Source organism: Rhizobium atlanticum (genome assembly GCF_030182485.1).
Taxonomy (GTDB): Bacteria; Pseudomonadota; Alphaproteobacteria; order Rhizobiales; family Rhizobiaceae; genus Rhizobium.
In genome coordinates this window covers 1-56,528 of sequence record NZ_JAQJCJ010000028.1, presented here as the reverse complement: position 1 = coordinate 56,528, position 56,528 = coordinate 1, and the positions used below count along the sequence as shown (strand labels likewise).

Genomic DNA, 56,528 nt, shown 5'->3' with positions numbered 1-56,528 from the left:
CGCCGGACATCACGATGTAGATCTCCTGGGCCTTGTTCTCACGGATCGGCATCGCAAAGCCACCGCACACCACATCGCCGAGCACGTCATAGGAGACGTAGTCGACATCGTCATATGCACCGTTCTCTTCAAGGAAATTGATCGAGGTGATGACGCCGCGCCCGGCGCAGCCGACGCCCGGTTCCGGACCGCCGGACTCCACGCACTTGATGCCTTTGTAGCCGGCCTTGAGCACGTCCTCGAGCTCAAGGTCTTCCACCGAACCTTCCTGCGCTGCCAGATGCAGAACCGTGTCCTGCGCTTTGGCGTTCAGGATCAGCCGGGTGGAGTCGGCTTTCGGGTCGCATCCGACGATCAGGATCTTCTGCCCGAGGTCGACAAGCGCTGCGAGCGTATTTTGGGAGGTGGTGGACTTGCCGATCCCCCCTTTGCCGTAAAATGCGATTTGACGCAAATCTGACATATCGCCTTCCTTCTTTCGTTCCATCCATCGCTGAGTAAAAGGCCGGCAGCTCGCGCCGCCTCGCATGGCAATCTTCAAAACCCGTGCCATGTGGGCCGATCGAGCCAAAGGAAAGATCTTTTTGTTGGGTTTCAGAAAGTTACTCCGAACCACCACAGGAAACTGCCAAACAAACCTAATGTCGCCGATCAGACAAAGCCGACAGACGGTGTCGTGATGGCATCACTTGCACCGCTAGGTCGACCGCGACTATCAGCAGGACAACGGATCCGAAAACTGGAGACAATCGCACCCAGCTCCCAATCGAAAAATGTTGAAGCTTTCGATCCTGACCTGCCGCTGACGGCGATTAGAGCCTCGGCGGTCTTGAACCGCTCCCAAACGTTGGACCACCGGATGCTAGAGTTTTCCGGCTTATTCAGGGAGGCGGGCTGGTTGCGCCTCCCGAATTCACCAACGAGATCGGCGCCTTGTTGCCGATCGCACCATGAGGTCTTTCCTCATTGTAGTATCTACGCCAATCCTCCATCTTTTCGCGGGCATCCGCAAGGGTCAGGAACCAATGCTGGTTCAGGCATTCTGCACGGAAGCGGCCATTGAACGCTTCGATGAAAGCATTACCAGTCGGCTTGCCGGGGCGTGAGAAGTCCAACGTCACGCCCTTGGAATAGGCCCACAGGTCCAAGTCGCGCGACACGAACTCGGTCCCTTGGTCGACACGGATCGTTTTCGGATAGCCGGCTTTTTGGCACACCCGTTCAAGGGTTTGCACAACGTCTTCGCCTCTATAGCTATGACGTGGATCAAGCACCGGCACGTAGCGCGAAAAGGTGTCGACCACCGTCAGCACGCGCAGTTTCTTACCCGTTGCGAGTTGGTCGTGAACGAAGTCCATCGCCCAGACGTCGTTGGGTCCGACGGCCATGTGCCGATCCTCGCGAAGCTGGGCTTTTACCCTCCGCTTCGGTGTCTTGTTCCGCAACTGTAGCCCCAAGTCCCTGTAAATGCGGTAGGTTCGCTTGATGTTGGTGCCCCAACCCTCGCGTTCCAAAAGCACATGCACGCGACGATAGCCGTAGCGCACCCGCGTCTCAGAGCCCGATTCAAAAGTTCATTCGTATATCCGTTATCTTGCGATGCGCCTTGTGAGCATTCTGATTGAAGCGATTTGCGCCCATGCGGTTGCGCTTTCGATCGATTTCTCCCAATCCTTGGCGAGACGGCGGCAGCGTCCAAGCCAGGCGAAAGTTCTTTCCACCACCCATCTCTTGGGCAGGACGACGAAGCCCTTGGCGTGATCCGAACGCTTGACCATTTCGATCGTCCAGTCACCATGGCCGCACATTGCTCGCCTCAACTTGGCTCCGGCGTAGCCACCATCGGCGAAGATGTGGCGCAGCCACGGAAAACGGCGGCGGATCGCCTTGAGGACATGGGGTGCGCCGTCGCTACGCTTTGGCTGTCGATAATCCCTGCCGTCGGTTGCGCCTCCCGTCCCTCGATTTCCCGCGCCGCCATCACCAGAAGCTGGTTGATGCTCTGCCACAGTCCGATCGCGCGCCAAGCATAAAAATAACCGCGCACTGTCGAAACCGGCGGAAAATCGCCCGGCAGCATGCGCCATTGGCAGCCGCTCGAGGCGATATAGAGGATCGCCTCCACGACCGAGCGCATATTCGTCGTCCGACGCCGCCCGCCACGACGCGCTGGCGGGATCAGCGGTTTGATCAACGCCCATTCCAGGTCCTTCAAATCACTTGGAAAACGAAGCACGTCTCGGTTATGCTCACGGCGAGCGATAGCAGTCCAGCTCATCGAAACCCCATTTGATTTAGCACCAATAGGGAATCACAACTGCCTGTTATCGCTCAACTTCTTTTAAATCGGGCTCTTAGGCAATTTCGGCGGAGGGCGGATTATCAAATATACCGGGCATTACCACTTGGTGTATTCTGCGTGCTTCGCGGTTATACTAGCCATATTTGTTGTATCAATACTTATGCCATCGGATACGACCGAGTCTAATACCGGAGAAAAGATCGCTTAACCGCCCGAATCATTTCAAAAATATTACAGATAGTGGAGGAAGCCCGTGGGCTTACGTGTAATCGCGTGTTCTGCTCCCCAGTTTTCTCACGGCGAGGCGGGCGAAATGGCATTATCAAGCGCCGATCCGGCAAGCCTCTACAATGCCTGCAGATATGCTGCGTCACTGGCATCCAAGGCGGAAGGTGCATGGGGCGAAAGCAATTGGCGCGGCACCAGGAGTGACAGGCGACAATCAACGCTTCTGCTATCTGACATGGACGATGTGCAGCGAAGGCTAACGCCGCTATTAGTCCGGGTCCGGCCCAATTTAGTTCTCATAGGAGCGATGTCGATATGCTTCCGCGGTGCGATTGAGACAGCGAAATACATCAGAGAGTTTCTAGGCGATGACGTTTGTATCGTTCTTGGCGGTCGCCACGCCACCGAAACAATATATCGGGATGACGAAAATCGTGTAAGACATCATCTAGCGTCCCCTCTGCGGCTAATTGCTGACGGAAAAGTTTCCAGCTGTTTCGACATCGTGCTCTCCGGAGATGGTGAACACTTTATCGCGGAAATTGGGTGCGTCGTAGCTTCCTTGGAAGCAAGAGGTTTTTCGCCAAGGCAGGCGAAATTCTCATTGGGCCACCTGACGACCACCCCGGGGCACTGGATCGCCGGCACAATCATGGACGATCAGGTCCACACTGTGTGCTCTTCGGGCATGCCGCTCGATTATAATGGGATGCCATCCCCAGCCGAAATGTTCGGAATTACAACGAGCTTTGACGTGTTTGGTGGCGCGCCTACCGCGCACGTCTTCAGCGACATCGGGCGTGGCTGTATCTATGATTGTATCTTCTGCAGTGAGAGGATCAGCGTTGTCGGGCCTCCTCGACAGTTCAAGATAAGCCCCCACCGGTTATGCGGCCAACTCGCAGCAGCCCGCCGCGTAGTCAAGGCAGATTACGGCGAAAACTTTCCTGTCTCGGCGTTCATTGAAGACTCAACTCTTCTTGGATGGAATTCGGCCCTCGTAGCCCAGTTTGAAAAGGTATTCGACCCACTCGAAAATCCTGTGCGGCTTGGCGGACAAGCGACCATTGACCAAATTGTCAATAACCCAGCCCTTGCACGAAGACTAGGCCGCATGGGCCTGGAATATCTTTTCATCGGGGTCGAGACACCGCGCCCAGAACTTGTTGGAGGTCTTCACAAGAACATCGCCACCAAGAAGGGTTCGTGGATGGAACGCGGGGACAAAGCAGTTGAGATCTTGTCCGAAGCCGGAATCAAGGTTGGGGTATCCCTCCTATTTGGCATGGGCGAGGGAGCTGCTGAAAGGCAGCAATTGTTTTCGGCCTTAGAAAGCTGGCGGAAAACGGGCTCTCTGATCACAATCAGCATGAACTGGGCCGTCCAACACCCTTTGAGAAACACGGTTCAGGGGAATGAATATACCTATTTGGATTGGGCGGTGTCGCCCGGTCCCATGCTGTCGTTGTTAAGGAATTTTGGCGAGTCCTCTGAGATCTATCCAATTGCCGGCGGTACAAGCCCAGACGAAGCCTCCGTAAAGGATATTCTCCAAGCCACCACGGAGATCATGGCTATGCCGCCTGCACACCCAATGCAAAAGCAAGAAGCGGATCATGTCCCAGGACGTGGTGTAGCTTAGACGACCACGGCTCATCCCAGCCGGATGAGTGTCAGCTTGCTGCTGGCAGGCTGATGAGGGGATCATCGCTCATTGTGGCGATTGTCTCAAGTGTCATGTAGCGGGATCGCTGGACGGCCCATTCATCGTTCTGTTCGAGCAGCAGCGCACCGACCAGGCGCACGATGGCGTCGTCGTTGGGGAAGATGCCGACGACCTCTGTCCGCCGCTTGATCTCGCCGTTCAATCGCTCAATCGGGTTGGTCGAGTGAAGTTTGGCCCAATGCTGCTTGGGACATGTAGGCGAGCACGTCTTGCTCGGCGCTGTCCATAAGACTGGCGAGCTTCGGTACCTTTGGCCTGATCTGGTCGGCGACGTTGCGCCACTGAGTGCTTGCCGCCTCCGGCGTGTCCTGAGCGAAGGCCGTGGCAATGAAGGCGGAGAAAACTCGGCGTCCGCTCTTTCCAGCATGGGCCAAGGTATTGCGCATGAAGTGGACCCTGCAGCGCTGCCAGGTGGCGGAGAGCACCTTCGATACTGCGGCCTTGATGCCCTCATGCGCATCGGAGACAACGAGCTTCACGCCACGCAGACCCCGCCTGGTCAGCTTTCGAAGAAACTCCGTCCAGGTCGCCTCGGCCTCGGACGTGCCGAGCACCTCGCGTCGACCGTCGGTGTTGACGCCGACGGCGATGATTACGGCGACGGAGACAATACGACCACCGCGCCGAACCTTGAGGGAGGTCGCATCGATCCACAGGTAGGGCCATTCTCCTTCGATGGGCCTGTCGAGGAAGACCTTCACCTTCTCATCGATTTCTTCGCACAGCCGGGATACCTGGCTTTTGGAGATGCCGCTCATGCCCATGGCCTTGACGAGGTCATCGACGGATCGGGTCGAAACGCCTTGGATATAGGCTTCTTCGATGACCGCAGTCAGGGCCTTCTCGGCCATCCGGCGTGGTTCGAGAAAGCTCGGGAAATAGCTGCCTGTGCGAAGCTTGGGAATGCGCAGCTCGACGGTGCCCGCCCGTGTCTCCCAATCCCGGTCGCGATAGCCGTTACGCTGGGCCAGTCGGAAGCCATTCTTCTCGCCATAGCCCGCGCCGGTCTTCGTGCCGACCTCCAGCGCCATCAGCTTCTCGGCAGTAAAGCCGATCATCTCGCGCAGCAAATCGGCATCGGCGCTCTTCTCAACGAGTGAGCGCAGGTTCATCATGTCGTCGGTCATCGGTGGTGTCCCTCAGGTTGGCTCAAGCAACCCGACCCTACCGGAAATCACCGATGGCTATGAAATCCAGTTACACCACTCCATTGGACACGATCAAGAAGCGGAGCATATATATGCTGAACGGAGCGCCTAAAGGCGGAATAAATTACCCTAGCTCAGACCGAGTATGCGCCGGAACCCATCTCTTTATCGATATGTGGGATGCAGAAAATACGGGAAATGCTGAAGCGATTGAGGCGGCGGTAGCGCAAGCCGTTCATGACTGCCGCGCAACGATGTTGGAATCGAGTTATAGAAAATATAGCGAAGATGGGGGCGTCACGGGCTTCGCAATTCTCGCTGAATCGCACATTTGCGTAAATACCTGGCACGAAGAACGCATGGTCGCGATAGACGTATTTTTTTGTGGTTCGCTAGACCCGTACGCGAGTATCACCGCGTTGCGCGACGTATTTCGTCCATCCCGGATCGATATTAGCGAGCACAAGCGTCTTCTTGGAACAAGAATAACGCATCCAAATATTGTGGAAGCGCTTTAGCCGAAAGTATTCTCCGAAATCGAGGCGGAACATGTCTAGACAAATCGTTTTCGTGCGCGAAAAATACCCTTCTGAATTCCGCACTATGATCGTGCCGAATGAAGTGCCGTACTACACAGAAAAGGGCTTTGAGGTATTCGTCGAGCTTGGTATCGGCGAAAAAATTGGCTTTGCGGAACCAGCCGGATGTCCTAAAGCGCCGGCGTGTCTGGTTCGACGGCCAACTGAATCTCGATCCAGAACAGCTGATCTTCATCGACGAAAGTGTGCTGCAGAGGCACGGAAGGAGTTCAGTATGAGCTAACCCCGTAACGTGAAGCTGCGTGAATGATGGAGGATGGCCCTCCGGGATCGGCTTTCAGGAGCGGGTCTCAAACCAGTCCGAGCTGCTGCGGTAAAGAGCCGTGGTGGCTGGGGCTTACTTTCCGCCGCCGGTGCGCGTCGTCTCCATTCCAAAGAAGACCGGAGGCGAAAGGGTTTTGGGTGTGCCGACGGTCAGTGATCGGATCGCTCAGATGGTGGTCAAGCAGATGATTGAGCCGGATTTAGAGCCGCTCTTCTTGCCAGACTCCTATGGCTACAGGCCGATGAAGTCGGCTTTGGATGCCGTTGGGGTAACGCGTCAGCGGTGCTGGAAGTACGATTGGGTTCTGGAATTCGACATCAAAGGGCTGTTCGACAATCTTCCGCATGATCTCTTTAATCGAAACCCCATTTTGTCGTCGAACGCTCGTTGCGTGATCGCCCTTGATGAGAAACCCTTTTAGCCAGTTCCAACGCCGCGGCCGGACATGGGGCAACCATTGCCCGATTGACCCCAGTCTCCAACTTAAGTGGCTCAGCTCTCTTCAATGAGGCCACAGCTAGCAAGGGCAGAGACGAAATCGTGAACGTCGCATTTGGTGACGTCATACCGTTCTGATTTAAGCTCGCTCAGTATCCTTGGTAGTGTATGCTCGCCGTCCAGTTTCGAAACCAAACCGGCGACCCAAGGCGGAGGAGATTGGATGATCTTTCTTGATTTCTGGGATTCCTTCCAATTCGAGCCTTTCATTTGGCCCAACCCATCGCTGGCGATTTTCCAGCTTGTCAAGAAGTATAAGGCGGCTTCGGGAGGCCCATACGGTCGTATGAAGCCCCACTTCACCATTACGGTCGACTCGGCGCCCATTGCTGATAAACAAAACTCCAATCTCTCGGCATGTGGTAGATCCAAAAATCGTGCCAGCTGCAAAAAGAGCCTAGGAAAAGTTTTCCTATTTGCTCGGAGCCTAAATGCAACTGCATCAACAGCGCCCGAACAATATCGCGTCGCGTTTCAACAAATCGGCAGCGCCGCATGCGCGCCAATCAACCGCAGACGAGGGAGAAAACTCCGAGCAGCTCCGGCAGTGTTCTGGTAAGCGCGTCGCCGTGTTCCGCAAAGCGGCGCACAACGGCAGCGCCTATGCAGTCCGCCCCGCCATGACAAGCGCAATGCGCGCAGTGGAGTGCTCGGCAGGAGGGAAGAGTTCGGCTCGTGGCGTCCCGGGCATGGCGGGTGCGCCTACCCCGGTTACTAAACGATCTCCAGCCACCGTCGACGGTCACCACAGACCCGGTGACGCTTGCGCGCTGGCGAGAAAGCGCACCGCTCGGGCAATTTTGTCTGGACGCGCCACGCGACCCATTGGCACCCGGCTGCGCACCGCGGTGAGGTCTATCTTGCCCGCGCGTTCAAGTTCCGAAACCATCGGCATGCGCACGTAAAAGTTCCCTGACCAACGTTGACGATCTCGAGGCTGAATCCTGATCGATCAAGTCTCACTTTCACCCTCTTGAAGGAATGCAGTCTTCCTAAATGCGTAGACGGGGTCATCGGGACATGATGCTCCGATCGGCTGCCGGTGGCCGAACTGCTCAGTCTCGGATGCCGCGGCCAAGATCTGCTCCTCGACTAGATCATAGACCACCGTCCGTTCGGCAATTCTCCAATCCCCTCCCTTTTTCAGGAACAGATCGCAATAGCGGCCGCAGATCAGGGCCTGACTTAGCGTTCCGGCCTTGTTCGGTGCGCGTTGCAGTGCGGCGAAGTAACTTTCGACGGCGGCTTTTTCCGGGCTGCTGAACTCAATCAGAATGTTCGTGATTTGATGGATGTTGCGCGGTCCCGTCTTGAAGACACCAAGGGCGAACTCGATGAAGCCCTCGGCCGAACCGGAATAGGTCCCGTGATTGTCACGTGCATCGGGCCAGTAGGAACTGCGCAGCGCCCTTTCATCGGCGCGGTCTATCCCGCGGCAATACCGATAGAGGCAGTCGCGGAGCGCCTCGCGGTCGAGCAATTCGGTAATTTTTTTTGTGTTTCATCGCTTGTCGCACATCTGATATTGGGGCGCTTACCCATCCAGTGACGCAGCCAGCTTTCAACTGCTCGGCTGACGTAAGGAAAAACCCTCCCTCTGCTTAGGCATGCATGTAAACAACTGCCCTTAGAAGTAGACATCAATGGGAGAGCTGCGGGTAAGGTGTTTGGACAGCGACGGCGCCGTCATGCACCAGTTGCGTTGCGTTTCAACCCCCACAATGTTGGTTGAACAAAAGGCGATCGAGCAACGCATCCGAAACGCAATCTATCTCCAGCGCACGTTCAGGGCAGGATCGAGCGCCTCGCGACGCGAACAGTTCGTCCCTCTCCTCGACATCGATTGCACCGGGCAGTATGTATCCCTCGTCGTCAAGATTGAATATTTCGGGCGCTTGGGCCCAGCATCTTGCATGACCTTGGCATTTGGAAGTGTGCACTATGACGCGCATACGGTACTCCATGTCTTTCCTCCTCTCAATTATCAGGACCAGTCCAGGATCAGATTCTCTATTCCAAACACGTGGCCCCCATAGGTGATGGGCGCCGTACCATCCTTGATACGGAAGTCAGGGATGCGCGACAGCCACTCCTCCAGGCCGATGACGATCTCTCGCCGGGCAAGGTGTGATCCAAGACAGCGATGGGGACCGTACGCAAAAGCGGTGTGGCGATTGTCTTCTCGTGCCAAATCGATCGTGTTCGGATTTTCGAATTCCACCGGATCACGATTGGCAATCATCGTGGCGCAGGAAATGTAGTCCCCCTTACGGATCGGCGCGCCTTCGAAATTGATATCTTTCGTCGCCACACGGATCATCTGCACGGTCGAATAGGCGCGAAGCAGTTCTTCGGCTGCGAGCACAATTCGATCCGGTTTGCTCCGCAGCAATTCCTGTTCTGTCGGATTGCGCGCGAGATAGGCCAGGTCAAAGCCGATCGCCGTTGCCACGGTGTCCAGTCCCGCGACGAATAGAAGCACGCCTATTCCATGGATTTCCTGGTCTCTCAACAGGCGGCCGTCGACCTTTGCCTGCACGACGAAGGTCATGAAATCGTCGGCCGGTTCTTTGCGGCGCATCGCTGCAAGTTCATCGATGAACGCCAAAATTGTTCGGGCGGCTGCGGTTCGTCTGATGCCGTCGCCGTGGAGCAGGTCCTTCCCCCAGCCCACGAATGTATTGAGGCGCTCATCGGATAAGCCGAGCAAACGGAGGAAGATACTAACCGCAAAAGGAAAGGCGAAGTCCGTCAAGATGTCGCAGCTTGTGCTCGACGCGGAAATCTTGGAAATCAACGCAATCGCCCGATCACGGACCGCCGGTTCAAGCTCCATTATCCGCCTGGGCGAAAGCAGCGGATTGAGAAGTGAGCGAAACACGCTGTGAGCCGGGGGGTCGAGTTCAAGCGGGATCAGCGGCCAGTTTTCGCCAAGCGCCGAGGCGAAAAGGCTCCGATGGCTGGAAAAGGTTCCGGTGTCCTGCAGCAATTTGCGTTGGTCCTGAGCGCGAACGATGACCCAGGTACCTCGGCCATCGCGCGTATTGCAGGGAGAATAAAAGATTCTCGGTCCATTATGGAGGCAAGCGACAGCTGCGTGCGGATCCCCATTTGGCATGCGCTCCATGCCGGGCGACGTGAACAGGCTGAAGTCCTTCACCATTTCGGGAGGGACATGTTCTGGAACCCTAATGGTAGCCACTGCTTTTCTCCTGTCATCAAAGCCCCTTCGCCGAGAACGAATTCTCCTCGGAGAGGGAGCGAGCAAAATCGTTGAGCGCCAGATTTCCAATCTCAGCAGCGCGAGGCGCCAATGACATGCGATGCAGCGATCAGATCGCCGTGCGGCTCGAAATCCACGCTGCTTTGTTGGCCGAAGTCGAAATTTCTTGGATGCCTCGCCCGCCCTTCCGGTCGACATCGGATTTTCACGGGTACCTCTCTTCCGGTAAATGCGTTCTGAGCACAGATGCATTTTGATTTCCTCCGCTCCATGGCGGTCACCAAAGAAACCGGCCGACAGTCCTTGCCGCCCCGCAAGAAGAACTTCAAAGTTCATGCCAATTTGATTGATTTGGCCGGAAAGAAATTTTTCAATTGCCTTTCAGCGCTTTGGCTCAAGGCAGAACAAAGATTGGCTGATCAAGGCCGTGTCGCGCATCTAACAAAACCCGACATCAGGTGCCGGATGCCATCTATTCAGGTGCGACTTTTTCCCAGCCACCACAGCCGGGGGCCAGAGACAGCGCGACGAGCAACGAATGTCCTGATGTACTGCGATGCAGTGGGATAGCTTGAGGGTGGGTAGCTTTGAATTGTGGCATCGAGCTAGCGGCGGAATTCCGGGAAAAGCTCGAAGCGTGCTACTCCTTTGTCCTGAATGTCAGTTCTACCAGCCCGACGACACCACCCTAAGAGTCGGCGGCAATCTGCCGATTGGGTGTTGTCTGACAGCAATGGATATGGTGGCCTACCGTCCGCCGAGACGGAAGGCGATGGCCGCAGAAAGCCCGCTCAAGCGGCGGGCCGAAAATGCCGTCCGAAACAAATCCACAAAACTGCCCTGCCTGGCACGGCAAGAGCGTGGGTACGGAGATTTGATCTGGATCAAATCGCAATCCTGATGAAATTGATAGCCATCAAAGACGCGCTGGAAGAAATAGGGATAGCCGAAGTCGCAACGGCCGCGTGGTCGTCTCGGGCATGTCCGGCATAGGCGGTTTTCGAAGGGATCAGGACATGGACGTCGCACGCGGTGAGGTTCTCGTGATTAGCACTTCCGTCGCTTGCCGTTCCTGCCAGGCGCGGCACGGCGTCGTTTGCGGCGCCTTGTCGGCTGGCCAGCTTAGCGAACTTGGCCGCCACTCGCTGCGCCGCAAGGTCGACGCAGGCTGCGAGATCATTGCACAAGGATCGGAAAACTCTTTCTATTCGAACATCACGCGCGGCGTGGTGAAGCTCTGCAAGGTGATGTCGGACGGGCGCCAGCAGATCGTTGGCCTGCAATTCGCCCCCGATTTCGTCGGCCGCCCCTTCGTGCGCGAAAGCACGCTGTCGGCCGAGGCCGCGACCGATGCGGAGATCTGCGTGTTCCCCCGCAATTTGCTCGAACGCATGATATTGGAGACTAGGGAATTGCAGCGTAGCCTGCACGCTCAGGCGCTGAACGAGCTGGATGCCGCGCGCGAATGGATGCTGACGCTCGGCCGGCGGACCGCCGAGGAGAAGGTCGCAAGCCTGCTCCACCTCATTGCCGCCCACGCCGAGACGGCGACGAGCACTGCCTTCGATCTGCCGCTATCGCGTGCCGAGATTGCCGACTTTCTCGGGCTGACGATCGAAACCGTCAGCCGCCAGTTGACCCGGCTTCGCAAAGAGGGCGTCATCCGCATCGAGAACATCCGGCATATCACCGTGCCCGACATGGATGCGCTCGCAAAGAAAATCAGCGGGTAATTGCCACCCGCGTATCGCCAGCGTAAAGAACTAGGCGGCATTGTCGGGATGCAGACGGACGTGCCGGGCGCTACCACATCGAGCATTCCGGGCGAGAAAACTTCTAGTCCCGGAGCCGCCGGCTTGCAGCTCGGGATAGCCGCCGGGCAGGTGGGTGGCGTCGCCATCGGCGCCGGGCGCCCAGCACGTCGCCAGCGAGCTGAGCGGTGAGTGGTGAATGGAACAAAATATCAGCTCCGCGGCGACGTCAGCCGAGCAACAAATGCTCGTAGGCCAAAGGCTACATAGCGCGACCCGGGTGCCGGTCGGCATCAGCCGATCGATATTGGCGGCTGCGAGCTCTTCACGCCCCCAACCTGCGGATATCCGCCATCGTCGTCTTCTGTGACGAAATTATCGGAGCCGTTTGCGTTTCACCATTTTTCGATGCGCGGTCCGAGCCTGGCGCCCCCTTTTGTCGGACCTCAAACTTTCTTGTGCAGTTTCAAACAAGAAAACGTGCGCGGGTAGACATACGCACGAGCAGAACCTCAAGCCCCGTGACCCGCGCCTTCCCGCCGCGACCGGACTGGCGGGCAGTATGCTAAGGTTCTAAAAGGCGACAGAGAAACCTTGATCGAGATGCGGTCGGAAGTAGCCGAAACAGCGCCCGGCCGTCAGCGCGGCACAACGGCTTCACAATTCGCTCGCCCGCACGAGCAGCGCACGAGTGCGGCGACGAAGGCCCTGTGCTGACCGCAAGTCCATCTCCTTCAGGCCAAATGGCATGACGCTTGCTTGCCCTGGCGTGTGGGCCGAGGTCGGATTCGTGTTAGCCGTGACTGAGAGGCCGCAAATAAATTTTCCTAGAGGAGCTTCATTGATGACCATGGAAAAGCAGGTCCCTATTGTCACCTTTCGCACGCGGGTTCGCGACGAGTCTATATCCGGTCCCAACCCCTACCGCTGGGAAGACAAGACGACCGACGACTATTTCAGCGGTAAGCGGGTAATCCTTTTTTCGCTGCCGGGCGCCTTCACGCCAATCTGCTCCACCTTCCAACTGCCTGATTTCGAAAGTCTTTATGTCGAGTTTAAGAAGAATGGCATTGACGACATCTACTGTCTCTCCGTCAACGATGCCTTCGTCATGAATGCTTGGGGCAAGTCTCAGGGGTTGAAAAATGTCAAGCTTATCCCGGACGGTTCGGGAGAATTCACTCGGAAAATGGGTATGCTCGTCGCCAAGGACAATCTCGGTTTCGGTCTGCGCTCCTGGCGCTACGCTGCCGTGATCAATAATGGCGTCGTGGAGGGGTGGTTCGAGGAAGAAGGCTTTGGCGACAACTGCGCGACCGATCCGTATGGCGTTTCTTCGCCGCAAAACATTTTGAAATGCCTTAAGGCCCCAGCCTTCGTATGAGCATTGAAGCCAACGACCAGCAGCTACGACTTGTCGTGCACACCTGCGCCGAATGATAGGAGTTTTGCTCGAACCATGAAGTCCTTTACAAGCCTTCATCAGCGTCAGCAGCAATCGCTGGTTATTACGCCCCAGCTCATCGCGTCTATTCGCTTGCTGCAGCTGGCGCACACCGAACTGAATCAGTTCGTGGAACAGGAAATCGAGAAGAACCCATTTCTCGACCTGGCGTCGAATGACGGCGGGGCTTCTGGCGTATCGCCAACTGCGGCGGATGATCCAAATATCAGCGCACGCGAAGACCACGTTGATGGACCGGCCAGGACGGACATGCCTGAGCTGTCTAGTCCCTGGAAATCAATCCGTGACACAGGCAACCTTTCGCCGGGGGAAAGGCCTTCCCTGGATGAGTTCGCCGCCTCAACTGAGACATTGCACGAACATGTCGCCCATCAGATCGCCCTCACTGCCTTCACACCCCAGGAGCGGCTGATTGCTGGCGCGCTTGCCGACCATCTGGATGACACTGGGTATCTGCAAGTGAACCTTCAGGAGCTAGCAGAGAGGCTAAATAGCCCTGAGGCTGGAGTGAAGCGGGTTCTTGAGGCTTTGCAGCTATTTGACCCGCCGGGCATATTTGCGCGAAGTCTGGGCGAATGCCTCGAGATTCAGTTGCGCCAACGAGACCGGTTCGACCCGGCCATGGCAGCTCTGGTCGCAAATCTCGAGTTGCTTGCGCGACGCGATTTTCGAGCACTGAAGCGACGTTGCCGGGTCGATGAAGACGACCTTCTCGATATGTTGAACGAAATTCGTGCACTTGACCCAAAGCCTGGAAACCAGTTCCAGTCCGCAAGGTCGGAATCCATCATACCCGACGTCTTCGTCCTACCCTCGCCGGGAGGCGGATGGCACGTCGAGCTTAATCGGGAGATTTTGCCCAAGGTACTGATCAACCAAACCTATTTTGCGCAAGTTACTCGCCTAACCGCCCAAAGCTCGAAAGATCAGTCATTCCTCAACGAATGCTTCCAGAGCGCGAGCTGGTTGGTTCGGAGTCTCGATCAGCGCGCCACGACGATCCTTAAGGTGGCGACCGAAATCGTGCGCCACCAGGATGTCTTTTTGGAAGATGGCATTGCTCATCTTCGCCCTCTCAATCTTAAGACCATCGCTGACGCGATCGACATGCACGAGTCCACTGTAAGTCGGGTAACGTCGAACAAATACATTCTCACGCCCCGCGGCGTGTTCGAGCTCAAGTATTTTTTCACCGTCGCGATCCCGTCCTCACAAGGCGGTGACGCGCACTCGGCCGAAGCTGTGCGCCATCAGATAAGGGCACTTATTGCCGCAGAGACGCTCCATGATGTGCTGTCCGACGATGGCATCGTTGCCAAGCTCAAGGAAACAGGCGTCGACATTGCTCGCCGCACAGTCGCCAAATATCGCGAGGCGATGAACATCCCCTCGTCCGCGCAACGCCGGCGGGAGAAACGGTTTGTACTGGCGGCCGCGGAGGGATAAGTCCTTTGTACCGTAGGTGATGCCCTTTTCCCAAAAACCGCGGAACTGAGGCACATGTGACATTGTGCTTAGTCCTCTCCATGGAGGATCGACTTCATATGGGCTGGCGACCGCAGCCTCGTCACGGGAGCTTCAAAAGTTGTTCCGGCCGCTTAAGCTGACGTTCCAGAAAAGATTAGATGTCTGTTCCATAGCCCAAGCGCTTAGGGGCTAAGCGGTTAATCACGAAACTCGTGCAGAATTTTTATGTCGCGCAAGCGACAAATCTAGAAGCAGTTGTCGCCTCCCATTCATTTTCGCCGAACCGCTGGGATTTCGGTGCGGCGGCAACGAGAGCCTCAACCGAAAATGATAGACGGAGATACGCGGGCAGACGTTCTGGAGTTGGCGCGCTTTCGAGATCTCCGATGTTCGACGACGCAGGAATACAACACGCGGGCTGATCGAACTCTTGGCCTTCCTTACCGCTTGGCACGACGCATGCACGGTAATCCGAAAATGCGCCATCGAACAAAAAGGAATCATCCCATGATCAAGCTCACAGAGAATGCCGCCGCCATCATGAACGTAACGCTTTCCCGAGCCGAGCAGGCGGAAGGCTTTCGCATCGCGGTCGAGGCAGGTGGATGCGCCGGCTACAAATACCTGGTGGGGCTAGAAAGCGTCCAGGGCGAGGGCGACGCGGTGATCGAAACAAATGGGGTCAAGGTGTTCGTTGACGCAGACTCCCAAGCACACATCAACGGCATGACGATCGACTTCGTGACGGGACCAGAAACCTCCGGTTTTGTCTTCGACAATCCCAATGCGCACCAGAACTGCACTTGCGGCAAATCCTTCGGCTGATCACCGAGAAAGCGAGAGAGCCATGCGGAATTATTGCGAAAAGGTCATGGTTTCCTTTTTCAATCCGAAGAACGACGGCGTGCAGGAAAATCCCCTCAGCGAGACCGCGGCAGTTTCCTACGGTAGAGGGCCTGAATTGATAATTGGAGTCGATCCAACGGTGGGAGCGTTTCTGGTGACGCCGTCGTCCTTGCGTTCCAACCCAGCGACCGCCTTCTCGCCAGCGCTGGCCGAACTCATAACCCTAAAGCCCGCCGAAGCGCCTCAAAACGTCCGTCAGGAGACAGCAGGCTTTTTAAGCGGTTTGCTGCCGGAGAAAAAGGTCTGCTCATCAACGGATTATCCTGAGGCAGCAAAATTTTTTGGCGGGCATCCGGGCCAGGATTCCAAAGGAGACGCTCCCTCTGCAAGCAGTTCCGCGCCGAGGAAAGGTGAGCGAAGACGCGTGCGTGTCAAGAGGCTTGATTTCATGACCAAGTCGCTCACTTCGCTAGATCTGGCAGTAGACGGACGACACTCGTTCAAGCCGTCGAAGACGTGTCAGCGGTTTATACAGTACTGGTCGTCGAAAGCCTCGCTCCGGCAGAGGAGGACGATCAGACCGTCACAACAGAAATCTGAGGCCTGGAGAAATTGGCAGGGTCGAAATCGATGTTGTAGCCGGCAATCGCGTAGGACAGGGTCTAAAAATCGCCGCAGCCTGCAACAGTTCAGTTCTCAGCGACAAGCTAAGCTGGCGACCCATCTAGTTAAGCAGCCGCGGCGAATCCAACCGTTGGAAAAGGCGCGAGCGCACAACGTTCTTCCCTTCCTACTGATGGCGGCGATGCGACGTTATCGATGCCAACAAGATCGCATGACGCGCCATCGCACGACTCCACCCCGCGCTGCTTGCCCGAGGTTAGCAAACAACAGCATGTGCAAGACGCCGCAGCATTGTCACCGCTTCCCCTCAGTCGAGATCCACCCATGAGAGCGATCTATCTCGACAATAATGCAACGACCAGAGTCGATCCTGAAGTGGTTGAAGCCATGCTGCCGTTCTTTGCGGATCAGTTTGGAAACCCTTCGTCGACGCACGCTTTTGGCTCCTCTATCCGCGAGGCGGTGAGGAAGGCGCGCCGGCAATTGCAAGCGCTGATCGGCGCCGAGTTCGATCATGAGATCGTGTTCACCTCGGGGGGGACGGAAAGCGACAATGCGGCGATCCTTTCGGCGCTGGAGGTGATGCCTGAGCGCACAGAGATCGTGACTTCCGCAGTCGAGCATTCAGCGGTGCTGACACTCTGCGGCCATCTGGAGAAGACGCGCGGCATTAAGGTACACAGGATCCCAGTGGATCGACATGGACGTCTCGATCTTGACGCCTATGAGACCGCCCTCACTCATCGTGTAGCGATTGCTTCGATCATGTGGGCGAACAACGAGACGGGAACCATTTTCCCGGTCGCTAAGCTTGCCGAGATGGCCAAGAGAATCGGTGCACTTTTCCACACCGACGCGGTCCAGGCGGTCGGCAAGGTTCCAATGGACCTCCAACCTACTGCAATCGACATGCTTTCGTTGTCCGGACACAAATTCCATGGACCAAAAGGCATTGGTGCACTCTATCTCAGGCGGGGCTTATCTTTCTCCTCACTGATCAAGGGAGGTCATCAGGAGCGCGACCGACGCGCAGGGACAGAAAATACGGCCGGGATTGTCGGTTTAGGCAAGGCTGCCGAACTCGCCCTGAAATCAATAGACGACGAGAGCACCCGATTAAAGTCGCTCCGAGATCGATTGGAGAACGGCATTGTCCAGCGTGTTCCAGGCGCCTTCGTAACCGGCGATAGGCTTAAGAGGTTGCCGAACACGGCGAACATCGCCTTTCAACGTGTCGAAGGAGACAGTATGCTCCTTCTTCTCAACCGCTATGGCATCGCCTGCTCTTCCGGCTCTGCTTGCTCCTCCGGTTCGCTGGAGCCGAGCCATGTCTTGAGGGCAATGGATATCCCTCATGCTATGGCGCACGGAACAATCCGCTTCTCGTTCTCGCGCGATAACTGTGACGAGGATGTCGACCGGGTGCTCGAAGTTTTACCGGGCATCGTTGAAAGGCTCCGGAGCCAATCCCGTTCCGGCCACGTGGCCGACACGAGCAGCCGGGTTCGTTCAGGGGAGTAGGAGCAGGCACGCTCATGAAACGGCAATTCCTTTTCACCGATACGACCTGCATGACGGCACCGGCATCGTATGAACGATCAGGTAAAAGCCGGGGCTCTCAGTCACATAGATCGCCGGTTCACCGCCCATGCGTGTTCATGGAGGGGGCCCAGCGCCATATCATCTTAATCAATCTCTCGACACCATCGGTGGATCGCATCCGACCATCAGCCTATGCCGACTCCAGTTGCAACGCGACTGCCTTGCGCCTAGCCGCGTCGAACCACGCATTCCGTACGTTGCAGCTTAAGCTACGGGAGAACGATCTCGCGATCACCGCTCACGACCAGGGGGAATCTTATGTGCCGTTGCTCCGCTGACAGCAGTCCCGTCGATGTCAAAGACATCCTCAATCGGCTGAAATCTCTCTCGGCTGCGGAGGAGTTCTTCGAAGCCCTAGGGGTCCCCTATGACCCGAAGGTTCTCGATGTCTCACGACTCCATATCATGAAGCGTATGGGCCAATACCTCGCGGCAGAGGACTTCTCCCATCTCCCAGACCGGGTAATCGCTGCTCGTGCCCGTGCCATACTGGAAAGGGCCTACTGTGATTTCGCGACCTCCGCGCCGCTCTCGCACCGGGTCTTCAAGGTGCTCAAGGACCACAATCCGAACAGACCTGTCACACCCGGCCGCACCGTTGTCCCGTTAGACTCTTTCCTGAAGCCGTTCGAAAAGAAGTGAGCACGGTTGCGACACGACAATGTCGGGAAGCTTACAATTCAGTCATATGCTAGCAACGTCGGAATCGAAGCCATTTCAATGTGATAGAGAACGCCAAACGGTTGGCACGAATGATGCACGCAAGCATGTGTACTGACAAGCCCGCCACCCATAGAGGGAGGGAGTAAGAAACCGCCATGCACATAGTTATCTGTATCAAACAGGTACCGGACTCCGCACAAATACGAGTGCATCCGGTGACGAACACAATCATGCGTCAGGGGGTGCCAACCATCATCAACCCCTATGATCTGTTCGCCCTTGAAGAGGCGCTCCAGTTGCGCGACCGCCATGGCGGCGAGGTGACCGTGCTCACCATGGGGCCGCCCATGGCAGAGGACGCGTTGCGCAAGGCGCTCACCTACGGCGCCGACCGCGCCGTACTCTTGACCGACCGTCATTTTGCCGGCTCCGACACTCTGGCGACCTCGTTTGCTCTTTCGCGAGCCATCGCGAAGATCGGAGAGGCCTTCGGTACGCCCGATATCGTCTTTACGGGCAAACAGACCATCGACGGCGATACCGCCCAGGTTGGGCCTGGCATCGCCAAGCGCCTCGACCTCCTGCAGCTCACCTACGTTGCCAAAATCGTCTCTGTCGACATCAATGGGCGCGAGATTACGGTGGAGCGCCGCTCGGAAGGGGGCACGCAGACGCTGATGAGCAAGCTCCCTTGCCTAATTACAATGCTCGAAGGCACAAACGAAATCCGCCGCGGCTCGCTCGATGACGCGCTACGGGCCGCGCGCAGCCAGATCGTGAAGTGGAATGCGGCCGACGCTGGCATAGAGGACCTCACCAAGTGCGGCCTGCGTGGCTCGCCAACCGTCGTTAAGAGGGTCTTTGCCCCTCCTGAGCGGGCGGAAAAGGCGGAGCAGATCGACACCGCGGAAAAAACACCGCGCGATCTCGCGGAGGAGTTGATCGCTGGGATCTTTTTGCGCCAGCCGGCGCTCGAAAGCGAACTCGCCTTTGACGGCGAATGAAGGCAAGGAGCGACGATGTTGAGCACGAATCGAGAGAGCCCTCCTCCAGCCGCTGGCCGTGCCGCCATGAAGAAAGAGCTGCCCGATCAGTTTAAGGACCATCGGCACGTTTGGGTCTTCATCGAGCTGGAGCGCGATCAGGTGCATCCCGTCTCCTTCGAGCTGCTCGGCGAAGGCCGCAAGCTCGCCGACAAGCTGGGCGTCCAGCTTGCCGGCGTCGTTCTCGGACCACCGGGAGAGGCCACGTGGTTTGCCATCGCCGAGGCTTTTGCTTATGGCGCCGACCTGGCCTACCTCGTCGAGGCCCCACTGCTCGCCGACTACCGAAATGAGCCTTTCACCAAAGCATTGACGGATCTGGTTACTAACTACAAACCGGAAATCCTTCTTTTAGGGGCAACGACGCTCGGGCGCGACCTTGCCGGTTCCGTGGCGACGACCTTGTTGACAGGGCTCACGGCGGATTGCACCGAACTTGATGTGGATGCGGACGGCTCGCTTGCGGCGACCCGGCCGACTTTCGGCGGCTCCTTGCTTTGCACGATCTACACGCTCAACTGCCGGCCGCAGATGGCAACGGTCCGGCCGAGGGTCATGGCCATGCCTCCGCGCGGGAATAATAAGATCGGACGCGTCATTCAACACAAAGTGTCGATGATCGAGGAAGAGATCGTCACTAAGGTCCTCGGTTTCTTGTCCGATGGCCAGTCGGCGACGGCGAATCTCGCCTATGCGGACGTCGTGGTTGCTGGAGGCCTCGGTCTCGGCGCGGTGGAGAACGTGAAGCTTATGAAGAAACTCGCGCGGACGATCGGGGCCGATTATGGCTGTTCGCGCCCCCTCGTCCAAAAGGGCTGGATGCCTGCTGATCGGCAGATCGGCCAAACTGGCAAAACTATCCGGCCGAAGCTTTACATAGCAGCCGGCATTTCCGGCGCCATCCAGCATCGCGTTGGCGTCGAGGGAGCTGATCTTATTTTAGCCATTAACACCGATCCTAACGCGCCGATTTTTGATTTCGCCCACCTCGGCGTCGTCACCGATGCGATCCGTTTACTGCCGTCATTAACGGAACTCTTCACCCATCGACTGTCGCCGCACAGTCGCGATAAGCTTGCAAACTGAGGGCGCCCCATGACTGAGGAAAACTTCGACGCCATAGTTATCGGGGCCGGCATGGCCGGAAACGCAGCTGCTTACACGATGTCGAACCGCGGCATGAAGGTGCTGCAGTTGGAGCGTGGCGAGTATCCGGGCTCCAAGAATGTGCAGGGCGCCATCATGTACGCGGACATGCTGGAGAAAATCCTGCCGGATTTCCGGGATGATGCGCCTCTGGAGCGGCACTTAGTCGAGCAGCGCTTCTGGATGATGGACGACTCGTCCCACATCGGTATGCAATACCGGTCGGACGACTTCAACGAGTCGAGACACAATCGCTACACGGTCATTCGCGCCCAATTCGACAAATGGTTTTCACGCAAGGTGCGCGAGGCCGGAGCGACGCTTCTATGCGAGACGACCGTGACGGAACTCGTTCGTGATCCAAAGGGCAAGGTGATTGGCGTTCGCACCGACCGCGCCGGCGACGTGATTCTTGCTGACGTGGTCGTTCTCGCAGAGGGCGTCAATGGGCTGCTCGGCACGCGTGCTGGATTGCGTGACACGCCAAAACCGGAAACTGTCGCGCTCGCCGTCAAGGAAATGCATTTCCTGGCCGAAGAGGTAATTGACCAGCGGTTCGGCCTCAAGGCCAATGAAGGCTGCGTCATCGAGGCAGTTGGCACGATCTCTCGCAACATGGCCGGGCTTGCCTTCCTCTACACCAACAAAGAATCGATCTCGATCGGCATTGGCTGCCTTGTCTCCGAATTCGCGGCAACAATGGAAAGTCCTTATGATCTGCTCGAAAAATTCAAAAGCCATCCGTCGGTAAAGCCGCTGATCGCAGGAGCGGAAGTCAAGGAATATGCGGCGCATCTCATTCCAGAAGGTGGTTACAAGGCAATTCCGCAGCTTTTTGGTGACGGCTGGGTCGTCGTCGGCGACGCGGCACAACTTAATAATGCGGTGCACCGCGAGGGGTCAAACCTCGCCATGACGTCGGGGCGCATCGCCGGCGAAGCAATCGTCCAGATCAAGAATCGCAAAAAGCCGATGGTCAAGGAGAACCTCTCCCTTTACAAGTCGATGCTTGAAAAGTCGTTCGTTATCAAAGACTTGCGGAAATACAAGGACATGCCTGCCCTGCTGCACACCAATTCCCGCAATTTCTTCACGACTTATCCAAGGTTGCTGTCGCAGGCCGCACAGAACTTTGTGCGAGTCGATGGCACCCCGAAGATCGACAAGGAACGGGCGACCACGGGCACCTTCATCAAGGCACGCTCCCGCTGGGGGCTGTTTGGTGACGCGGTTCGCTTGGCGCGCGCGTGGCGATAAAGGAGAGATGAGATGACGGTTGCAGTGACGAACATACGCGTAGAGGACAAGCTTTACCAAAATCGATACGTGGTCGATGCCGGACGCCCGCATATTAGGGTGCGTCCACACGATTGGCCAAGCGTAAATCTGTATGCCCTCACAAGTGTCTGTCCGGCCAAGTGCTACGAATTGAATGACCAGGGCCAAGTGGAGGTTATCGCCGATGGGTGCATGGAGTGCGGCACGTGCCGCGTACTCTGCGAGGCAAGTGGAGATATCGAGTGGAACTATCCGAGAGGCGGTTTCGGCGTTCTCTTCAAGTTCGGATAAGGGTTTGCAACTCCACGATTCAGAACTAACTTGGGTTTGCAGACGGGCGCATCGGAAACTTGCAGAGGTGCGCGTTGCAGATTGGCATTAGAAATTACTATATATACATGCAAGCAAGGGTTATAAGAAACGTTAGACAACCCAAGGCCATATAATGACCCACATGCCCGCCCGACCGGTCGATGGAGCGGAACCCCTATCTGCGCTACCTGCTGGACCTATGCGCCAAGCGGGCACGCAGCGCAGCGGAATCTACGAGATATCAAAGGTACTGACTGCCCCCGCCCGGCTAGAGATTACGCTTGCCAACGTCGTGAACGTCCTCTCTTCCTTTCTGCAGATTCGATGCGGAGCAATCGTTGTTCTAGACGCTGAAGGTCAGCCCGAGATTGCCGCAACTGGCGACATCCCCCCATCCTCTCAATCAGCCGCTCGAGGCGTTATACCTAAGGCCGTAATCGACCATATCGCGACGACCGGTATGCCCTTAATCGTAAAGGATGTCAGCAAGTCCGAATTATTTCAGGCTGAGCCGCAACCGCCTTGGAGCAGCGGCACCGTCCCAATTTCTTTTATTGGCGTTCCGGTAAAAGCCGATAATAAAATACTTGGCACAATATCGATCGATCGCGTCAGGAACGACGCCGCCCCCTTCCCCGCCGACGAGGACGTTCGCTTTCTGACCATGGTCGCCAATCTGGTCAGTCGGACGATCAGGCTTCATCGTTTCCTGAACCTGGAGGGTCGGCGACCTATCGGCGAACAGGAGAGATCGGAGAAGCCGATCATCGCGCAAAGGGGCGCGCCGGGCCGACATCCACCCGTCAAAATCGACGGGATTATCGGGGATAGCCCGGCTCTCCAGCAGGTGGTTGAAACCGTCTCGGTGGTGGCGAGGACGAATTCCACCGTGCTTCTGCGGGGCGAAAGCGGCACCGGCAAGGAATTTTTTGCACAGGCGATCCATGAACTTTCCCCTCGTAAAAACAAGCCGTTCGTCAAATTGAACTGCGCCGCGCTGCCCGAAGGCGTCCTGGAATCGGAGCTGTTTGGGCATGAAAAAGGGGCTTTCACCGGGGCCATCGCGCAGCGCGCCGGACGCTTCGAACTGGCAAATGGCGGAACGCTTCTGCTTGACGAGATTGGCGAGATTTCGCCCGCCTTTCAAGCCAAACTGCTGCGCGTCCTGCAGGAAGGCGAACTGGAGAGGGTGGGCGGAACCAAGACGCTTGCGGTCGACGTCCGGCTCATATGCGCCACGAATAAGAACCTCGAGATGGCTGTTGCAAACGCCGAATTCAGGGCCGACCTGTATTACCGCATCAGCGTAGTTCCAATTGTCCTGCCGCCGCTTCGAGAGCGACCCGGCGATATCCCACGCCTTGCGAACGCTCTTCTTGACCGATTCAACAAGGAGAACCAACGCGAGCTGACGTTTTCGTCGTCGGCGATCGAGGTGATGTCGCAATGCTATTTCCCAGGTAACGTCCGGGAACTCGAAAACTGCGTGCGAAGGACTGCCACCCTTGCGCGTTCAAGCTCGATCGTTTCGTCTGATTTTGCCTGCAAGAACAGCCAGTGCCTTTCGTCGCTCCTCTGGAAAACCGACGGGTCGCCCGGCGGCATCACCGTCGATGGGCATGCCCGGAGCAATGTGATGCCGACTTCATCGCCGCGCTCGGGCGGGAGCATCGGTGCGTCGGACGAGGTATCTTCCGTCAAGGCTTGTGATCCGCACGGTTCCGGTTGTCCCGCAATGGAGTCGCGCCTCACGCAACGGGACCGGTTGATCGAGGCGATGGAAAAGGCCGGGTGGGTTCAGGCCAAAGCGGCTCGTATTCTCGGCCTTACGCCTCGTCAGGTCGGCTATGCTCTACGCCAGCATCGCATCGAGGTGAAAAAGCTTTAAGCGCCTGGGTGATGTTGGACCTTCTCGATCTCCAATGCCTGGTTTGGTGGCTTACGGACAACTCTTTTGTCGACTGTCGGAAGCTTGACAAGTCTGTGTCCGAACACGGTCGGAATAGAGCAATAAACGCAAATTCTTAAAGCAAATCCCGTCCTTGGGATGGCATGGCTTTTGCGTTTTGAAAGGCGACGTCAACTAGCAACGGAGCACTCAATGTCCGCACCGATGATTTCGCTTGAAAGTGCGACCAGCACGACATCCTTGGATCAATTGCTGGCGACCGCGAAACCGAGTGGCTGCACATCCTCGTCATGTGGCGTGTCCACAAAACCGGCCGACGTGGACCAGGCTATCTGGGCGAAGATCAAAAACCACCCCTGCTATTCAGAAGAGGCTCACCATTATTTCGCGCGCATGCATGTCGCGGTCGCACCAGCCTGCAATATCCAGTGCAACTATTGCAATCGTAAATATGACTGCGCCAACGAAAGCCGCCCTGGGGTCGTCTCGGAAAAGTTGACGCCAGACCAGGCGCTGCGCAAGGTCATTGCCGTCGCCAACGAAGTGCCGCAGCTTTCCGTGCTGGGTGTCGCCGGACCGGGCGATGCCTGTTACGACTGGAAGAAGACAAAGGAAACGTTCGAACGAGTTGCGGGGGAGATCCACGACATCAAGCTGTGCATCTCCACCAACGGGCTTGCGCTGCCGGATCACGTCGCCGAACTTGTCGACATGAATGTCGATCACGTGACAATTACGATCAACATGGTTGACCCTGAAATCGGCGCAGAGATCTATCCCTGGATCTTTTACCGCAACCGTCGTTACACCGGCATCGAAGCTGCCAGAATTCTGCACGAGCGGCAAATGGTGGGCCTGGAGATGCTGACCGCGTGCGGCATCATCACCAAAGTCAATTCGGTGATGATTCCTGGTGTCAACGACGAACACCTGGTCGAGGTAAATAAATGGGTCAAGGAGCGGGGGGCGTTCCTGCACAACGTCATGCCGCTTATTTCCGATCCGGCCCATGGCACCTACTACGGCTTGACCGGACAGCGCGGCCCGCGGGCGCTCGAATTGAAGGCGCTCCAGGATCGTCTCGAAGGCGGCGCAAAGCTAATGCGCCATTGCCGGCAATGTAGGGCCGATGCCGTCGGCCTGCTTGGGGATGATCGGGGCCAGGAGTTCGCACTCGACCAGCTTCCCGGAGAGATCACCTATGACGCCCGTAAGCGCGAGGCCTATCGGGAAGTGATCGCCCGCGAACGCGGCGATCACGCGACCGCCAAGAGCGAGGCAATCGAGACAGTCAAAGCAGCCGGCGATGGGTCCCTCCACGTCGCGGTCGCGACAAAGGGTGGCGGTCGCATCAACGAGCACTTCGGCCATGCGAAGGAGTTCCAAGTATACGAAGCTTCGTCGAGAGGCATCACCTACGTCGGGCATCGCAAGATCGAACAGTATTGCCTCGGAGGCAGGGGCGAGGAAGCCACCCTCGACGGCATCATAACTGCGCTGGTCGGTATTGACGTCGTGCTATGCGCCAAGATCGGGGAGTGCCCTAAGACTAAGCTCATGGAGGCCGGGGTTCGGGCAACGGATGCTTATTGCTATGACTACATCGAGACCGCCATCGGCACCCTCTACGCCGCCAAGTTTGGCGTCGAACCACAAGCGGCGACGGCGTGAGCGCTCTTAATCCAACATCTTCAGGAGTTTAAAAATGGCCTTCAGGATCATAGCGTCCCAATGCACCCAGTGCGGTGCCTGCGAGTTCGAATGCCCCTCCGGTGCGATCAGGTTCAAAGGTGAGATCTACGTTATCGACCCGGAAAAATGCACCGAATGCAAGGGTACCTTCGAAACGCAGCAATGCGCGGAGGTTTGCCCCGTGCCGAAGACCTGCGTCCCCGCCGCACCTGCGATTTGACCTTCAGCATGGTCGGGGCTCCTGCGGAGAAGCCTTCAATGATATCCTGCAAGGAGGAATGCCCATGGGCCTTGGACGTGAACAGGAGGTCGAAATCCACAGGCCTCCACGATTTACACCCGGCGAGCGGGTGCGGGCCAGACTTCACGTAAAGAATGACGGCACCTATGCTGGCAAAAAAATTGGGGAAAATTTGGTGCGGAAGGGCGACGAAGGCTATGTGCGCGACATCGGCACCTTTCTCCAGCAGTTTTACATCTATGCCGTCGAATGGGTCGAACGTGGCACTATCGTCGGCATGCGTGCCCGTGAACTGACGAGTCTAGACAACGCCGCTGCTTGCGGCGCTGCTGAAATCGCGGGGCCCCCAACGGAGGAATAGCGACATGAAGATAATGATTCGGAGAACGAGCGCCGGCTTGTCGGCTTACGTACCAAAGAAAGATCTCGAAGAGCCGATCGTAGATGTCGAGGCTGATGACATGTGGGGCGGCACGATCACTCTCAGGAACGGCTGGAGACTCGTCTTGCCCAAGCTATCGCGGGATACGCCTCTGCCGATCACCGTCCACGCAAGGAAGATTCCTGACGAGGACTGATGCTGCAAACGAGAGGTAAGAGAAAACAGCATGAATAAAATTTTGACCTCGGACCGTCTCCTGATCATTCGCAACGGTGACGCCGAAAAAAGACTTAGGCTGCTTCAGGAAGCGCTCGCTGCGGATCGGATCGTTCCCTATCTCGGTCCGGATCTCCTTCGGCTGCAATCCACGGAACCACCTGTACCGGACACCCCGGAAGCCGTCTCCGCGGCACTCAACGAACGCACACCTGCCCCTTCCAGGATACGCAGCAATATGTGGTCAGTCGCGCAGTTTATTGAACAGCGACGGCATCGCCGGACGCTTCAGGCCTGGATGGCAGAAATATTTGGAGCACCCGTGGCGCCGACCGCCCTCCACGACTGGCTCGCAACGCTGCCGCTCTCCCTTATCGTCGACGGTTGGTACGACGGGACAATGCGTGCGGCTTTCGCGAAGACCGGTCGAACGGATGTCGTCGAGATTCAGGGCGTCACGCGTGCAAACGGCGGCGGCGACATTTGGACAAAAACTTACGATCTGTCCGGGAGAGACGTCGAATGCGTCGCAGCGCCAAAGACGGTCCTCTATGCGCCGTACGGCAGTGTTATACCAGCTTCGAACTTTCTGGTGTCCGATTCCGATTACGTGGAAGTCCTAACCGAAATCGATATCCAGACGCCAATACCTGGAATGGTGAAAGAACGGCGTATAGATCGCGGTTTTCTTTTCATTGGCTGCCGCTTCAACGATCAGATGCTCCGGATCTACGCTCGACAGATCATCAAGCGCTCTCACGGCCCCCACTTTGCAGTACTTGATGCGGAAGGCCTTACCAAAAACGAGCGCCGTTTCCTTGCAGCAAGCGGAATCACGGTGGTCGACCTGCCGATCGGCGAAGCCGCGGCTCTGCTTGTACCATTTGGTAGCAAGGCGGATGGTGACCATGGCCGCACGGCTCCCGCTTCGAATCTCTGTAGCGGCTAGATGTGGAGCCTCAACAGGTTGTCCTTGATCAGGCCGAGGCTACTGACGGGCGGTTTGGATTGTAGGCTGCCGTGCGGGCGATGCCAATTGTAACGGTGGAGCCAGAGCGGCAGGTCGGCGGCGCGCTGCTGCGAGGTTTCGTAGGCCTTGGCATATGCCCATTCGCGCAGTGCGGTCTGGACGAGGCGTTCGGCCTTACCATTTGTCTTCGGCGTATAGGGTTTGGTGCGGATGTGTTTGATGCTGAGCCGCCGCAGCGCCTTGGCGTATCGATGGGAACGGAAGCTTGTGCCGTTGTCGGTCATGACGCGCTGGACCTTGACGCCATGGGCTTTGAAGAAGCGCAAAGCATTGAAGAGAAAGCGCAGACAGGAGCGTCGCGTCTCGTCGGGTAATATTTCCAAATAGGCCAGGCGTGAGTGGTCGTCGATGGCCAGATGGACGTATTCCCAACCGATGCCGCGGCTGTTGCTCTGCCCCGTGCGATCGCCGGTGATGCGGTGGCCGGTTCGGTTGAATTTGCCGAGTTTCTTGATGTCGATATGGATGAGTTCGCCGGGCTGGTCGCGTTCGTAGCGCCGCACCGGCTCAGCCGGGGCCAAGGCCTTGAGCTTGTTCAGGCCAAGGCGCTTGAGGATGCGGCTGACTGTGGCTGGCGAGACACCCGTCTCCTTGGCGATGTGTTGGCCGGTCATGCGCAGGCGGCGTAACGTCTCGATCCGGGCGGCGGTGGCCTGCGAGGTCGGATGATACAGGCGGTGCGGTCGGGAACTGCGATCATTGAGACCGGCCTCGCCCTCCCGTCGATAGCGCCTTACCCACTTATAGACAGTCTTCACGCAGACGCCGAAAGCCGCAGCGACGGCCATCGGTCGCTGTCCTTCCATCAGCACGCGGTGCGCAATTACCGCTCGACTGAGCGGCGTGAGGCGGGCATTCATATGGATGTCCATTCGGTCCCCCGAGAATCACTGAAGCTTCGACAACCTCAGCTTTCCCGGTCCGGATCGAATGGACAACCTATTGGAAGCTCACAGCTAGAGTGCCGCAGATTGAAAAAGTTCTGTTTCTGCCAAGTTCGAATGCCATACTGCCCACGTTTGCTGGCGTAGGGGATTGCGGGTGGGATCAATGGCGATGAGCGAGCGTGATCTTTAGCGGATCGAGGTTCTGTCGCAGGTGATCGACGGAAGATCGGCGACGACCGCAGATTACTGTTCGCTCAATGTCAATGCGAAGGACCGATTATGAAGAAACCTAAACCATTCCCAATACAGCGGCAGAGCCGCGGCCGGAATCGCCAGAAATAAGCCTCGCATCGGCCACCGGGTGCTCCACTCGTGCGCCAATAACACGCGTAATCAACGGGATCGAGACGGCACACGCTTTACGGTCTTGCGCTTATTTGTGATCTTTATCCCACAATATGGACTTCGATACCTGGTGTTTCCAAGTGACAAGCAGTGTGGCCAATAATTCTAACCGCCTAGCTCTGCGTCTTCATACTTCCAGAAATGATGTCCCTGGCGGCTGAAAGGAACCCGTCCATTTGGGTTCTGGTGCCGATGCTGACGCGGATAAAATTTTCCAAACCGGCATCGGGAAAGACGGCTACAAGTATGTTCTGCCTATCCAAAGACGCTTGCCACCATTTGCCATCTCGTCCGGGTGGCACCCGAGCTAGCAAAAAGTTTGTGTGGGAGGGAATGACAGAAAAGCCCAATTGAGACAAGGCAGTGGTCGTTCTGTGTCTTTCATGTTTAATATATCTGTGGTTCTCGTCGTAGTCGGCGCGGTGCGAAAGGATACTAATGCCCACCGCATGGCCGATCACGTTCATGTTAAAGACATTTTGCAGGTTGCGTAGCCTCCCAATAAGTTCAGGATGACCAAAGCCGAAACCGACGCGAATTCCCGCGGCTGCAAAGCCTTTCGAAAGTGTTCTCAATACTAGAAGGTTTGGATGACGATCGACAAGGCGCAGGGCATCATCGGGTGCAAAGTCGACATACGCTTCATCCACCACTATCAACTGGTCCGATTGCGCGACGAGGCGGTCGATTTCAGCCACCGGAACGAAGGTTCCCGTTGGATTGTTCGGATTGGCCAGCAGTATGAATTTTGCATCTTTTGCTGGACCAAGAAGCAGCTGCTCGATTGGCAGAGAATAAGACTCGCCCCATTCGATTTCGAGAAATCTGGCACCCTGCAACTTGGCCAGTTTGCGGTTAAAGGAAAAACCTGGCGATATCATCGCAACGCTATCTCCCGGGTCGAGGAATGCTCTGTAGATGAGCCCAAGCAGCTCCGACGAGCCGTTCCCGGCGACCACCTGATCCTGGGAGAGGCCATACGCGCTGGCGGCTGCGTCGCGCAAGCTCAGATTGTCATCTTCGGGATACAGATAATGCCGTTCGAGGGCCGCCAGCGCACTTTGCATCACCATCATCGGCAACGGAAACGGATTCTCATTCGTGTTTAGTTTAACGCAGTTCGCATCTCGCCCCGGTTGATTGGAGGGTAGCGCATTTAGCTGTCTCGCCATCGGCGAAAGAGCCGAAAGCACGGCTTGCAGCTTTGCATCAGCCATATCTTTTCTCCGTTTCAGTAAGCCGAGTCGTGAGCGCGTGATCGGCTGTCTCCTGTTGAAGCCACATCGGACGTTGGCGCGGCCCGCCTGCGGGCTGCTACGGTCGCCGCGTAGTTGATAGGCCAGGGACCGCCGCGGCCGCTTCAAGCCGCCAATGGTCAAGCCTCCCCACTCTCACACTCATGCGTCACTTGCTCCATTCGCCTTTCGAGGAACTGTTCGATCTCAAACGCCAACGCCGCAGGGTCGTGGCCAACCGTTTCGAGATGTAATTCAGCGCCCTCAGGGATTTCGTACGGCGAGGAAACGCCGGTGAAATTGGCGATCTTGCCGGCGAGCGCCTTCCGATAAAGCCCCTTCGGATCGCGTCGCGCGCATTCCTCAAGCGGCGTGTCGACGAGGATTTCAATAAGCTCCCCTCCTCCATCAGCTCGGCGACCTCGGCAACGCGGCGGATGTTCTCGACGCGATCGGGTTGATTGAAGCCAGGTCGCGATTGAGCCCGTGGCGCACGTTGTCGCCGTCGAGGATGTAGGTGTGCTTCCCGTGGGCATGCAGCAGCCGGTCGAGCGCATTGGCGATTGTCGACTTGCCGGAGCCGGAAAGTCCAGTGAACAAAAGGAGGACGGCTGGCTGCTGACTCTTCATCGCCGCGCGCGCCCTTGTCAGCGTCGGTCGCCTGCCAATGCAGGTTGTCGGCGCGCCTTGCCCAGCTTTGGCTGCCACTGAAATTGAAGACCCCGGTCGGCCCTTGGGCTTTGCGAAAGAGCTCGGGAGGATCGACGTGGTCGATGAGTTCCAGCTCGTTTTCCCAGCACAGCTTCCACCGCACCTCAGAACGCATGCAAAGACCTCCTTTGGTATTTCCTGCTGCTGTTTTTGAAGCACGCACTGTGCGATCGAAGCAGTGGCCACCCCGATGCATGTCGGCGCCGTTGCTCGGGTTCGCGCTATAGCCAGTCCGGATCGTCAAATGTTTCGCCGTCACTCGCGTCTGAGATCATTCCTAATGCATCATCACGGGAGATTGGTAAAATGGATTGTATGAATGGAATTATCGATGCTTTGTATGTCGAATATACGGGTTTCTTAGACTTTGACGTGACCTCCCTGGCACTCGCGGCGTAAAGACGACCGCGCGTCCCCTCCAGCGGCCGAAAGCAGGGATACGTTGGACCAGTTGACCCAACTGCGCCCTCCCCGGTTTACCCACCTATGTCCCGGAGTGGCGATGAACGGTCGCCAGCTAGTCCTAACCGCCTGCGCAAAGCTCGCTTCGGCAACCTGCAACGGCGCGAGCGGTTGGTCGCGGTTTCTGATGGAACTTCATCAGGGACGCACGTTCTGTTTATTGAAGCTAGCGATCTACGTCCTATTCGCGATCGTCTGCAGTGGCGCTGGTAGACGCGACTTTCATGGCACGATCGCCGCTATCGCTACCGGTCTCGTCTATGCGGCTTAGTAAGCTGAAAATATCTTGCAAGATCTCTTCATCGAAAGTCCGCAACTTCACGATAGTAGCCAGCAGCAGAACCGCTTTGGTTTCCGTTTCGCCCCAAAGATAAGGTGCCGCCGGGGCGATAATTTCTTCCGGAGTGGCATCCAAAACCTCACACAGATGAATCAGTCGGCTCACGGTCAAGCGGGATACTCCATTTTCGTACCGGCCGTAGACCTGCTTAGTGATGCCAAGCAAGGGCGCCAGTTTCGAGCGCGGGAGTTTTCGCTTATCGCGGGCTTCGCGAAGGCTGATGCTGATCAAGTTTTCGAGTTCGGCGCTAAGTGCAATCCGTCCGTCAAAAGGTTTTCGATAGACCGGCTTGTCTATGCCTGGATCATCGACTTGTTGCAAACCGAGTTCATTAATCCATTGCTTCAATGGTGGTCCTGACATTGCTCCGACTGAGGTAAATGCGCCGAAGCTCTTTATACGGAAAGTGATGTGCTTGGAACCACCAATGTTTCGTTTCGATCTCATTTGGCGCATTTTGGGCCACGCGGACCTCACCCGATAGCTATCGTTCACCAAAATATATCAGTGATTGCAAGTACATACACATAGATCACACCGAAATCGCTTCACGCAAGGATTATCCACTTGCGCCAAATTGGCTATGACCCTCAGTGATTTTGGTGATAACGGTCGCTTCATTTCCTCGTCTAGCTCCCGGGACGTCGTGTGCGGGCATGGTGGCCTTTTGTCCTGCACGCGGAGCTCTCGGTTCACGGCAAACCAATCACGGCTCCGCGCGCTGGCTGCTCTGGTGTTTGGTTCCGGCATTTGATGGTGCAATATTTTCCTTGGCATGGAGGGAAGCACTATGGGCCAGGTTCTACACGGGAGCGCCACGACGACAGAGGCAATCCGTCGAGCAATAGTGAAGAGAGCCTGAGAACGCTTTCGAAGCGATACGGGATCAACCAGAAAACCGTGGCGAAATGGAAGAAGCGGACATCGTTGGTCGACCTTCCTACAGGCCCAAGGACCCACACTCGACGACCCTTTCCCTCGAAGAAGAGGCCGCTATCGTCGCCTTCCGCCGGCACACGTTGCTGCCGCTCGATGATTGCCTCTACGCTCATCAGCCGTATCCATCCGGCGAAGGCCGCGAGGGCTTATGATTTCGGCTCGTCTGCCATGATGCGTTCGATCTTGTCGCGATCGCATTGCTCGTCGACAAGGAACTGCCGAACACCTCCTTCCCAGGTGCGGATATCGGCGAGGAACTCCTTCAAGCTTTCGATGCCCCGGTCGGTGAAGGTCGTGATGCCCTCTTCGCTGCCGTCATGGGCATGGATCATCTCACCATAGTCGATGTTGTCGGAGTTGCTGGCAACCTCCTGGATGAGTTCGAGGTTCTCGCCAATCAGCGTGGCAACGTAGTCGATCGTGTAGACATGCGTCGGGCGCGCCATCAGGCCGCCACCTGCCGGGCGCTTACGGCGGACCAGTTCCACGGCAATAGTTCCGGCAGCCTTGATACTGGAAGGCTGGGCATGCGGGCGAGCACGTCCGCCAGCCAGGCCTGCGGATCGATATCGTTCATCTTTGCCGAGACGATCAGGGAATACATGAAAGCGGCACGCTCGCCTCCACGCTGGGAGCCGGCGAATAGCCATGCCGTTCTTCCGAGAGCAACGCCGCGCAGGGCTCGTTCGGCGGCATTGTTCGTCAGACACAGTCTGCCGTCGTCGAGGAACCGGGCGAAGGCTTCCCAGCGACCCTCCTTCTCGAACATGTAGTTGATCGCCTTGGCGACGGGGTTGTGCTTCGACATTTGCCCGCGCTGGGCCATGAGCCAATCGTGCAGTTCTTCGACGAGCGGGCGAGCATGTTGCAGCCTCGCTGCGAGCCTATCCTCGGCAGGCATTCCGTTTATGCCGCGCTCGATGTCGAAGAGCGCGTCGATGCGGGCAACGGCCTCGAGCGCGACAGGCGATATCTCGTGGGCAGGTTTGCCCTTGCGCACGTTGCCGGCGATGTCAGCGAGTTCGAAGAATTTGCGCCGCGCGTGGCTCCAGCAAAGTGCGCTGATCACCAGCGCGGGGCGGCGGTCGGCACGATAGAGGTGGTTGTAGCCGCCATAGGCATCGGCTTGCAGGGTGCCGTGCCATCCGGCGAGATACGTGTTGGGGTGGGTCTTCTCGCGATCGGGAGAGAAGTGGAAGAGTGCGGCGGGAGGCGCGCCGCCCGCGAAAGGGCGGTCATCGCGGACGTAAGTCCAGAGCCTCGCCTGCTTTGTTGCTCCCCTGGCCAGAAGCGGCACGGTGGTGTCGTCACCATGCAGCCGTTCGGCGGCCAGAACATGGGCACGGATCAGGTCATGGATCGGCTGCAGGGCCGTCGTGCAGGCTCCGACCTGATCGGCCAGTGTGGAGAGACTGAGAGCGACGCCTTCCCTGGCGTAGCGCTCAGCCTGGCGGTTCAATGGCTGATGTTGGCCGAACTTCTCGAACAGGATTGTCGCCAGCAGGTTGGGTCCCGCCCATCCGCGTGGTGTCGCATGGAAGGGGGCCGGTGGCTGGCTGATCTTGTCGCAGTCCCGGCAGGTGAACTTCTCGCGCACCGTCTGGATCCTTCCACTGGCGCGGAATGATCTCCAGCGTCTCGGTGATGTCTTCGCCCATCTTCACGATGCGGGGCGAGCCGCAGCAGGTGCAGGTCGACGGGGCATCGATGACCAGGCGCTCGCGCGGCAGGTGCTCGGGAAACGGCTTGCGGGCCGGCCGGCGGCGTTCGAAAGCGGAGACATTTGTGATTCTCGTCGCCACGCGTTCCGCAGCGATCTCGTCTTCGGTGGCGTCGGCTTCAAGTTCTTGGAGCTGCAATTTCATTTGCTCGATCAGCCGGGCGCGGCGCTCCGAGCTCTGGCCGTACTGCTCGCGACGTATCTTGGCGATCTCGAGCTTGAGATGCCGGATCATCGCCTCAGACGTCGTCACGACCGCGCGCACCTGTGCGAGGTCGGCCTCGGCAGAGGCGGCACGCGCTTCCGATGCCGCAAGCGCGGCGCGCAGTCTGGCTATCTCCGAAGCAGCATCATCCATGGCCGAAAGCTACCATGCCGCATGCCGAAAGCCCAACAAAAACAGAGGAATGCAGGCGGCCAGCCTGCCTTCGAAGGCCGCTGCGTCCAGCGCGGGTTGCGCCAGTCGATCCCTTCCAGGAGATAGCCGAGCTGCGCCGACGATACAGGCACGGCGGAGCCATTCTGGCTGACCGGCCAGATGAACTTTCCAGCTTCCAGCCGCTTCAGGTAAAGCGACATGCCGACGCCGTCATGCCAGAGGACCTTGATCAGGTCACCCTTGCGACCCCGGAAGCAGAAGACTTCGCCGCCATGAGGATCGCGGCCAAGACCTTGCTGAACCTTCAGCGCCAGGCTGTTCATGCCGCAACGCATGTCCGTCACCCCGCCCGCGATCCACACCTTTACCCCCGCGGAAAACGCGATCATGACCCATCCACGACGGGCAACAGGCGGGCAAGAATGGTCGGATCAAGCGAGGCTGGGATCGTCAGCCGTCGGCCATTCGGCAGGCCGATCTCGATCGTCATGTCGTCTTCAAATCGCAGCCGTGAGGCTACCTCGCAAGATGCCGCCGCCGATGGCGAAATCGTAAGTGGCACGAAGCCCGTTGTAGCGGAACTGCTCAGAAGACCACTACGGTATTCCCAACGCCAACGGGTCAACAATGACCGTGACAATCCATATCGCCGCGCCGTCACCGAGCCTTGCCGAAAGCCTTGTAGACTTTCCTCGACGATCCGAACCTTCTCTTCGTCCGACCAATCCCGTCGGCGATCAAGATCGTCGACGGACAAGACCTCAATGGGGGAAATGATTGTAGCGCATAACATAAGGCATGGACTTAAAGCCAATCAGCAAGTCAGGACAGACGGCCTTCGCCGGATGGGTACCATCAGCCGACCATTTCACATCTGACGCGTTCGTCGTTGCACAGGTGTTTGCAGCGCCACGGCATTTCACGTCTGCCGGAGGTCAGAGGCGACAAGGAGCCGAAGAAGAAGTTCAAAAGCTATCCGGTCGCTTACTTCCACATCGATATTGACGAGGTGCAGACGGCCGAGGGCAAGCTCTATCTCTTTGTCGCAATTGACCGAACATCCAAGTTCGCGTTCGCGGAACTCTACACCAAAGCCGGCAAGATGAATGCCGCTCAGTTCTTGCGCAATCTGATCACGGCAGTGCCCTACACCATTCACACCGTTTTGACCGACAATGGCATTCAGTTCACCAACCGAGCTTGTGATCGAAATGCCTTCCAGCACATCTTCGATTGGGTCTGCGACGATCACAGCATCGAGCATCGCCTGACCAAGGTGAAGCATCCCTGGACCAACGGACAGGTCGAACGGATGAACCGAACGATCAAGGAGGCGACCGTCAAGCGCTTCCACTACGACGATCATGCGCAGTTGAAAAAACATCTGGCTGACTTTATCGACGCCTACAATTTCGGGCGCCGGCTCAAGACGCTAAAGGGCCTTACGCCTTACGAGTTCATCTGCAGACAATGGACTTTGGAGCCGGATCGATTCATCATCGACCCCATCCATAAATGCCGGGACTAAACATCTAGGCGATGCCCTTACCTGAACGGCGACAGCCATGAACAGCGTTTCCAGTCTCAGCGACTCGACCCCGTTTTCGCGGAACCTGATCGTGATGTCAAAAGGCTATTTCCGAGCCGAATGGCAAAAAGGATCGGCGCGATGGAACGGAGGCGCGGAGAGGACGGGCTTAGATTCAGCAATCGAAATCAAAGCATGCGCGCCGGCGGCTCGAATACCCACATGGCATTGAGCGGGAAAACCCAACGAGGGAGTTTAACACAGCCCCTACTGTCGAAGCAAAGCGCATGCAAATAGACTTGGCGTCGCTCGCCGACGAATCGCTCGAGCATCGAGCGAGATCAACGCCAACCAAAGATCGAAAAATTGGGCAATCGGCGCGTATTGTTGATCAGACGGAAATTCGAGTGAAAAACTAAGTTGTGAGATTGCGGGTGTCTGCACACCGACGACAGCGCGTCGGCTGCGACAGCTATCACCAATACTGCTAACTACTGGGGGCGTCATAGACAAACCCAGCTCACTTCACGGGCTCCGCTACATCACTGATACCTCTGTCGCTCTCGTCGTCATCGGGGGTCATTCGCTGCAGGAGCCGAATAAGATCGCGCGTCGTGCCGTTCGGAAGTCTCCTAAGAATCCTCGCCAGTGTGAGACAATCCTCGGCCTCCTCCGATGTGCGGCCCCAAAGATGTGGCGCAGCTTCAAAGATCATATCGATAGGCATGAAGCCAAGAATCTCACACAGATGGATCATCCGAGTAACAGTCATTTTGGAAAATGCCCGCTCGTAGCGTCCGTATACAGGGATGGACAGACCAAGCATTGGAGCAACGTCTGCGCGGGACAGGCCCTGCGCTTCGCGTGTCTTTTTCAGGAACGCGCTGATCAATTCCTCCATGTGACCCAACGATGTAATTTCGCCGCCGAAACCTGGCTTTCGATAGATCGCCTTGTCAACCTCCGGATCGGCGGTGCTGACGAGGCCTCTCGAACTTCTGTAGCTTGCTAGATCTTCCGTCACCGCACGTCCCTATTTTCCTGCCACTCGTTGTAGACTTGAGCCAACCTGAACCGATTTGAACCACTTGCCATCGCCAGACTACAACCGTTTTAAATACCCATTTTGGGCATTTTTTGCGTTATAGCAAATATTTGAGAGTTTAGCCAAATTGCTTCATGAATGCATTCAAAACAGTCTCGCTAGACCGGTGGCCCAGTTCCATGAAAGATGAGTCGGCTATGGCCGCACCCGGCACTGAATCATCTAGGTTGCGTCGAATTTGAGCGAAAATTCACATTCAATGCTCAACATCTTCTAAGCGGTCTTCGTTGAGGACGATAAGACATAATCCTCGAAAACCGATCCATTTCCCCGTCCCACGATATCCCATTTGGCTAGCTGGGAAAGCTCCGCCGTGCTGGAAATCACTCAGCCAAGAACCCATATCAGTTACCGCTCCCGCTAGCGTGTAGGTTCGATGCTCTCTGAAAATTCCGGCATCATGGAGCAAGTGCCACAAACGTGAACTTTGCTAAACGAAGCCGCCACCTTATCGCATCCACACAAAGGGCTTGAAATAGTCGACCGTGAGGGTTACATCATTGTAAGCAGCAGACAACGAGGCTTCCGAAAGGTCGCTGTTGCAGGTGCACCCTTAGAGGTCGGTACACCACGGTAAGGCACACGCGTTCGGCGGAAACGCCATGGGAAGGCTTCTTTAGGGGGCCTTTTTTGTTTCTAGGGCACCCTTATTTGCTGGAAATGAGCCTTTATTACGAGTTGGCAGACGCTACACCTTCGCTTGATGCGGCTGAAATTAATTTCTTTCTGATCAGCGCTTTTTACCACCAGTTCTACGTTGTGTTCGTCTGATCTGCTCGGGAAAAGGTAATAAACAACAAGATCATTAAGGCCAGAGGTCAGGACAGGGCCTGAAACGGCAAGGTTACCTGCCCAGTAAGGCATACAGAGGTAGGCACAAGATGCTCGAACGTGAATCTACCTTGCGGATGTTCGATTGTTGGGAAGGAGTCGTTAATAGTCGTCATGAGGCGCGGTCACCCGAAGACAGCTCTCACGATCTGGACCCATTCACTGAACTGGATTAGTGATTGCGCTGGGTAGTCTGGCTCTGAGACATTGAATTTTCTCCCGATATAAGGGCACGGGTTTGACAACCTTACGAAAGTGCTAACCCCTGAACGTGGTTTCGTTCTCCTGGTAAGGGCCCTTTCATGTTCAAATCGATACGAATAGAGCACTGACCTTTCGCTTCCGTCCTTACGACGGAGTTGTCTGCTTATGTCTCGCGTATCGACCGGAAGCCTGAACATGCTGCAGGAGCGAATTCCCATCCTGAGACCGAATTCCTACGACGCCTTCTCCGCAGGAGACCGGAGGTTCGAAATACGACCAGTGCGCCTGGCCTGACCCGAGAGAGGCTTCGGGCAGCCGAGGACGACACCTACGGCCTGTTCGTCGACTTCCGTTGGCCCAAGAACGTCGGGAAGCCATATTGCCCTCGCTGTGGCTGCCTGGAGCCGTACGGCGTCGTCGTTCTGATGCTCGGAGCCGGAATGCCGCGCCGAATTTTCGGTTTTCGCCAACCGCAAGCTTTCATTCAAGAAGATCATCATGGCAATCTGGGAGGAGATCACGGCCGCCAAGGGCATGGCGGCGCTCCATCTGAGCCGCAAGGTCAACGTCCAGTATAAGACCGCCTACTTCCTGCTGCAGAAGCTCCGGGAGGCAGCCGACCTTCGCCGTGATGCGATCAAGCTGCACGGTACGGTGCAGATCGACGGCAAGTATGTGGGCGGCGTCCTCCGCAAGGTGACAAGAAGGAAGAGCGCAAGGACGGGCGCAAGAAGGAAAATCAGAACGGCAAGCGCATGTGAGTTCTGGCGCTGAGGGAGGCCAACCGCCATGCACCGAACAGAACGGTGACGCGGGTGATCCTGGACGAGAACGGCAAGGATGCATGGGCGGCCGTCGCCAAGCATGTCGAGCCGAAGGCGCTCCTGATCGCTGACGAACACAAGGCGCAACCAGGGCTTTGAAAGAAAGCGCTGTATAGATCCACCTGCTCCGCCCTTTTAGTCCGCTAGCAAAAGGCGGTAGGGGACCGACTTCTCGAAGCGGTTTCCTGCCGGCCGACAAGGGCTACGGCAGCGCTGAAATCCTCGCCAAGCCGGTCGAGTGTAAGGCTTCGGCAACATCGCGCCGAAGAACAACTGGAAGGGCTCAGTCGTCTTCTCACGCTGGGTCTATCGGCAGCGTAACCTCGGAAACGTCAAAAGCACCGGTTCGATCGTAATTGACGCAAAGCTGACAGTCGTGTGCGATCGCGCACATTGACAGGCTGGCATGATGCAAGCGCCGACGTGCATTGTGACCTCAACCCAAATCACTCCAATGCTGGGTTGGCCTTCGGACGGATCGCTCGCAAGGTTGACGCTGTTCAAATACTAGGCGGAGTGGCATAATCCGCGCCTCCCGACACACGGAGCACCGGAAGGCGCCTTCTGTCGCCATTGAAACATTCACTAACAATGATCTGGTGGCACACCAATTGCTTGTAGGAGCCCAGATCTCTGCCGGCAATGGTTCCGGTCCAAGCTCCAGTGGCTACTATCGACGATGACCAACACCTTTAGATGTAAGGCCCATCTTCGCGCATGTCGTACCGTACGAACGGAGCTCGTCAGCGATCATCACGCGCGGCGGCGTGCAGCCGATCCAAAGAGCTTTGTCACCAGCCACTGCTCAGCGCGGGAGCCTCTTCAGCTTTGGATCAAGACGTTGAGAGCGATGCCATTCTGGCCGACAGCTCCGCCGGAGCCAATGTTCTTCGCGCGCGATCGAAGTAACCGACGTTCAGATGTCATGTCGCCGCGAATGAGACTGCTTCAAGGGATTCCAGTGGGAGATCGCCTTGCCGAGTTAAGGCTCCCACTGGCACACGGTTTCATTGGTCACGCCGGTGCCGCATGTTGGCCGCCGCAATCCGCTAAACTTAACGGTGCCCTAGAACCTGAAGAGACACAGCGAAATCGGCCTTTTGTTTGGCACCGGTTGGACTAGGCCCGTTTTCGTTTTCGTCTCAAAAGTGGAGATGCGATATGATTTCGAATCACCAAGCCGACGTGGTTGGCGATAGCGACAAGCTCATCGAGCAAGCACTGCGAGCTGCCATGGATACTGCTCTAAGTCCGGCTGCGCCGGCTCACCTGCGTGGAGCGCTGGACGCGGCAGTGTTTCCAGGGGGCTCCCGGATGCGCCCCAAGCTCTGCTTGAAAGTCTCCTATGTGTGCGGCGAAAAAGATCCTGAGCTGGCGACAAGAGCCGCGGCAGCAATTGAATTGCTGCACTGTGCCTCGTTGGTGCATGACGACTTGCCTTGCTTCGATAACGCGGCGCTACGCCGCGGCAGACCAACGGTGCACCGGCTTTTCGGAGAGCCTATCGCCGTTTTGACCGGCGATGCCTTGATTGTGATGGCTTTCAAATACCTCAGCTTGCAGGCTGCGCTAACACCTGAGTTGGGCGCGCGCATGATCGAGGTGGTTGCGGAGGCGGTCGGCCCCAGTCACGGACTGATCGCCGGACAGTCGATGGAGGCAATGACGCACGTCCCAATCGACCGCTATCACCATTACAAGACCGGCTCCCTCTTTGTCGCGGCGGCCACTTGCGGTGCCCTGGCAAGTGGTGCAGATCCGGCCCCATGGTCTAAGGTGGGGGAATTGCTCGGGCACGCGTATCAGATCGCCGACGACATCGCAGATACAGTCGGCCGCGCAGAAGTGCTTGGCAAATTGCCTGCCGTGGACACGCAGCTGAATCGACCCAGTATCGTTCGCGGCCAAGGATTGGACAGCGCAGCCGCCAGATTTTATGCGTATCTCGAACAGATAGGTGACGCCATTCCTGCCAGCCCTCAAAAACGGTCCTTCGTTGACTGGCTTAATCATGCACTTTGCAAAGGCGTGGCTGGACCGGGAAAAGCCGGTCTGATTCAACAAACGGCGCTGGATTGCGCGCCTTTGTAAGCCCGAGTTACGGTACGCATAACCTAGCCGGCGGCATCATTACCGCTTCATCGTCAACAGCTGCTTCATGAACACTTCGTTCCCTGCATCGAACCGCTGGGCCAAGGTGGATTAGAGGTCTAGCTTTAGCGTTAACGGTTTTTGCAACCAGCTTGGAGGGCCGGCCGACAGAGCGGGCGACGCCGGCATCATCCGACTGGCGGATGCGCGGAGGGCAACAAGTGCGCGGAGGGCAACAAGCGCGCCTGGCGCAACGTCGCCAGATCAGGTGAGCCGGTGCAAAAGCAGGCGACGGCCAACTGGCGGATGACGACCTCGAAATGCGCAACGACCGCTTCGGTCGATACCGTAGCCGCCGGCAGCACGCCGGCTGCCTGCCCGGCAATGTCCGCTCCGAGGCGAATGGCCTTGGCCACGTCGACGCCGTCGCGGATCCCGCCGGACGCGATAAGCTTCACCGTTGGCAGTGCCCGACGGACCGCCTGCAAGCTGGCCGGTGTCGGGATCCCCCAATCGGCAAACGCCATCGCCACTGCACGGCCGGCGGCATCGCGGGCGCGCTCGCCCTCCACCGCGGCCCAACTGGTGCCGCCGGCTCCGGCGACATCAATCACCTCAACACCCGCCTCGACGAGCGCGCAGGCCACCGAGGCGGACAGGCCCCACCCGACTTCTTTGGCCACGATCGGCACGCCCACGCTACGCGCGGCGCGAGCCACCTGCGCCAGTACGCCGTGCCAGTCGCGGTCGCCATCCGGCTGTAGCACTTCCTGCAGCGGATTGAGATGGACGATCAGCCCATCAGCCTCCAGCGCATCGACAGCCCGGCGCGCCAGATCAAGGCCGTCGGCCTCGCGCAGTTGCGCAGCGCCGATATTGGCCAGCAAGGGAATGTCAGGCGCCAGGCGGCGTAGGGCGCGCGTCAGCCCCTGGGAATTGCGCGATTGCAGGCTCACGCGCTGCGAACCGACGCACATGGCGATCCCCAAGGCTTGCGCCGCCTCGCTCAGGTGCCGATTGATGGCCTCTGCGCGTGGCATTCCGCCGGTCATGGAACTGATCAGCAGCGGCGCACGCATGGGCTTGCCTAACAGCGATGTGCGCAGTTCGATCTGCGTCAGGTCCAGCTCGGGCAGTGCGCAGTGTTCGAACCGGATTTGCTCCCAGCCGGCAGCGACCGTGGCTGGCGCCGTTCGCCGATCCAGCACGAGGTCCAGATGGTCGTCCTTGCGCCGGGTCAGGGCGTCGTCGCACCCGCTCGCTCGATCCGCCGTATTGGGCGTTGGCGTTGCGTCGGATCGGACCGAGGGCGCCGCGCGCACGCCGCCGCCTCCCGCGCGTTCACGCCGGCGCACGCTGGCCTCCCCCCGCCGCATCGTTGCCGTAGCGGCTGATCGAGGTCTGGTAGTACTTCGCGCGAATGACCGCCATGGCCTCGATTAACGGTCCCCATGGTGCAGGAAAGCGTTCTTTCACCATCACTCGGTGCAGCATGCGCGCATGGCCGACCAGCTCGTCGTTGAGGAAATCCTCCACAGGCATAGCCGGATAACGCTGCAGGAGCAGGATGGCAGCGTTGTCGGCTTCTCCCGCCGCCCTATCCTTGGCGCATCCATGCAGATCGTTCTGCAGGCGCCCTATCGTGGAGATGAGCCGCAGCACCTGGCGAAACGCCGGACGCGCGCGCAGGGTCGCCATGTCCAGCCCCCATAGCAACGACAGGCAACAGAACACGTTCGCGTAGGCGATCGAATCGATGGAATTGTGCAAGTATTCGGCGTACGACCAGCGTTCAGCCCCCGCCGCCTGCGCGTGTCCGGCGCGCAGCGCCGCGCAGTAGCACCGGGTATCGTTTAGAAGCTCAGTATAGTCGCGCCTATCGTAGGCGAGCGCGGCCAGGGAAGCGCGCAGCACAGCGCAGCCCTCGAAACCGGGGACCGCGCATGGCACGCCCTGCCCCAGCGCCTGCTCCACCGCGGCCAGCTGCTCCGGCGCGATCAGGCCAAGGTCGTTGCAATCGTCGAGCCAAAACAGTAGCGCCAACTCGCAATAAAACGCCACGATCAGCTTTTCGTCCTGCGGATCTCGGCCGGTGCGGGCGCTGATATCGTGCAAGCTCGGTTGGATACACTGCAGGATGTACTGTCCGCCCCTAACTGCTTCTACGGCATGCTCGTCGGCGAATCCGGTCAGGGAACGCCCCCACTCCAGTACTTGCTGCAGCGCGCTTTCGGTCGGGATCATTGCGCTATTCCTCCTGCTCCCTCGGTCGGGATGCGCCGCCCCCAACGAAGAGCCAGCCACAAGCCGGCGAGTTCGATCACGCGCACGACCCGGGTCGGGCAATACAATTCCTTGCCGATCCACAGCGGCGTCTGCGGCAATTCATGCGCCTCATGGCGAGCGAGCATCCACTCCAGCGCGTGCGCGACCGCCAGCGCGATGCGGGCGCGCCCTGTCGGCTCTTCGCGCCCATCCATCACGTGCAACGCGAACAGCGCATAGGCGGTTTCCTCAAATGTTGACGCGCGACCCGCGCCCCAGCCGCCGTCATCGCGCTGCGCCTGCAACAGCGCCGCCAGCGCGCGCTCGTCGCGCCACTGGGGCGCGCCTTGCGCGAGCGCAGCGATTGCATGCGCGGTGGGATACAGCCACGAAACATGCCATTTGTCATTGTCCCATAGACCGTCCGCGTTGCGATTGGCCTCAAGGTAAGCGCTGGTACCGGCGGTGGGCTTTCCCAACAGTCTGAACGCATGCAGGGCGTGGATGTTGGTCGACACCGAGGCATTGCGCTCGCCGGGGAAGGTAACGAACAGCCCGCCGATTTCGAAGTGGCGCAACGCGTCGGCAGCCGGGTTGCGTCCTGCTAGGCGCAGGATGCACAACGCAACAGCAGTGTCGTCCGCATCGGCCGCGAAGTGCAAGGCCGGACCCAGACCGCGCACGCCCAGACAGGCATCGAGCTGCGCGACGATCACGCGCACCGCCTCGGCGAGCGCGGGATGCGAAAACAACCCGGCCAGATGCAGAGTGTACAGCGACCAGCATGGCTCGAACACGTTGATCGGCCAGACGCTGGGAACGACACCTTCGATGCCGCTGCGCGCCGCGCGCGATGCGGCCTGAAGATACCTGTCGGCACGCTCGACCTGTGGCGCGCTCGCCTGTGTGAGGGCGTGCGCACGCCACGCGGCGGTTGCCGCCGGGCTGATGCCGATGCTGCCGTCGTCGTCCAGGCATGCCGTGGTCGGCGACGTCCCCCAGGCTTCCCAGGAGTGCAACAACGGATGGCCGCTCGGCAGCGGTCCCACCGTCCCCAACTTAACCAGGCACGCTTGCCGCAACGGCAACAGCGCCGGGTAGCGCGGAAACACCACGTCGCCCACCAAGGATGTGGCCTCGCCGGAGATCTGCGGCAGGATCAGCTCCGCGCCTACCGGCGCGTCTTCCGGCACCGCATCCGCGTAGGGATCCGGCTGGCGCTCGAGGAACCGCGTTGCAGCCTGAACTGCGTCCGCAGCGCCGGGAAGAGAATCGGCACGCCGCAATGCAAGCAACGCCGCGCACGTGGGTACATGGCGGAACAGTGGGAAGTCAGCACTTCCCCATCCGCCATCGGCCTGTTGCTGCGCCATGAGCCACGCGTATCCGTTCTGCCGACCGGTGACGTTGCCGCTGAACTGCAAAACGCGCGCCGTGTCGTAAACGGACGGACTCACGCTGCCGCCATCGCGCGTCTCGTTCAGCAAGTGGCGCAATTCAGAAAGGATCTGTTCGGACAGCGCACTCATGCGGGATGTTCCCTCTGCAGGCAGTTGACGAGAAGCGCGGCGAAGCGCACCTATGCTGGCGGCGGTCCGCGGTGGGCAACCGCTCCGATCTGCGCCGTGGAATCGAACACAATGTAGCATCTAGCGGTGCCGCCGGCCGATCGCAGCGGTACGGCGGCGCCTCCGTGCGGACCGGCGCCAATGCGCACGGCGCGTGCTTGAACAGATACCCTTTTGGCCCGCTGCACGGCCTGCGCCAACCGCTCCGCACGCGGGCGCATCGAGGTGATGGCTTCCTCGGCCTCTGGCCATAGGCCCGGCACTGACTGGGGCGCTGCATGCAGCTTCGTGATCGGCACGCCGGTTGCTTTCTTCTCCGCCGCATGCTTGCCGGCGGCTTGCCCAGCGTCGCGTCATCCGCTGGCATGTCATCCTCGACCACCTACAATACAAGGCCGAAACAGGCGCGATAGCGATCCAGTGCGCGGTACAGCGTAACGCGCGGCATCCTCCGCGACGGCGCATAGCGCGCCCATGCCTATGGACGCGCGCACCAACAATCCGCCGCACGCCTGCGCGCCCGATCCGCCGAACGGGGAAACGCCAGTTCGGTCGTCGTTTAGCGTGGAACCCTTCTGCATGTTGTTCATCTCCTTCTACCTGACAGAGAATGCCGCGGCGAGCGGCGAGCCGCCGCGGTGCTGCCGGCGTCGCACCGCGCGCGCGCGCCGAATGCAGCAATGCCGCCCATCGTCTTCGCCGCTGCCTCTTGACACGGGGCAGAGGATCCCAGCTCATGAGAATCCGATGCGGACTGTCATGGACGGATGTGCGGTCGGGTAATAGCGCCGGCCTTTTTCGACGCCGCTCATCAATCGCGGCCGCACCCCGGCCTCCTGCATGGTCAATGCCAAGGCGATGCTGAACTGCACCAGCTCCAGCCATACAAGGTGATAGCCCATGCAGACGTGTGGGCCGGCACCGAACTGCAGCATGTCCACCGGCCGGATCGGCTCCGTGCGTTGCAGCCACCGCCCCAGACGGAACTGATCGGGCGCTTCGTGCAGCAGCGGCGAGGTCGAGAAATGCAGTAGTGGGATGCATAAATGAGTGCCCGCAGGAATGCGCCGCTGGCCGAGTTGTAGTTCCTGCATCGCGCGACGCGGTACGAGCGAGGAAGCCGGATGCATTCGTAGCGTCTCCCGAAACAGCGCCTCTGCGACCGGACATTGCGCCAGGTCCTCGTGCCCGGTCGGCACCGCGCCCACGCGTTGCGCCTCTTCGACCAGGGCGTCCCACAGCTCTGGATGCTGCGCCAGCTCGATCACCATCCAGGCTATCGTCGAGGCGGAGGTCTCGTGGCCGGCAAGCAGCAGCAAGCGGATATTGGCGACCAGGACGTCATCGGAGAGCGCGCCATCGCTGCAATCGAAGGCGCTCACCATGTCGTTGATCAACCCGGTGCGCGCGGCGCGCGCGCGCGCGTCCCGGATGAACTGGCGCGACTGCGCGTCGATCCAATCGCGGGCGGCGCGGCCGCGTCGCAAGGGCATCCCCGGCAGGTCGATCGGGGGCGCGACCATCAATTGCAGCAGTTGCCGGTACTTGCGATGCCACTCCGACAGGTCTTGAGCGGGGATGCCCATGAGACTGAAGGTGAGTTTGAGCATCAGGTTGCGTGTGTCTGGCAGGATAGCGACTTCACCGCGGTCGCGCCACGCCTTGACCTGAGCCCTAATAATTGGTTCGAACAGCTCGCCAATGCCGGCCTCGGTCAGACCCCTCGGCAGAAACGCCGCTTTTATCCCATCGCGCGCCTGCCGGTGCGCGCTACCGTCCAAAGTGACCAACGTTCCGCCAAGGATGTCGGGCGCCATCTCTTCGATCAGTGCCGAGGACACTTCCTTGTGCCGGAGCAATGCGAGCGCATCTGGATCCAGGCATGTCATCAGGTGTCCGGCCGGGCCGAAGTCCAGCCAGAAGTGGCTGCCTAGGGTCCTTTCCGCGCGCCGCAGCAGGCGCGGCAGATCGCAGACGATGGCGGGGAGATGCCCGACCAGGGGGAAAGCGCCAGGCATGACCGGGATGTCGTCCCGTAGCCGGCGCCAGCGGTTCAGCGGGTTGAGCAGCATGTCCATCACCAATGCGACGCTGCGGTTGCTTCGGCGGCGTCACCGGCCGGCCGAGCCGCGCTGTTGCCACCGTCGGCGTAGGTTGGAACATGCGCCAACATGCCGCCGTCGATGCACACCACCTGGCCGGTGATGAACGCAGCCTCCTCCGAGAGCAGGAACGCGACCAGCGCGGCTACGTCCTCGGGGCGGCCGACGTGCGGCAGGAGCTGGTGCCGGTGTAGATGCCGTTGCATGCACTCGTCCAGCTTGGCGAAGAGACGTTCAGTCATGACAAGACCTGGCGCAACCGCGTTGCAGCGGATCTTCGCGTGTCCGTATTGGGTGGCAAGCGAGGCCGACAGCATGTTCATTGCGGCCTTCGACGCGGCGTATGACGTCAGTGCGGTGTCGCCGCTGAGCCCTTGGCACGATGACATGTTCACGATCGCGCCACCACCACGGCCGATCATTTGTGGGATGGCCTGCCGGCAGCAAAGGAGCGTGCCGCGCAAATTGGTCGCCATGGTCTGGTCCCAGACCGCCACGTCCAGGTCGAGGATCGCGCGGTCGTGCGGAGTCAAATGCATGGCGCTCGCATTGTTCACAAGCACGTCGACCCCACCGAAGCGCCGCTTCGCCGTTTTGAACAGCTCTGCCACCGCCTGCGCATCTGCGATGTCCATGGCCACGGCCAGCGCTTGGCCCGCTTCGGCTGCGATCTGTGCGGTGCAGGCGATGGCAGCGGGGCCATCAATGTCGGCCACCACCACTCTGCCGCCCTCGCGCGCGATGGCGAGGGCGCATGCCTTGCCGATCCCGGCGCCGGCGCCGGTCACCACGGCCACCTTGCCTTTAAATCGTTCCATCATGTTCTCCTGGATTGCGTAGGTCTTTCGCTGCATGTCGCTCAGCGTCTGCCGGAGAGGGCGTAGGGCCGGGGTTGGTGCAATGGTCATCGCCGGCTTCGCTTTCGATCACCCGAATGGCCGCGACCGGGCACTGGCTGGCTGCTAGGCGCACGGCGGCGTGCAGCGCCTGCGGGACCGTCGCCATGCACACTTCCGCCACGCCGTCCGGCTCCCGCTGACGAAAGGTGCCCGGCAGCGTCAACACGCACTGACCAGTGGTTCCGCACAGGTCCTGGTCGACCACGACGCGAACCTCAGCCGCCGCCTGCGCGTGCAGCCGCACCGGCAGCGCGCGGAACGTCCTAAGGAACGCTGAGGGCTCCCGGGTCGGCTGCTCGGCCAAGGCCAACGTGGGGAAGCGAGCCTGGATCTGCGGCAGGCTCTCGGCCAGTTGCACCCTGGCGAGTTGAGCACCTAGGCAGAAGTGGATGCCGTGGCCGAAGCTCAGCATAATCTTTCCGTCGCTCGACATGCCAGGCCTGGTGCCGTAGAACCGCACCGGATCGAAGCGGTCGGGATCAGCGAAAGCGTCCGGGTCGCGATTGCCGGCCGCGATCAGCACGCGCACGTCCGCGTCCTTCGGGATCACCACGCCATGCAGTTCGATGTCGCGCTGGGCGATACGCGGAATGGAGCTGAACATGGCCGGCGCCTCGCAGCGCAGTACTTCTTCTACAAATGCCTCCACCCCTGCGGCGTCTCCCTGCAGCCAGTGCCGCTCCTCGGGGTAGGCCAGCATCGCCAGCACCGCATGGTCGATAGTCGCAGCAGTGGTGGCGAAGCCGCCCAGCAACATGCCCCACAGCATGCTGATCAACTCCGCGTCCGAGAGCGTATCGGCGTCGTCGGTGTGTGCGCCGACCAGTGTCGACACGATGTCGCGGCGGGGATCGGCGCGCTTGCGCAGTATGAGGTCGCCGAAATAGGCCTTCACCCTGGCGCTGGCCACGTCCGCCGCGGCGAGGTGTGGATCGCTGGCGTGCGGGCTCAGGCCTTCTAGAATGGCGCTGACGATCGCTGAGAGCTCGAAAACGTCGTCTTGGGGCATGCCGAACAATTCAGCGAAGACAAGCATGGGCAAGGCCAGTGCGAATTCCCGATGCAGGTCCACCGCCTCTCCTCGCTCCAGTGCGGGCGCCATGCCATCCAGGCGAGCTGCGACGATGCGCGCGATGCTCGGCCGCAGGTTGTCGATCTGGCCCACGGTGAAATCGCGCGAAATCAGCCGGCGCAAACGCGTATGCGTCGGTGGTTCCTTCATGGCTAGCGTAGACGCCAGCAGATTGAGCGACAGGCTGCTCGCCGCACGCGGGAAATAGCGCGCCAGTTCGGATGGCGCCGGCCCCCGAAACGCATCGCCCGTAGCCTTGAACGCCCAGTAGATGTCGGCGTGGCGGCTCAACAGAAAGAGGCCCGACGCCGCGCGGTGCACCGGATCGTGCTCTCGCAACCACCGCATGAACGGGTACGGGTCTTGGATGCATGCTGGCGACGCCAGCTCGGCGAAGGCGTCGTGGCATGCTGCCGTGGTGTCTTGCACGTCCATCTTGATTACCTGTCGAGTGGCTGATCTGACCGGTGCGCGCCAGGCGCCGCCAAATGAGAAGATTGCGATGCCGGGGGGCGTCCGCACCAGAGCACCGGCATCTCCTCGAACCCGCCGGTAATGATCTCCTTGCGCAACTTCAGTTCTTCGGGCGCCACGGCCAGGCGCAACGCGGGAAAGCGCTGGAAGATCGAACCGAATATGGCCTTCAGTTCCAGCCTCGCCAGCGCCGCCCCGATGCAATTGTGCTGCCCGTAGGAGAACGCCAGGTGGGGATTTGCGTCGCGTCCGATGTCGAAGACTTCCGGGTCTTTGAAATGGCGCGGATCAAACGAGGTCGCCGGCAGGCCGACCAGTACTTTGCTCTCCGCGGGTATATGCACGCCCGCGATGTTAACGTCGGTCCGGGGATAGCGCATGATGCCGTCCCACCCCGCGCCAGGCGAATACATGCGCAGTATTTCTTCCACCGCCTTGTCCACCAGGGAAGGATCGCGGACCAGGCGTTCGCGCTGTTGCGGATGGCGAAACATGGCCAGCAGGCCGAATTCGATCTGCGCGACGGTGCTCTCGTGCCCCGCCACCAGCACGCCCGCCGCGAGGCCGATCGCCTCTTCCTCGGTCGCTTTGCCCTGGTCGACCGCGGCTAGCAGATCCGTCAGCAGGTTATCGCCCGGATCCTGTCGCTTGCCCCGTATTTTGCCGTGGATGTAGGCGCGGAGCTCTTCCCAGGCCAGGCCGGACGCGCTGCGCGGGCCGCTTTCATGCTGGTGCGTCATCACCTCGTCGGAGAGCCCTGCGAAAAAGGCGTGTTCCTCGAAGGGCACGCCCATCAGCGCGCTGATTACCTTGGCCGGAAGCGGAAAGGAGAGATGGCGTCGCAAGTCCGCGGGCTGGGGCTGAACCGCCAGCGTATCGAACAACTGCACGGTGATCGCCTCGACCTGCTGCGTAAGCAGCTTCACCCTGCTGTTGCTGAAGGCCGGCGCCACGATCGTGCGTAACCGAGCATGCTCGTCCCCTTCGTGCGAGACCAGCCATCCCGGCGAACCGAGAATGACCGAATCTGGGGTGAAATCCGCCGGAGGCATTCCCGCGGGCCGGAATGCCGCGTCAGACAGCACCGCCTTGGCCTCGTCATAGCCTGTCACCCACCAGCATTCGTGCCCGGACGGAAGGCGCACGCGGTGGATCGGACCCTTGGCGCGTAGCGCCAACATCTCGGGCGAGGGCTCGATGTGATCGACCCGCCACATCGGCAGCGTCGGCAAGGATTGTTCGGACATGGTGACGCTTCACTCTTTAAGCCCGGAAGGGGCGGAAGATGACGGGCGGACTGCGGGCAGCAAATGAGTTAAGACAGCGTGTAGACGACGTCCTCCTTGGCGATTGCCAGCGCCAGATCCTCCGGCCGCACGAACGGCGGGGGGAAGGCACGTCCCAATTTCAGGCGCGCCAGCGCAGCGCCCACGCACAGATGCGGCCCCTGGCCGAGGGGCAGGTGCGGGTTTTGCAGCCGGTTGAAATCGAACATGTCGGTAACGCCATAGGTCGGCCGACCGTAGGAATTCGCGCAGCAGGTTCGACCCCACCCGCCCACCGACCCGTCCGCAAACATAACTTCCAAACCAGTCCCACACGCCCGGTTTCCCGCCTGGCTCAAGGTCCGCCGCTTTGGCTGTACCGCTCGCGACGTGTGTGGCTCGCAAACGAAGAACTCTAGATCGCATCCAACACTCCTCACATTTTCCCGGCGCACAACCGAGCCACTATCATTGCCACAGCAAACCATCGGACCTCACGAGACGCGAACAGCGACGCGCCGCCCGAAGACCATCGCGCTGCGATTGGCGACATACCGTGACCAGAGCAAATCGCGTGCCGAAGTGAATTCGTGGGCTCAGCAGGCATTTCGTAGCAGCGCGTAGTGTCAAGCTCCCGCCATTCAGTCTCAATGCCGACAACCGCGGAGTACATGTCTGACAAAAGCCTGATCTAACGCCGGTCTGCGTCCGACAGTCGGCGACCTGCATGGGATGCCCCGAGGCGAGCTTTCGTGCAACAATCCGCGCCATCTTCGACGTCGAAGTTGCCCCGCCAGTTTTCGTCCCATGGGCGGGAACGTCGTCGACTGCGCCGCCGCGTTAAAAGCGCCGGCTTTGGGCAAATCTGACTGGACCCGCCTCGACCCTCCGGTAATAAAGTTTGCGGAGCTTATTTCCGCCAGATGCAAGTTCCGAGCTTGCAGTCATCTCGTTGACGTTGTTCTCAATGTTTCCACCCCCGCGCTTACCGAGACGGTCGAGCTTCTCGATCGGCGTAGGTCTAAAAGGCAACGGGAAACGATCAAATTTCGAGGCATGTTCTCTTCCGGAAACATGTCATCTAATCAGAAGCGGCGGTCGGCAGCAGTCGCCTTAGTCGGAGACCTTCTAAACCAGACGATGCCCGATCCATGCCGAAGATGAAGCAATCGGGAGACCAATGCAGCATCTCATGGACCGCCGCACCGTGGTGAAAAAAGCGGTCCTCGGTTGCTGGAGGTTGTTGAATAGTTCCATGACATCGAATTGAGCTTACGCCTGATGAATTCGGTCAATACCTACACCGCTAAGGGGTGCGCCGTTTACGCCTTGGGTCAAGCTTGGGGACGTTGGACTGCTCTGTTTTATCGCGATCACGTTTTTGTGGCTGGTCTGCCTGCCGAGTTCCTGAATGTATCGATCTGTCGCTCTCGCGCGTGGGCCGGAAGGACATAAATAGCAGGCTCAAGAAATAAACGACCTGAAGGAAAACCGAAGCCGCTAAGGTTACGGCGAACGCTTTGAAGATGGAAAGCGAGGCGGCGTAGGCCGAAACAGCGCTGGTGCACGTGACCAGCAGCAGGATGCAAAAAAAGGTTCTAAAGGGCAAGGTCTTGCTCCCGTTCGTTCGTCCAATGTTTCAACTGCGTCGACGCCGATGATTTCGCCCGGTTCGTCTACGCTATGAACGTGCATGACTTCGCCGAGAGCAGGCGTTGAAACAGCGTCTGCATGCAAAGCGGGTTGCGCCGTCGACAGCGATCAACTACTTCGGCATTCAGCTGGTGCCATAGGTTGCCAAAAGCCGGGTCAGCGCGAACACGCCAAAATGGCGACTTTTTCCTTCGCGGCTTCCAACTCGGCAAATGCACTGAACGTCTTCCGCCCTTCAGTGTTGACCTTTGTCCAGTTGAACGGGAGGCCTTCGGCAACGTAGTGAACGCCGCTTTGAGGCGTCAGCTTTCCGTTTCTCCAGCCCATGTCGGCACACTCGCGGACTCTGAGCGAATCGGCGCGACCTGGATCCTATCATTCGTCATTGCGCTCATAGGAGCACCGGGGAGCGGCGATCAATACGCACTTGCAGGCTTTCCAGTGCGCCCGCAACGATGAGGCCCTTGTTCGCCACTCGGTCCATCGGAGCAAACACAGGATCAAGCACCGGCCGGCAACATTCAAAACGTCGCGCGGCTTCCGTCATCGTTATTGACGGTGAACGATAAGGTTTACTACCGTCGCCTCCCAAAAGCGCTATCTGCCCGGCAAGAGGGATCGGGTACCCGTCAAAGATCGTGAAGGCGGTTAACCCAACTCGCAAAGCTTCTTCCCCAACAAATAGCGAGTGCATGTCGTCGAAGCGGATCATCTGAATAAGATCACTGCCAATTAAACCGGAGATCGATGCAATGCTGTTGCGATCAGGGAGCTCAGCGGCGCGAAAGATCGCACTTTCCGGCTCCAACAGATACACAAAATTTTCCATATCCTTGCCTTCTAAATTCTTGAAAAGAGCCCGTGCCCAGCTGCTTTTGACGGGAGCGAAAGCGACTCGTGCATCAACTCGGGATAGCGACAACGCGCGGCAATATGCAGATTCAGCGTGCTGTGTAAATGGTCCTGCGCCAATTCGGTTCGGTTCAATTCAAGTCACGCTCCGGACGTGTCGCTCCAATGTCGCCCATATCGTTGACTTTATTTAGATATTTGAATACGCGTGGTTTTATTCCGGCGCGCCCCCATACCAATTCCGCGCCAAACATGTACGCGACGATGTTGGACCATACCAGCAGCCGCGCAGTGGACTAAGGCGAGTTCAGCAATCGAACGTGGCGGCCATCGGCGTCGCCGCTCGTATGGCTCGACATTTGTCCCAAATTTGCGGAACGGGATCCCGACCTTGGGCAGGCTATGCAAACGGGTGCGTGTTCCAAGTTTGACGAGAGCTGTACGCTGTACGAATACCCCGGCAGAATTGGAAATCATCTCCCATGCTGCAGACGCGAGAAGCTGACGAGTGGAGCTTCTATCAAGGCACCCCTTGCGACGCTGAAGCAGAAAGAAAATTTGCAATCGGCAAGTTCCATCCGAGCATCACGACATTTGGCTAGCGCAACCGGGGCAACAGCCGCGCTCACTGTTGGCTTACTTAAAGTGTGCTGAGTGCCGCGGTCGCGAGTTCGCGCTCGGTCCCCAGGCGTTTTTGGTGCCGCGTTTTTAGTGCTATTCAAAACGCGGATGACGGCATCCAATCAATCTATTTTTCCTGATTAGCGACCTTGGTGCATGATCAAAGCGTCTAACCAAACAAGGTGATCGCGACGTCAGCGGAGAAACGTAAAAAATGCAATAGATAGGAAGCGGCAGATTTTATTGCGTATCCCGGAGAGATACTGCCGCCGCCATGTTGCTCGCTATGGCGGCGGCCCTCGGAGTGTGGCGAACAGGCCCGGTCTCCAACTACTCTGAGGACTATCGAAGAGACATATGATAACTCTCATCGACGGCTAAGGCGTCGTTGCGCAGCAGTTGATCTTCGATCTTCCCTCAGATTGCCGCACTCAGACTGCTCAATCGGCGCCGCAGATTGAAAGCCTGCGTTTGTCCGTTTGACGACAGCGGGAGGCGGGATCGCCTCCCGCTGCACAGGCGATCGAGTGATTGAAAAGCCGGCTTCAATTGTCACTTGCTCAAGTTGGCACAACCTTTGAATGTTCGCCTTCCGGGGACCAAAGCAGCCAACTGAATTCGATTATTGGAGAAAGCGACGAAGCGCATGCCAAATGTGCATCACATCGGGGTCTTGACGGTAGCGGTACCAACTGTGGACGCCGCACGTCAAACCGGCCTAGCCGTCGACCACTGCGACGATTGCCAAACACTCTATTTCAGCCGACCATGCCAGATGGGTCTCAAGTTATTTGATGACTATGTGCTCTTCCGCTTTTTTTCGCGCGCACTTGAAGAAATTGAGATGGGGATTGCCACCGCGACCGAGGCAACCGGCCTTTCGCTTAGGGAGCTGCGGGATACAACCCGCAGTTTCCCAGCAAGGCTTATCCGCGCCTTTGCCCTGCAAGAGGCGAGTGATTGCGTGCCTGATGCGGAGGAGCAACTGTTGCGCGACATGCTCCTAGCGCATGTGCGGCCAGGCGACCCTGAGGGCGTGCGTTTTGCTAAGATCATTGCGCGACGTTCCATGCGTGAAGACCACCTCTGGCGGGATCTCGGCTTGCATGACAAAGCCGAACTTAGGAGATTGCTGTTCGCGCATTTTCCGGCGCTGGCGGCAGGCAACACCTGCAACATGAGGTGGAAAAAATATTTCTACCGCAAGATTTGCGAAGCTGAAGGCTTTTCCCTTTGTAGCGCTCCCAGCTGCAAGGAATGCGGCGATTTTAATGAATGCTTTCTCCCTGAGGAAAGCGGAAGTCTTTCTGGAGCGGCAGAGTTCGTCGGGCACGAGATCTTGAAAACGTAAAGGCCACAGATGCAATCTTGGCGGGCTTGTCCGGCGACGTTGAACCGATACGGGGGATTATTGCTCCCGATGTTGCGACTGTGCGGGCACGCGCAAATGTCGCTTTCCTAAATATGAGCGGTGATGTCGTCGTCGGATAATGATCATCGGTCCATTCTATAGCGCCTACTAAAATTGCCTTAAGCTCTTCGCCATATTCGACTACGCGATCTACAATTTGTCGGAGCTGAGCGTGCGGCCGGAAAAAAGCATCCGCGACTAGCGCTTTAACTTGATAGCTTGCTCACGATCTTTGCTGTAGCCTTCGAGCATTTCCTCCAGAATTTGGCCCGCTGACGATCGAAACCGGCTCCGTTGTCAATCTCGCCAATGGCGGAACAATCCGGGCCTGCAAGACTTCAGCTGCCAAGCTGTCGGCATTCCTCCTATTTGTTCGTGGAGACAGCATAACAGCGAGCTTGTTGTAAGCGACAATCTCTACTGTGCCTTCATATGCGTTCTGCTGATCATCCGGCCTTAATTCCGACGCGCGGTGCGAAGCCGATTGGCCGTCAATGCGGTGCCGATCTGTTTGGCTCTACGACTTGCCACACTACTTCTGTCCCTCGCCTGAGATGTAAGGATACGGACGAGATTTGTTGATCTTTGACGCAAGCGATTTCCAACCGACAAGACCTCGCAGCCGCTTCATCCAGTTTGGCGGTTTCGAGACAAGAGTTTGTCGATCCCGCCTTCGAAAGTTTGGAATTAAATAGCTGAAGATCAGCAAAACAACTGTTTTATATGCTGCTGCCCACATGGCACGGGTTTTGAAGATTGCCATGCGAGGCGGCGCGAGCTGCCTGCCTTTTACTCAGCGATGGATGGAACGAAAGAAGGAAGGCGATATGTCAGATTTGCGTCAAATCGCATTTTACGGCAAAGGGGGGATCGGCAAGTCCACCACCTCCCAAAATACGCTCGCAGCGCTTGTCGACCTCGGGCAGAAGATCCTGATCGTCGGATGCGACCCGAAAGCCGACTCCACCCGGCTGATCCTGAACGCCAAAGCACAGGACACGGTTCTGCATCTGGCAGCGCAGGAAGGTT

General features: G+C 58.4%; 48 protein-coding genes and 10 pseudogenes. 30 read left to right on the top strand and 28 right to left on the bottom strand.

What is annotated here, in order from left to right:
- From PH551_RS29200 to PH551_RS29190, 3 genes and pseudogenes are all read right to left on the bottom strand, one after another.
- On the bottom strand, nt 1–463 hold a 463-nt coding region (locus PH551_RS29200; RefSeq protein WP_285196077.1), incomplete at its 3' end, for an AAA family ATPase.
- A 418-nt stretch (nt 464–881) separates the two neighbouring features.
- Nucleotides 882–1,556, bottom strand: a pseudogene (locus tag PH551_RS29195) (IS3 family transposase); the annotation flags it as partial.
- 33 nt (nt 1,557–1,589) lie between these two features.
- Nucleotides 1,590–2,278 (bottom strand): annotated as a pseudogene (locus PH551_RS29190) (transposase).
- 559 nt (nt 2,279–2,837) lie between these two features.
- Between PH551_RS29190 and PH551_RS29185 the strand changes: the two are divergent.
- The gene (locus PH551_RS29185; RefSeq protein WP_225881315.1) at nt 2,838–4,172 is read left to right on the top strand and encodes a hypothetical protein; all 1,335 of its coding nucleotides are present in this window, start codon (nt 2,838–2,840) and stop codon (nt 4,170–4,172) included.
- 31 nt (nt 4,173–4,203) lie between these two features.
- On the opposite strand, the pseudogene PH551_RS29180 reads toward PH551_RS29185, so the two are convergent.
- Nucleotides 4,204–5,383: pseudogene (locus tag PH551_RS29180) on the bottom strand (IS256 family transposase).
- 53 nt (nt 5,384–5,436) lie between these two features.
- On the opposite strand from PH551_RS29180, the gene speD reads away from it, so the two are divergent.
- The 3 genes and pseudogenes from speD to PH551_RS29170 form a co-directional block, all read left to right on the top strand.
- On the top strand, nt 5,437–5,922 hold the full coding sequence (gene speD / locus PH551_RS29175) for an adenosylmethionine decarboxylase (RefSeq protein WP_018247191.1): 486 nt from the start codon (nt 5,437–5,439) through the stop codon (nt 5,920–5,922).
- 173 nt (nt 5,923–6,095) lie between these two features.
- Nucleotides 6,096–6,194 (top strand): annotated as a pseudogene (locus tag PH551_RS33080) (IS630 family transposase); the annotation flags it as partial.
- A gap of 138 nt (nt 6,195–6,332) precedes the next feature.
- Nucleotides 6,333–6,620 (top strand): annotated as a pseudogene (locus tag PH551_RS29170) (reverse transcriptase domain-containing protein); the annotation flags it as partial.
- Nucleotides 6,621–6,760: 140 nt separating this feature from the next.
- On the opposite strand, the gene PH551_RS32950 reads toward PH551_RS29170, so the two are convergent.
- On the bottom strand, nt 6,761–6,976 hold the full coding sequence (locus tag PH551_RS32950) for a hypothetical protein (protein ID WP_348646384.1): 216 nt from the start codon (nt 6,974–6,976) through the stop codon (nt 6,761–6,763).
- Here PH551_RS32950 and PH551_RS29165 point away from each other — a divergent pair.
- Nucleotides 6,930–7,325 carry a hypothetical protein gene (locus PH551_RS29165; protein ID WP_155774533.1) on the top strand — a complete coding sequence of 132 codons (396 nt, stop codon included), beginning with the start codon at nt 6,930–6,932 and terminating at the stop codon, nt 7,323–7,325. The two genes, PH551_RS32950 and PH551_RS29165, sit on opposite strands and share 47 nt — an antisense overlap.
- A 393-nt stretch (nt 7,326–7,718) precedes the next feature.
- On the opposite strand, the gene PH551_RS29155 is transcribed toward PH551_RS29165, so the two are convergent.
- The 3 genes from PH551_RS29155 to PH551_RS29145 all read right to left on the bottom strand — a co-directional run bounded on the left by PH551_RS29155 (nt 7,719) and on the right by PH551_RS29145 (nt 9,929).
- Nucleotides 7,719–8,246: a nuclear transport factor 2 family protein gene (locus tag PH551_RS29155; RefSeq protein ID WP_004678573.1), complete on the bottom strand. Its 528-nt coding sequence runs from the start codon at nt 8,244–8,246 to the stop codon at nt 7,719–7,721.
- Nucleotides 8,247–8,475: 229 nt separating this feature from the next.
- Entirely contained in the window at nt 8,476–8,730 is a 255-nt protein-coding gene (locus PH551_RS29150) for a ferredoxin (RefSeq protein ID WP_004678571.1), read from the bottom strand.
- Nucleotides 8,731–8,750: 20 nt separating this feature from the next.
- Complete coding sequence (locus PH551_RS29145; RefSeq protein WP_018247194.1) at nt 8,751–9,929, bottom strand: cytochrome P450; 1,179 nt, start codon at nt 9,927–9,929, stop codon at nt 8,751–8,753.
- A gap of 306 nt (nt 9,930–10,235) precedes the next feature.
- On the opposite strand from PH551_RS29145, the gene PH551_RS29140 reads away from it, so the two are divergent.
- The 17 genes from PH551_RS29140 (at nt 10,236) to PH551_RS29055 (ending at nt 27,575) form a co-directional block, all read left to right on the top strand.
- Nucleotides 10,236–10,559, top strand: coding sequence for a hypothetical protein (locus PH551_RS29140; protein WP_132662505.1), 324 nt, complete (start codon nt 10,236–10,238; stop codon nt 10,557–10,559).
- 446 nt (nt 10,560–11,005) lie between these two features.
- Entirely contained in the window at nt 11,006–11,722 is a 717-nt protein-coding gene (locus PH551_RS29135) for a Crp/Fnr family transcriptional regulator (RefSeq protein ID WP_026188843.1), read from the top strand.
- 862 nt (nt 11,723–12,584) lie between these two features.
- Entirely contained in the window at nt 12,585–13,124 is a 540-nt protein-coding gene (locus tag PH551_RS29125; RefSeq protein ID WP_004678566.1) for a peroxiredoxin, read from the top strand.
- A gap of 75 nt (nt 13,125–13,199) precedes the next feature.
- Nucleotides 13,200–14,651: an RNA polymerase factor sigma-54 gene (rpoN, locus tag PH551_RS29120; protein ID WP_004678547.1), complete on the top strand. Its 1,452-nt coding sequence runs from the start codon at nt 13,200–13,202 to the stop codon at nt 14,649–14,651.
- Between the two features lie 528 nt (nt 14,652–15,179).
- Complete coding sequence (locus PH551_RS29115; RefSeq protein WP_004678546.1) at nt 15,180–15,497, top strand: HesB/IscA family protein; 318 nt, start codon at nt 15,180–15,182, stop codon at nt 15,495–15,497.
- Between the two features lie 969 nt (nt 15,498–16,466).
- Nucleotides 16,467–17,663, top strand: a complete 1,197-nt coding sequence (gene nifS, locus PH551_RS29110; RefSeq protein WP_004678544.1) for a cysteine desulfurase NifS — start codon at nt 16,467–16,469, stop codon at nt 17,661–17,663.
- A gap of 339 nt (nt 17,664–18,002) precedes the next feature.
- The gene (gene nifW, locus PH551_RS29105) at nt 18,003–18,386 is read left to right on the top strand and encodes a nitrogenase stabilizing/protective protein NifW (protein ID WP_004678534.1); all 384 of its coding nucleotides are present in this window, start codon (nt 18,003–18,005) and stop codon (nt 18,384–18,386) included.
- Nucleotides 18,387–18,562: 176 nt separating this feature from the next.
- The gene (locus tag PH551_RS29100) at nt 18,563–19,411 is read left to right on the top strand and encodes an electron transfer flavoprotein subunit beta/FixA family protein (RefSeq protein WP_004678528.1); all 849 of its coding nucleotides are present in this window, start codon (nt 18,563–18,565) and stop codon (nt 19,409–19,411) included.
- A gap of 15 nt (nt 19,412–19,426) precedes the next feature.
- The gene (locus PH551_RS29095) at nt 19,427–20,536 is read left to right on the top strand and encodes an electron transfer flavoprotein subunit alpha/FixB family protein (RefSeq protein ID WP_004678527.1); all 1,110 of its coding nucleotides are present in this window, start codon (nt 19,427–19,429) and stop codon (nt 20,534–20,536) included.
- 9 nt (nt 20,537–20,545) lie between these two features.
- Nucleotides 20,546–21,853, top strand: a complete 1,308-nt coding sequence (locus tag PH551_RS29090) for an FAD-binding protein (RefSeq protein WP_004678525.1) — start codon at nt 20,546–20,548, stop codon at nt 21,851–21,853.
- 12 nt (nt 21,854–21,865) lie between these two features.
- Nucleotides 21,866–22,165, top strand: coding sequence for a ferredoxin family protein (locus PH551_RS29085; protein WP_004678523.1), 300 nt, complete (start codon nt 21,866–21,868; stop codon nt 22,163–22,165).
- A 220-nt stretch (nt 22,166–22,385) separates the two neighbouring features.
- On the top strand, nt 22,386–24,074 hold the full coding sequence (nifA, locus tag PH551_RS29080) for a nif-specific transcriptional activator NifA (RefSeq protein WP_018247198.1): 1,689 nt from the start codon (nt 22,386–22,388) through the stop codon (nt 24,072–24,074).
- 213 nt (nt 24,075–24,287) lie between these two features.
- The gene (gene nifB, locus PH551_RS29075; RefSeq protein ID WP_004678520.1) at nt 24,288–25,766 is read left to right on the top strand and encodes a nitrogenase cofactor biosynthesis protein NifB; all 1,479 of its coding nucleotides are present in this window, start codon (nt 24,288–24,290) and stop codon (nt 25,764–25,766) included.
- Between the two features lie 34 nt (nt 25,767–25,800).
- Nucleotides 25,801–26,007, top strand: a complete 207-nt coding sequence (locus PH551_RS29070) for a 4Fe-4S binding protein (protein ID WP_008536545.1) — start codon at nt 25,801–25,803, stop codon at nt 26,005–26,007.
- A 64-nt stretch (nt 26,008–26,071) separates the two neighbouring features.
- Nucleotides 26,072–26,389, top strand: coding sequence for a nitrogen fixation protein NifZ (locus PH551_RS29065; RefSeq protein ID WP_004678515.1), 318 nt, complete (start codon nt 26,072–26,074; stop codon nt 26,387–26,389).
- A 4-nt stretch (nt 26,390–26,393) separates the two neighbouring features.
- On the top strand, nt 26,394–26,606 hold the full coding sequence (gene nifT / locus PH551_RS29060; protein WP_004678514.1) for a putative nitrogen fixation protein NifT: 213 nt from the start codon (nt 26,394–26,396) through the stop codon (nt 26,604–26,606).
- 30 nt (nt 26,607–26,636) lie between these two features.
- On the top strand, nt 26,637–27,575 hold the full coding sequence (locus tag PH551_RS29055; protein ID WP_004678511.1) for an SIR2 family NAD-dependent protein deacylase: 939 nt from the start codon (nt 26,637–26,639) through the stop codon (nt 27,573–27,575).
- Here PH551_RS29055 and PH551_RS29050 read toward each other — a convergent pair.
- The 5 genes and pseudogenes from PH551_RS29050 to PH551_RS29030 all read right to left on the bottom strand — a co-directional run bounded on the left by PH551_RS29050 (nt 27,572) and on the right by PH551_RS29030 (nt 32,044).
- A complete protein-coding gene (locus tag PH551_RS29050; RefSeq protein WP_010030077.1) occupies nt 27,572–28,528 on the bottom strand; it encodes an IS481 family transposase in 957 nt (318 codons plus the stop codon). The genes PH551_RS29055 and PH551_RS29050 overlap by 4 nt on opposite strands.
- A 533-nt stretch (nt 28,529–29,061) precedes the next feature.
- Nucleotides 29,062–30,165, bottom strand: coding sequence for a histidinol-phosphate transaminase (gene hisC / locus PH551_RS29045; RefSeq protein WP_004671991.1), 1,104 nt, complete (start codon nt 30,163–30,165; stop codon nt 29,062–29,064).
- A gap of 158 nt (nt 30,166–30,323) precedes the next feature.
- Nucleotides 30,324–30,871, bottom strand: a pseudogene (locus PH551_RS29040) (adenylyl-sulfate kinase); the annotation flags it as partial.
- Between the two features lie 42 nt (nt 30,872–30,913).
- A pseudogene (locus PH551_RS29035) lies at nt 30,914–31,009 on the bottom strand (adenylyl-sulfate kinase); the annotation flags it as partial.
- Nucleotides 31,010–31,537: 528 nt separating this feature from the next.
- The gene (locus tag PH551_RS29030) at nt 31,538–32,044 is read right to left on the bottom strand and encodes a helix-turn-helix domain-containing protein (RefSeq protein WP_004671987.1); all 507 of its coding nucleotides are present in this window, start codon (nt 32,042–32,044) and stop codon (nt 31,538–31,540) included.
- 442 nt (nt 32,045–32,486) lie between these two features.
- Here PH551_RS29030 and PH551_RS29025 point away from each other — a divergent pair.
- Nucleotides 32,487–32,754, top strand: a pseudogene (locus tag PH551_RS29025) (IS481 family transposase); the annotation flags it as partial.
- Nucleotides 32,755–32,781: 27 nt separating this feature from the next.
- On the opposite strand, the gene PH551_RS29020 reads toward PH551_RS29025, so the two are convergent.
- The 4 genes from PH551_RS29020 to tnpA form a co-directional block, all read right to left on the bottom strand.
- A complete protein-coding gene (locus tag PH551_RS29020; protein ID WP_004671980.1) occupies nt 32,782–33,081 on the bottom strand; it encodes a hypothetical protein in 300 nt (99 codons plus the stop codon).
- Nucleotides 33,081–34,713, bottom strand: a protein-coding gene (tnpC, locus tag PH551_RS29015; RefSeq protein WP_100225622.1) for an IS66 family transposase whose coding sequence is annotated in 2 segments (ribosomal slippage) — nt 33,081–34,242 and nt 34,241–34,713 — 1,635 coding nt in all. Because the reading frame shifts where the segments join, the coding sequence is not laid out codon by codon here. Before tnpC ends, PH551_RS29020 begins: the two co-directional genes overlap by 1 nt.
- Entirely contained in the window at nt 34,689–35,123 is a 435-nt protein-coding gene (gene tnpB / locus PH551_RS29010) for an IS66 family insertion sequence element accessory protein TnpB (protein ID WP_018247201.1), read from the bottom strand. The genes tnpC and tnpB overlap by 25 nt, the downstream gene beginning before the upstream one ends.
- Complete coding sequence (gene tnpA / locus PH551_RS33075; protein WP_074063725.1) at nt 35,120–35,527, bottom strand: IS66-like element accessory protein TnpA; 408 nt, start codon at nt 35,525–35,527, stop codon at nt 35,120–35,122. Before tnpA ends, tnpB begins: the two co-directional genes overlap by 4 nt.
- A 63-nt stretch (nt 35,528–35,590) precedes the next feature.
- Here tnpA and PH551_RS29000 point away from each other — a divergent pair.
- Nucleotides 35,591–36,270, top strand: a pseudogene (locus tag PH551_RS29000) (IS481 family transposase); the annotation flags it as partial.
- A 512-nt stretch (nt 36,271–36,782) separates the two neighbouring features.
- Here the strand turns inward: PH551_RS29000 and PH551_RS28995 are convergent.
- On the bottom strand, nt 36,783–37,286 hold the full coding sequence (locus tag PH551_RS28995; protein ID WP_018247203.1) for a helix-turn-helix transcriptional regulator: 504 nt from the start codon (nt 37,284–37,286) through the stop codon (nt 36,783–36,785).
- A 1,614-nt stretch (nt 37,287–38,900) separates the two neighbouring features.
- Between PH551_RS28995 and PH551_RS28990 the strand changes: the two genes are divergently transcribed.
- The 4 genes and pseudogenes from PH551_RS28990 (at nt 38,901) to PH551_RS28970 (ending at nt 41,317) form a co-directional block, all read left to right on the top strand.
- Nucleotides 38,901–39,176: a hypothetical protein gene (locus tag PH551_RS28990; protein ID WP_004671970.1), complete on the top strand. Its 276-nt coding sequence runs from the start codon at nt 38,901–38,903 to the stop codon at nt 39,174–39,176.
- 32 nt (nt 39,177–39,208) lie between these two features.
- A complete protein-coding gene (locus tag PH551_RS28985) occupies nt 39,209–39,325 on the top strand; it encodes a transposase (RefSeq protein WP_008536526.1) in 117 nt (38 codons plus the stop codon).
- An 86-nt stretch (nt 39,326–39,411) separates the two neighbouring features.
- Nucleotides 39,412–39,551: pseudogene (locus PH551_RS28980) on the top strand (IS5/IS1182 family transposase); the annotation flags it as partial.
- An 836-nt stretch (nt 39,552–40,387) separates the two neighbouring features.
- Nucleotides 40,388–41,317 carry a polyprenyl synthetase family protein gene (locus PH551_RS28970; protein WP_004671969.1) on the top strand — a complete coding sequence of 310 codons (930 nt, stop codon included), beginning with the start codon at nt 40,388–40,390 and terminating at the stop codon, nt 41,315–41,317.
- A gap of 188 nt (nt 41,318–41,505) precedes the next feature.
- Here PH551_RS28970 and fni read toward each other — a convergent pair whose 3' ends face one another.
- From fni to PH551_RS28920, 10 genes are all read right to left on the bottom strand, one after another.
- Nucleotides 41,506–42,693 carry a type 2 isopentenyl-diphosphate Delta-isomerase gene (gene fni, locus PH551_RS28965; protein WP_198364251.1) on the bottom strand — a complete coding sequence of 396 codons (1,188 nt, stop codon included), beginning with the start codon at nt 42,691–42,693 and terminating at the stop codon, nt 41,506–41,508.
- Nucleotides 42,659–43,561, bottom strand: a complete 903-nt coding sequence (locus tag PH551_RS28960; RefSeq protein WP_004671966.1) for a terpene synthase family protein — start codon at nt 43,559–43,561, stop codon at nt 42,659–42,661. Before PH551_RS28960 ends, fni begins: the two co-directional genes overlap by 35 nt.
- A complete protein-coding gene (locus PH551_RS28955) occupies nt 43,558–45,111 on the bottom strand; it encodes a hypothetical protein (RefSeq protein ID WP_018247207.1) in 1,554 nt (517 codons plus the stop codon). The genes PH551_RS28960 and PH551_RS28955 overlap by 4 nt, the downstream gene beginning before the upstream one ends.
- A 773-nt stretch (nt 45,112–45,884) precedes the next feature.
- The gene (locus PH551_RS28950; protein ID WP_018247208.1) at nt 45,885–47,228 is read right to left on the bottom strand and encodes a cytochrome P450; all 1,344 of its coding nucleotides are present in this window, start codon (nt 47,226–47,228) and stop codon (nt 45,885–45,887) included.
- The gene (locus PH551_RS28945; RefSeq protein ID WP_018247209.1) at nt 47,228–48,070 is read right to left on the bottom strand and encodes an SDR family oxidoreductase; all 843 of its coding nucleotides are present in this window, start codon (nt 48,068–48,070) and stop codon (nt 47,228–47,230) included. The genes PH551_RS28950 and PH551_RS28945 overlap by 1 nt, the downstream gene beginning before the upstream one ends.
- Nucleotides 48,057–49,658: a cytochrome P450 gene (locus PH551_RS28940; protein WP_004673819.1), complete on the bottom strand. Its 1,602-nt coding sequence runs from the start codon at nt 49,656–49,658 to the stop codon at nt 48,057–48,059. The genes PH551_RS28945 and PH551_RS28940 overlap by 14 nt, the downstream gene beginning before the upstream one ends.
- 5 nt (nt 49,659–49,663) lie before the next feature.
- Nucleotides 49,664–50,944 carry a cytochrome P450 gene (locus PH551_RS28935; RefSeq protein WP_004673818.1) on the bottom strand — a complete coding sequence of 427 codons (1,281 nt, stop codon included), beginning with the start codon at nt 50,942–50,944 and terminating at the stop codon, nt 49,664–49,666.
- 68 nt (nt 50,945–51,012) lie between these two features.
- On the bottom strand, nt 51,013–51,192 hold the full coding sequence (locus PH551_RS28930; protein ID WP_004673817.1) for a hypothetical protein: 180 nt from the start codon (nt 51,190–51,192) through the stop codon (nt 51,013–51,015).
- 1,579 nt (nt 51,193–52,771) lie between these two features.
- On the bottom strand, nt 52,772–52,942 hold the full coding sequence (locus tag PH551_RS28925) for a CCE_0567 family metalloprotein (protein WP_004673816.1): 171 nt from the start codon (nt 52,940–52,942) through the stop codon (nt 52,772–52,774).
- A gap of 64 nt (nt 52,943–53,006) precedes the next feature.
- Nucleotides 53,007–53,444: a DUF3846 domain-containing protein gene (locus PH551_RS28920; protein ID WP_004673815.1), complete on the bottom strand. Its 438-nt coding sequence runs from the start codon at nt 53,442–53,444 to the stop codon at nt 53,007–53,009.
- A 1,290-nt stretch (nt 53,445–54,734) separates the two neighbouring features.
- Between PH551_RS28920 and PH551_RS28915 the strand changes: the two genes are divergently transcribed.
- Both PH551_RS28915 and PH551_RS28910 read left to right on the top strand, forming a co-directional pair.
- Nucleotides 54,735–55,439, top strand: coding sequence for a nitrogen fixation protein NifQ (locus PH551_RS28915; RefSeq protein ID WP_004673813.1), 705 nt, complete (start codon nt 54,735–54,737; stop codon nt 55,437–55,439).
- Between the two features lie 887 nt (nt 55,440–56,326).
- On the top strand, nt 56,327–56,528 hold a 202-nt coding region (locus PH551_RS28910; RefSeq protein WP_285196075.1), incomplete at its 3' end, for an AAA family ATPase.

What these genes read in the sequence shown, in the direction of transcription:
- PH551_RS29185 (WP_225881315.1), top strand. Translation starts at nt 2,838, where the DNA reads ATGTCGATATGCTTCCGCGGTGCGATTGAGACAGCGAAATACATCAGA.
- speD (WP_018247191.1), top strand. Translation starts at nt 5,437, where the DNA reads ATGGCTATGAAATCCAGTTACACCACTCCATTGGACACGATCAAGAAG.
- PH551_RS29165 (WP_155774533.1), top strand. Translation starts at nt 6,930, where the DNA reads ATGATCTTTCTTGATTTCTGGGATTCCTTCCAATTCGAGCCTTTCATT.
- PH551_RS32950 (WP_348646384.1), bottom strand. Translation starts at nt 6,976, where the DNA reads ATGAAAGGCTCGAATTGGAAGGAATCCCAGAAATCAAGAAAGATCATC.
- PH551_RS29150 (WP_004678571.1), bottom strand. Translation starts at nt 8,730, where the DNA reads ATGGAGTACCGTATGCGCGTCATAGTGCACACTTCCAAATGCCAAGGT.
- PH551_RS29145 (WP_018247194.1), bottom strand. Translation starts at nt 9,929, where the DNA reads ATGGTGAAGGACTTCAGCCTGTTCACGTCGCCCGGCATGGAGCGCATG.
- PH551_RS29140 (WP_132662505.1), top strand. Translation starts at nt 10,236, where the DNA reads ATGCATTTTGATTTCCTCCGCTCCATGGCGGTCACCAAAGAAACCGGC.
- PH551_RS29135 (WP_026188843.1), top strand. Translation starts at nt 11,006, where the DNA reads ATGGACGTCGCACGCGGTGAGGTTCTCGTGATTAGCACTTCCGTCGCT.
- PH551_RS29125 (WP_004678566.1), top strand. Translation starts at nt 12,585, where the DNA reads ATGACCATGGAAAAGCAGGTCCCTATTGTCACCTTTCGCACGCGGGTT.
- rpoN (WP_004678547.1), top strand. Translation starts at nt 13,200, where the DNA reads ATGAAGTCCTTTACAAGCCTTCATCAGCGTCAGCAGCAATCGCTGGTT.
- PH551_RS29115 (WP_004678546.1), top strand. Translation starts at nt 15,180, where the DNA reads ATGATCAAGCTCACAGAGAATGCCGCCGCCATCATGAACGTAACGCTT.
- nifS (WP_004678544.1), top strand. Translation starts at nt 16,467, where the DNA reads ATGAGAGCGATCTATCTCGACAATAATGCAACGACCAGAGTCGATCCT.
- nifW (WP_004678534.1), top strand. Translation starts at nt 18,003, where the DNA reads ATGTGCCGTTGCTCCGCTGACAGCAGTCCCGTCGATGTCAAAGACATC.
- PH551_RS29100 (WP_004678528.1), top strand. Translation starts at nt 18,563, where the DNA reads ATGCACATAGTTATCTGTATCAAACAGGTACCGGACTCCGCACAAATA.
- PH551_RS29095 (WP_004678527.1), top strand. Translation starts at nt 19,427, where the DNA reads ATGTTGAGCACGAATCGAGAGAGCCCTCCTCCAGCCGCTGGCCGTGCC.
- PH551_RS29090 (WP_004678525.1), top strand. Translation starts at nt 20,546, where the DNA reads ATGACTGAGGAAAACTTCGACGCCATAGTTATCGGGGCCGGCATGGCC.
- PH551_RS29085 (WP_004678523.1), top strand. Translation starts at nt 21,866, where the DNA reads ATGACGGTTGCAGTGACGAACATACGCGTAGAGGACAAGCTTTACCAA.
- nifA (WP_018247198.1), top strand. Translation starts at nt 22,386, where the DNA reads ATGCGCCAAGCGGGCACGCAGCGCAGCGGAATCTACGAGATATCAAAG.
- nifB (WP_004678520.1), top strand. Translation starts at nt 24,288, where the DNA reads ATGTCCGCACCGATGATTTCGCTTGAAAGTGCGACCAGCACGACATCC.
- PH551_RS29070 (WP_008536545.1), top strand. Translation starts at nt 25,801, where the DNA reads ATGGCCTTCAGGATCATAGCGTCCCAATGCACCCAGTGCGGTGCCTGC.
- PH551_RS29065 (WP_004678515.1), top strand. Translation starts at nt 26,072, where the DNA reads ATGGGCCTTGGACGTGAACAGGAGGTCGAAATCCACAGGCCTCCACGA.
- nifT (WP_004678514.1), top strand. Translation starts at nt 26,394, where the DNA reads ATGAAGATAATGATTCGGAGAACGAGCGCCGGCTTGTCGGCTTACGTA.
- PH551_RS29055 (WP_004678511.1), top strand. Translation starts at nt 26,637, where the DNA reads ATGAATAAAATTTTGACCTCGGACCGTCTCCTGATCATTCGCAACGGT.
- PH551_RS29050 (WP_010030077.1), bottom strand. Translation starts at nt 28,528, where the DNA reads ATGGACATCCATATGAATGCCCGCCTCACGCCGCTCAGTCGAGCGGTA.
- hisC (WP_004671991.1), bottom strand. Translation starts at nt 30,165, where the DNA reads ATGGCTGATGCAAAGCTGCAAGCCGTGCTTTCGGCTCTTTCGCCGATG.
- PH551_RS29020 (WP_004671980.1), bottom strand. Translation starts at nt 33,081, where the DNA reads ATGGCGCGCCCGACGCATGTCTACACGATCGACTACGTTGCCACGCTG.
- tnpB (WP_018247201.1), bottom strand. Translation starts at nt 35,123, where the DNA reads ATGATCGCGTTTTCCGCGGGGGTAAAGGTGTGGATCGCGGGCGGGGTG.
- tnpA (WP_074063725.1), bottom strand. Translation starts at nt 35,527, where the DNA reads ATGTTATGCGCTACAATCATTTCCCCCATTGAGGTCTTGTCCGTCGAC.
- PH551_RS28990 (WP_004671970.1), top strand. Translation starts at nt 38,901, where the DNA reads ATGGCAATCTGGGAGGAGATCACGGCCGCCAAGGGCATGGCGGCGCTC.
- PH551_RS28970 (WP_004671969.1), top strand. Translation starts at nt 40,388, where the DNA reads ATGATTTCGAATCACCAAGCCGACGTGGTTGGCGATAGCGACAAGCTC.
- fni (WP_198364251.1), bottom strand. Translation starts at nt 42,693, where the DNA reads ATGCGGCGGGGGGAGGCCAGCGTGCGCCGGCGTGAACGCGCGGGAGGC.
- PH551_RS28960 (WP_004671966.1), bottom strand. Translation starts at nt 43,561, where the DNA reads ATGATCCCGACCGAAAGCGCGCTGCAGCAAGTACTGGAGTGGGGGCGT.
- PH551_RS28955 (WP_018247207.1), bottom strand. Translation starts at nt 45,111, where the DNA reads ATGAGTGCGCTGTCCGAACAGATCCTTTCTGAATTGCGCCACTTGCTG.
- PH551_RS28950 (WP_018247208.1), bottom strand. Translation starts at nt 47,228, where the DNA reads ATGGACATGCTGCTCAACCCGCTGAACCGCTGGCGCCGGCTACGGGAC.
- PH551_RS28945 (WP_018247209.1), bottom strand. Translation starts at nt 48,070, where the DNA reads ATGGAACGATTTAAAGGCAAGGTGGCCGTGGTGACCGGCGCCGGCGCC.
- PH551_RS28940 (WP_004673819.1), bottom strand. Translation starts at nt 49,658, where the DNA reads ATGGACGTGCAAGACACCACGGCAGCATGCCACGACGCCTTCGCCGAG.
- PH551_RS28935 (WP_004673818.1), bottom strand. Translation starts at nt 50,944, where the DNA reads ATGTCCGAACAATCCTTGCCGACGCTGCCGATGTGGCGGGTCGATCAC.
- PH551_RS28930 (WP_004673817.1), bottom strand. Translation starts at nt 51,192, where the DNA reads ATGTTCGATTTCAACCGGCTGCAAAACCCGCACCTGCCCCTCGGCCAG.
- PH551_RS28925 (WP_004673816.1), bottom strand. Translation starts at nt 52,942, where the DNA reads ATGGGCTGGAGAAACGGAAAGCTGACGCCTCAAAGCGGCGTTCACTAC.
- PH551_RS28920 (WP_004673815.1), bottom strand. Translation starts at nt 53,444, where the DNA reads ATGGAAAATTTTGTGTATCTGTTGGAGCCGGAAAGTGCGATCTTTCGC.
- PH551_RS28915 (WP_004673813.1), top strand. Translation starts at nt 54,735, where the DNA reads ATGCCAAATGTGCATCACATCGGGGTCTTGACGGTAGCGGTACCAACT.